Annotated in this window: 43 protein-coding genes and 1 pseudogene (1 of these 44 running past the window's edge); 19 read left to right on the top strand and 25 right to left on the bottom strand. The window is 73.2% G+C overall.

From position 1 onward, the window contains the following. The 3 genes in view from OGL89_RS05800 to OGL89_RS05790 are tightly spaced (each overlapping or abutting the next) and all read right to left on the bottom strand, a layout consistent with a single transcriptional unit that may run on beyond the window. Window positions 1-215, bottom strand: partial view of a metal ABC transporter permease gene (locus OGL89_RS05800; protein ID WP_263118953.1) — the beginning only. 667 nt of this gene lie to the left of the window's left edge; only the first 215 of its 882 coding nucleotides appear in the window; its start codon is at window positions 213-215; the stop codon falls past the left edge of the window. After that, window positions 212-952, bottom strand: a complete 741-nt coding sequence (locus OGL89_RS05795) for a metal ABC transporter ATP-binding protein (protein ID WP_263118951.1) — start codon at window positions 950-952, stop codon at window positions 212-214. The genes OGL89_RS05800 and OGL89_RS05795 overlap by 4 nt, the downstream gene beginning before the upstream one ends. Further along, window positions 949-1,839 (bottom strand): metal ABC transporter substrate-binding protein, encoded by an 891-nt coding sequence (locus OGL89_RS05790; RefSeq protein WP_263118974.1) that lies wholly within the window; start codon window positions 1,837-1,839, stop codon window positions 949-951. The genes OGL89_RS05795 and OGL89_RS05790 overlap by 4 nt, the downstream gene beginning before the upstream one ends. A gap of 140 nt (window positions 1,840-1,979) precedes the next feature. Between OGL89_RS05790 and OGL89_RS05785 the strand changes: the two genes are divergently transcribed. The 12 genes and pseudogenes from OGL89_RS05785 (at window position 1,980) to OGL89_RS05730 (ending at window position 16,158) form a co-directional block, all read left to right on the top strand. After that, window positions 1,980-2,975, top strand: coding sequence for an ABC transporter substrate-binding protein (locus tag OGL89_RS05785; protein WP_263118950.1), 996 nt, complete (start codon window positions 1,980-1,982; stop codon window positions 2,973-2,975). Beyond that, window positions 2,972-3,736 carry a class I SAM-dependent methyltransferase gene (locus OGL89_RS05780; protein ID WP_263118949.1) on the top strand — a complete coding sequence of 255 codons (765 nt, stop codon included), beginning with the start codon at window positions 2,972-2,974 and terminating at the stop codon, window positions 3,734-3,736. Before OGL89_RS05785 ends, OGL89_RS05780 begins: the two co-directional genes overlap by 4 nt. Beyond that, window positions 3,708-4,745 carry an iron ABC transporter permease gene (locus OGL89_RS05775; RefSeq protein ID WP_263118948.1) on the top strand — a complete coding sequence of 346 codons (1,038 nt, stop codon included), beginning with the start codon at window positions 3,708-3,710 and terminating at the stop codon, window positions 4,743-4,745. The genes OGL89_RS05780 and OGL89_RS05775 overlap by 29 nt, the downstream gene beginning before the upstream one ends. Then, a complete protein-coding gene (locus OGL89_RS05770) occupies window positions 4,742-5,572 on the top strand; it encodes an ABC transporter ATP-binding protein (protein ID WP_263118947.1) in 831 nt (276 codons plus the stop codon). Before OGL89_RS05775 ends, OGL89_RS05770 begins: the two co-directional genes overlap by 4 nt. Before the next feature lie 107 nt (window positions 5,573-5,679). Further along, the gene (locus OGL89_RS05765) at window positions 5,680-5,802 is read left to right on the top strand and encodes a hypothetical protein (RefSeq protein WP_263118946.1); all 123 of its coding nucleotides are present in this window, start codon (window positions 5,680-5,682) and stop codon (window positions 5,800-5,802) included. Continuing rightward, a complete protein-coding gene (locus tag OGL89_RS05760) occupies window positions 5,799-5,888 on the top strand; it encodes a potassium-transporting ATPase subunit F (RefSeq protein WP_263118945.1) in 90 nt (29 codons plus the stop codon). The genes OGL89_RS05765 and OGL89_RS05760 overlap by 4 nt, the downstream gene beginning before the upstream one ends. Beyond that, a complete protein-coding gene (gene kdpA, locus OGL89_RS05755) occupies window positions 5,888-7,558 on the top strand; it encodes a potassium-transporting ATPase subunit KdpA (RefSeq protein WP_263118944.1) in 1,671 nt (556 codons plus the stop codon). Before OGL89_RS05760 ends, kdpA begins: the two co-directional genes overlap by 1 nt. Before the next feature lie 5 nt (window positions 7,559-7,563). Next, window positions 7,564-9,732, top strand: a complete 2,169-nt coding sequence (kdpB, locus tag OGL89_RS05750) for a potassium-transporting ATPase subunit KdpB (protein WP_263118943.1) — start codon at window positions 7,564-7,566, stop codon at window positions 9,730-9,732. Window positions 9,733-9,756: 24 nt separating this feature from the next. Then, window positions 9,757-10,362 (top strand): potassium-transporting ATPase subunit KdpC, encoded by a 606-nt coding sequence (gene kdpC / locus OGL89_RS05745; RefSeq protein ID WP_263118942.1) that lies wholly within the window; start codon window positions 9,757-9,759, stop codon window positions 10,360-10,362. Then, a pseudogene (locus tag OGL89_RS05740) lies at window positions 10,362-10,837 on the top strand (histidine kinase); the annotation flags it as partial. The gene kdpC and the pseudogene OGL89_RS05740, both read left to right, overlap by 1 nt. 264 nt (window positions 10,838-11,101) lie before the next feature. Further along, window positions 11,102-13,792 carry a hypothetical protein gene (locus OGL89_RS05735; protein ID WP_263118941.1) on the top strand — a complete coding sequence of 897 codons (2,691 nt, stop codon included), beginning with the start codon at window positions 11,102-11,104 and terminating at the stop codon, window positions 13,790-13,792. Between the two features lie 128 nt (window positions 13,793-13,920). After that, complete coding sequence (locus tag OGL89_RS05730; protein WP_263118940.1) at window positions 13,921-16,158, top strand: DEAD/DEAH box helicase; 2,238 nt, start codon at window positions 13,921-13,923, stop codon at window positions 16,156-16,158. 1 nt (window position 16,159) lies between these two features. On the opposite strand, the gene dnaG is transcribed toward OGL89_RS05730, so the two are convergent. The 7 genes from dnaG to OGL89_RS05695 all read right to left on the bottom strand — a co-directional run bounded on the left by dnaG (window position 16,160) and on the right by OGL89_RS05695 (window position 26,308). Beyond that, window positions 16,160-18,202: a DNA primase gene (dnaG, locus tag OGL89_RS05725; protein ID WP_263118939.1), complete on the bottom strand. Its 2,043-nt coding sequence runs from the start codon at window positions 18,200-18,202 to the stop codon at window positions 16,160-16,162. Window positions 18,203-18,255: 53 nt separating this feature from the next. Next, on the bottom strand, window positions 18,256-19,278 hold the full coding sequence (gene adhP / locus OGL89_RS05720; protein ID WP_263118973.1) for an alcohol dehydrogenase AdhP: 1,023 nt from the start codon (window positions 19,276-19,278) through the stop codon (window positions 18,256-18,258). Between the two features lie 115 nt (window positions 19,279-19,393). After that, window positions 19,394-20,671 carry a deoxyguanosinetriphosphate triphosphohydrolase gene (locus OGL89_RS05715; protein ID WP_263118938.1) on the bottom strand — a complete coding sequence of 426 codons (1,278 nt, stop codon included), beginning with the start codon at window positions 20,669-20,671 and terminating at the stop codon, window positions 19,394-19,396. A 29-nt stretch (window positions 20,672-20,700) separates the two neighbouring features. Further along, window positions 20,701-22,512 (bottom strand): glycoside hydrolase family 13 protein, encoded by a 1,812-nt coding sequence (locus tag OGL89_RS05710; RefSeq protein ID WP_263118937.1) that lies wholly within the window; start codon window positions 22,510-22,512, stop codon window positions 20,701-20,703. Between the two features lie 3 nt (window positions 22,513-22,515). After that, window positions 22,516-23,397, bottom strand: a complete 882-nt coding sequence (locus OGL89_RS05705) for an ABC transporter permease subunit (RefSeq protein ID WP_263118936.1) — start codon at window positions 23,395-23,397, stop codon at window positions 22,516-22,518. Beyond that, complete coding sequence (locus OGL89_RS05700) at window positions 23,397-24,995, bottom strand: ABC transporter permease subunit (RefSeq protein ID WP_263118935.1); 1,599 nt, start codon at window positions 24,993-24,995, stop codon at window positions 23,397-23,399. Before OGL89_RS05700 ends, OGL89_RS05705 begins: the two co-directional genes overlap by 1 nt. An 86-nt stretch (window positions 24,996-25,081) precedes the next feature. After that, on the bottom strand, window positions 25,082-26,308 hold the full coding sequence (locus tag OGL89_RS05695; protein ID WP_263118934.1) for an extracellular solute-binding protein: 1,227 nt from the start codon (window positions 26,306-26,308) through the stop codon (window positions 25,082-25,084). A 228-nt stretch (window positions 26,309-26,536) separates the two neighbouring features. On the opposite strand from OGL89_RS05695, the gene OGL89_RS05690 reads away from it, so the two are divergent. Next, a complete protein-coding gene (locus OGL89_RS05690; RefSeq protein ID WP_263118933.1) occupies window positions 26,537-27,547 on the top strand; it encodes a LacI family DNA-binding transcriptional regulator in 1,011 nt (336 codons plus the stop codon). 21 nt (window positions 27,548-27,568) lie between these two features. Beyond that, window positions 27,569-29,314, top strand: coding sequence for a glycoside hydrolase family 13 protein (locus tag OGL89_RS05685; RefSeq protein WP_263118932.1), 1,746 nt, complete (start codon window positions 27,569-27,571; stop codon window positions 29,312-29,314). Between the two features lie 105 nt (window positions 29,315-29,419). Here OGL89_RS05685 and dusB read toward each other — a convergent pair whose 3' ends face one another. Further along, window positions 29,420-30,586: a tRNA dihydrouridine synthase DusB gene (gene dusB, locus OGL89_RS05680; RefSeq protein WP_263118931.1), complete on the bottom strand. Its 1,167-nt coding sequence runs from the start codon at window positions 30,584-30,586 to the stop codon at window positions 29,420-29,422. 76 nt (window positions 30,587-30,662) lie between these two features. Here dusB and OGL89_RS05675 point away from each other — a divergent pair, with 76 nt between their 5' ends. After that, entirely contained in the window at window positions 30,663-31,964 is a 1,302-nt protein-coding gene (locus OGL89_RS05675; RefSeq protein ID WP_263118930.1) for a YibE/F family protein, read from the top strand. Here the strand turns inward: OGL89_RS05675 and OGL89_RS05670 are convergent. Together OGL89_RS05670 and OGL89_RS05665 are read right to left on the bottom strand one after the other, a co-directional pair. After that, window positions 31,934-33,100 carry a YibE/F family protein gene (locus tag OGL89_RS05670; RefSeq protein WP_263118929.1) on the bottom strand — a complete coding sequence of 389 codons (1,167 nt, stop codon included), beginning with the start codon at window positions 33,098-33,100 and terminating at the stop codon, window positions 31,934-31,936. The genes OGL89_RS05675 and OGL89_RS05670 overlap by 31 nt on opposite strands. A 59-nt stretch (window positions 33,101-33,159) precedes the next feature. Further along, window positions 33,160-34,545: a glycine--tRNA ligase gene (locus tag OGL89_RS05665; protein ID WP_263118928.1), complete on the bottom strand. Its 1,386-nt coding sequence runs from the start codon at window positions 34,543-34,545 to the stop codon at window positions 33,160-33,162. 127 nt (window positions 34,546-34,672) lie between these two features. On the opposite strand from OGL89_RS05665, the gene OGL89_RS05660 reads away from it, so the two are divergent. From OGL89_RS05660 to OGL89_RS05645, 4 genes are read left to right on the top strand one after another with little or no spacing between them, the layout of a single operon-like run. Beyond that, window positions 34,673-35,614, top strand: coding sequence for a metal ABC transporter substrate-binding protein (locus OGL89_RS05660; protein WP_263118927.1), 942 nt, complete (start codon window positions 34,673-34,675; stop codon window positions 35,612-35,614). Then, entirely contained in the window at window positions 35,611-36,408 is a 798-nt protein-coding gene (locus OGL89_RS05655) for an ATP-binding cassette domain-containing protein (protein WP_263118926.1), read from the top strand. The genes OGL89_RS05660 and OGL89_RS05655 overlap by 4 nt, the downstream gene beginning before the upstream one ends. Before the next feature lie 23 nt (window positions 36,409-36,431). Further along, window positions 36,432-37,328 carry a metal ABC transporter permease gene (locus OGL89_RS05650; protein ID WP_263118972.1) on the top strand — a complete coding sequence of 299 codons (897 nt, stop codon included), beginning with the start codon at window positions 36,432-36,434 and terminating at the stop codon, window positions 37,326-37,328. Window positions 37,329-37,379: 51 nt separating this feature from the next. After that, complete coding sequence (locus tag OGL89_RS05645; RefSeq protein WP_263118925.1) at window positions 37,380-37,943, top strand: hypothetical protein; 564 nt, start codon at window positions 37,380-37,382, stop codon at window positions 37,941-37,943. Here OGL89_RS05645 and OGL89_RS05640 read toward each other — a convergent pair. From OGL89_RS05640 to OGL89_RS05585, 12 genes are all read right to left on the bottom strand, one after another. Continuing rightward, window positions 37,910-38,047: a VOC family protein gene (locus OGL89_RS05640; protein ID WP_346770681.1), complete on the bottom strand. Its 138-nt coding sequence runs from the start codon at window positions 38,045-38,047 to the stop codon at window positions 37,910-37,912. The genes OGL89_RS05645 and OGL89_RS05640 overlap by 34 nt on opposite strands. Window positions 38,048-38,113: 66 nt before the next feature. After that, entirely contained in the window at window positions 38,114-38,896 is a 783-nt protein-coding gene (locus tag OGL89_RS05635) for an isoprenyl transferase (protein WP_263118923.1), read from the bottom strand. Beyond that, a complete protein-coding gene (gene recO, locus OGL89_RS05630) occupies window positions 38,896-39,627 on the bottom strand; it encodes a DNA repair protein RecO (RefSeq protein WP_263118922.1) in 732 nt (243 codons plus the stop codon). The genes OGL89_RS05635 and recO overlap by 1 nt, the downstream gene beginning before the upstream one ends. 317 nt (window positions 39,628-39,944) lie before the next feature. After that, window positions 39,945-41,513, bottom strand: a complete 1,569-nt coding sequence (locus OGL89_RS05625; RefSeq protein ID WP_263118921.1) for a GGDEF domain-containing protein — start codon at window positions 41,511-41,513, stop codon at window positions 39,945-39,947. A 182-nt stretch (window positions 41,514-41,695) separates the two neighbouring features. Next, complete coding sequence (leuA, locus tag OGL89_RS05620) at window positions 41,696-43,444, bottom strand: 2-isopropylmalate synthase (RefSeq protein ID WP_263118920.1); 1,749 nt, start codon at window positions 43,442-43,444, stop codon at window positions 41,696-41,698. Between the two features lie 170 nt (window positions 43,445-43,614). After that, a complete protein-coding gene (locus OGL89_RS05615) occupies window positions 43,615-45,231 on the bottom strand; it encodes an RDD family protein (RefSeq protein ID WP_263118919.1) in 1,617 nt (538 codons plus the stop codon). Beyond that, window positions 45,228-47,630 (bottom strand): transglutaminase-like domain-containing protein, encoded by a 2,403-nt coding sequence (locus OGL89_RS05610; RefSeq protein ID WP_263118918.1) that lies wholly within the window; start codon window positions 47,628-47,630, stop codon window positions 45,228-45,230. The genes OGL89_RS05615 and OGL89_RS05610 overlap by 4 nt, the downstream gene beginning before the upstream one ends. Then, on the bottom strand, window positions 47,627-48,757 hold the full coding sequence (locus OGL89_RS05605) for a DUF58 domain-containing protein (protein ID WP_263118917.1): 1,131 nt from the start codon (window positions 48,755-48,757) through the stop codon (window positions 47,627-47,629). Before OGL89_RS05605 ends, OGL89_RS05610 begins: the two co-directional genes overlap by 4 nt. 33 nt (window positions 48,758-48,790) lie before the next feature. Then, entirely contained in the window at window positions 48,791-49,744 is a 954-nt protein-coding gene (locus tag OGL89_RS05600; RefSeq protein ID WP_263118916.1) for a MoxR family ATPase, read from the bottom strand. Window positions 49,745-49,793: 49 nt separating this feature from the next. Beyond that, entirely contained in the window at window positions 49,794-55,655 is a 5,862-nt protein-coding gene (locus tag OGL89_RS05595) for a fibronectin type III domain-containing protein (RefSeq protein WP_263118915.1), read from the bottom strand. Continuing rightward, complete coding sequence (locus OGL89_RS05590) at window positions 55,652-57,112, bottom strand: serine/threonine-protein kinase (protein WP_263118914.1); 1,461 nt, start codon at window positions 57,110-57,112, stop codon at window positions 55,652-55,654. The genes OGL89_RS05595 and OGL89_RS05590 overlap by 4 nt, the downstream gene beginning before the upstream one ends. After that, the coding region (locus OGL89_RS05585; protein WP_263118913.1) for an FHA domain-containing protein at window positions 57,109-57,671 on the bottom strand (563 nt) is incomplete at its 5' end. The genes OGL89_RS05590 and OGL89_RS05585, both read right to left, overlap by 4 nt.

Here is a 57,671-nt window from a genome sequence, read left to right as displayed (position 1 = left end):
AGGGCGCCGAGCGCGAACGGGACGCCGAGCACGTAGGCCAGCACCACTCCCGGCAGCACGGCGTGCGAGACGGCGTCACCCATCAGGGACCAGCCGATCAGCACCAGCCAGCAGGACAGCACGGCGCAGACCACGGCGGCGATCACGGTCGTGACCAGGGCCCGGACCATGAACTCGTACTGCAGCGGCTCGAGGAGCAGGTCGAGGACGCTCATGCCGCCGTCCCCCGGCCGAGCACGTCGAGGCCGAAGGCGCGGGCCAGCGTCTCCGGCCGCAGCGCCTCGGCCACCGTGCCGCGGAACAGCACCCGGCGGAGCAGGAGCACCGCCTGGTCGGCGAGCTGCGGCAGCGCGTGCAGGTCGTGGGTCGAGACCACCACCGTGCAGCCGTCGTCGGCCAGCTCGCGCAGCAGGCGGACGACGGTCGCCTCGCTGCGCTTGTCGACCCCGGCGAAGGGCTCGTCGAGCAGCAGGATCCGCGCGCCCTGGGCGATGCCGCGGGCCACGAACGCCCGCTTGCGCTGGCCGCCGGAGAGCTGTCCGATCTGCCGGCCGGCCAGCCCGGTGAGTTCGACCCGGTCCAGCGCGTCGGCCACGGCCGCGCGGTCTGCGTCGCGCGCCCGGCGGGTGGGGCCCTGCCGGCCGTACCGGCCCATCATCACCACGTCCCGGACGTCGACCGGGAAGCTCCAGTCCACCTCCTCGCTCTGCGGGACGTAACCGACCAGCCCACGCCGCCGCGCCGTGTGCGGGTCGGCCCCGTCCAGCAGCACCGTGCCGCTGTCGGGGCGGACCAGTCCCATCAGCGCCTTGAACAGGGTGGACTTGCCGGAGCCGTTCATCCCGATCAGCCCGGTGACCCGGCCGGGCGGCAGGTCGAGGTCCACCCCCTCCAGCGCCCGGACCGGTCCGTAGCTGATGCTCAGGTCCCGCACCACCACCGCCGCGGTCATGCCCCGGCCCCGGTCAGGGCGTCGACGATGGTGTCCGCGTCGTGCCGGATCAGGTCCAGGTAGGTCGGCACCGGCCCGTCCTGCTCGGACAGCGAGTCGACGTACAGCGTCCCGCCGAAGACCGCGTCGGTGGCCGAGACGACCTGCTGCATCGGCTTGTCCGAGACGGTGGACTCGCAGAACACGGCGGGGACGTCGTTCGCCCGGACGTACTCGATCACCGCGGCGATCTGCTGCGGGGTCGCCTGCTGCTCGGCGTTGACCGGCCAGATGTACCGTTCGTCCAGTCCGGCGTCCCGGGCCAGGTAGGAGAACGCACCCTCGCAGGTCACCAGGGCGCGCTGCTGAGCGGGCAGCACCGCCAGCTCGTCGACCAGGTCGTCCTGGATGCCCTGCAGCTGCTCCTGGTAGGAGGCGCCGTTCGCGGCATACTCCTCCGCGTGCTCCGGGTCGAGGTCGCTGAACGCCCGGACGATGGTATCGACGTAGAGCTGCACGTTCGCCGGGCTCATCCACGCGTGCGGATTCGGCTTACCGGCGTAGGCGTCCCCCTCGATCTCCATCACCTCGACGCCGTCGGAGACCACCACGTGCGGGGCGTCGACCGACTCGACGAACTGCTCGAACCACAGTTCGAGGTTCAGTCCGTTGTCCAGGATGAGGGCCGCGTCGGCGGCCTCGGCGATGTCGCCGGGGGTCGGCTCGTAGCCGTGGACCTCCGCCCCGACCTTGGTGATCGACTCGACCCGCAGGTGGTCGCCCGCCACGTTCCGCGCGATGTCGGCCAGCACGGTGAACGTGGTGAGCACCACGGGCCGGTCGTCGTCCGCGCTCCCGCCCCGTTCCGCCGGGACACATCCGCCGAGCAGGAGTGCCGCCGCCAGCATCCCGCCGATCGCCATCCGTGAGGTACGCACCATGCTCCTTCGGTCGAAGTTCGGACCTCCGAACTTAAATGCTCTCTAGGCCGCAGTCCAGCCCCTCCGACCTGGCCCGAGCTCGGGCCGCGGTGCCTTATGCTGGTCCTATGAGAACGATTGTCATTCCCATCGCAGCCCTCGCGCTGCTCGCGAGCGGGTGCAGCGCGAACCCGGACGCGGACCCCACCCCGGAGGCCCGGACGACCACCGTGTCCAGCTGCGGGCTGGACCTGACCGTCGACGCCGCCCCCGAGCGCGCGGTCACGCTGGAGCAGGGCGCGACCGAGCTCCTGCTCGCCCTCGGCCTGGGCGACGCGATGATCGGCACCAGCTATCTGACCGACGCCGTGGCCCCGGAGTTCGCCGACGCCTATGCGCAGATCCCCGTGCTCGCCGACCAGTACCCGACCGCGGAACAGCTGCGCGAGGCGAACCCGGACTTCGTGTACTCGATGCGCGCCTCCGCCTTCTCCGCGGACGCGGTCGGCGAGCGGTCCGAGCTGATCGGGCTCGGCGTCCCCGCCTACCTGTCCTCGAACGACTGCGAGGACACCGCCCTGATCGCCGAACGGGCCGGATTCGACCAGATCTTCGGTGAGATCTCCGACCTGGCGAGCGTCTTCGGCGTCGAGGACCGCGGTGCGGAGCTGATCGCCGCGCAGCAGGAGACCCTGGACCGGGTCGCCGACTCCGCCGGAGCCCTGGACACGATGGACGTGGTGTGGATCTACTCCACGATCAACGGCGCCCCGATCGTCGCCGGCAACGCCGGACTCCCCCAGACCTTGACCGAGCTGGCCGGGGCCGACAACGCCTTCGACGACCTGGACGCCCAGTGGACCGAGACCAGCTGGGACCAGATCGCCCAGCGCGACCCGGACGTGCTGGTGCTGGCCGACCTGTCCCGCGGCCTCGACGGGGACAGCGCGCAGGACAAGATCGACGCCCTGCGCGCGGACCCGGTCACCGCCGGGCTGACCGCCGTGCAGCAGGACCGCCTGGTCGCCGTCCCCGCCACCGAGATGGATCCCTCGGTGCGCAGCATCGACGCCCTGGCCACCCTGTCCGGTGCCCTGGTCGAGTACGCGGGGGCGACGTCATGAGCGCTGCGACGCCCGCGTGGGGCCGGGCGCAGCTGGACGCGTGGGACCGCCAGCAGGCGGCCTACATCAACCGCCGCGAGGACCGGTTCGCCGTCATGCTGGACGTGCTGGCCGAGGTCGCCCCCGCCGATGCGGTGATCGTCGACCTCGCCTGCGGTCCGGGGTCGATCTCGGACCGGGCCCTCCGCCGGTTCCCCGGGATGACCTGCCTCGCGGTGGACTACGACCCCGTACTGCTCGCGCTGGGCCGCCTGGCCCTGGCCGAGCACGGTGAGCGGGTCAGCTTCCGGCAGGCCGACCTGTGGGACCCGCGCTGGACCGAGGTGCTGGCCGGGGAGCGTCCGCACGCGGTGCTGTCCTCCACCGCGCTGCACTGGTTGCCCGCGGACGTCCTGACCCGGGTCTACCGGGACGTCGGGGAGGTGCTGCGTCCCGGCGGCCTCCTGCTGAACGCCGATCATCTCCGACAGCCCGGCGGACGGCCGCTGTTCGAGGAGCTCGGCCGCCGCGACGACGCCGCGACCCAGGCACGGGACCACGCCGCGGGCGCCCAGAGCTGGGACGAGTGGTTCGCCACGATCGCCGGGCATCCGCAGCTCGCACCGCTGGCGGCCGAGCGGGCCCGCCGGTTCGCCGGCCGGCCGGCCAACCCGGACCTGAGCCTGGCGTTCCACGTCGCCGCGCTGCGGGCCGCCCGGTTCCGGGAGGCCGGACCGGTGTGGCAGCACCTCGATGACTACGTCGTCCTCGCCCAGCGCTGACCGGGCACGCGGGATCACGACGGCCACCGGAGCACTCCTGCTGCTCGCAGCGGGTGTCCTGGTGGCCGTCGCGGTCGGCGGCGGGGACATCGGCTGGTCACAGACCCTGAGGTCGCTCGGCAGTCACCTCGGACTCCCGGTCGATCCCCTGCCCGCCCTGACCGACTCGGTGGTCTGGCAGCTGCGCCTGCCGCGTGCGCTGCTGGCCGCGGTGGCCGGTGCCGGTCTGGCGACCTGCGGCGTGGCACTCCAGGCGGTGACCCGCAGCGCGCTCGCCGAGCCGTACCTCCTCGGCATCTCCTCCGGGGCCTCCACCGGTGCCGTGCTGGTGCTGGTCGCCGGACTGGGCTCCGGGGCGCTGTCTCTGGCGGCGGGCGCCCTGGTCGGGGGGCTGGTGGCGTTCGCGCTGGTGCTGGTGCTGCTCGGCCGGCACGGCGCGAACACCGGGCGGCTGGTCCTCACCGGCGTGGTGGTCGGCCAGCTCTTCACCGCCATGACCTCGCTGGTGCTGCTCGGCTGGGGGGACGCGGACGCGGCGCGCGGCCTGACCTACTGGCTCACCGGCTCGCTCGCCGCCGCGCGCTGGCCGGCCGTCCTGCTGTGCGGCGCCGTCACCGTGGCCGCCCTCCTGGTGCTGCGGCTGATCGCCGCCGATCTGGACTCCTTCGCCTTCGGCGCCATCGCCGCCGGATCCCTCGGCGTGCCGGTGGCGGCGGTCCGCACGGTCGCCCTGATCGCGACCGCGGCGGTCACGGCGGTGGTGGTCTCCGCTGTCGGCGCGATCGGATTCGTCGGCCTGATCGTCCCGCACGCGGTCCGTGCCCTGGTCGGACCGTCACACCGCCGCCTGCTGGGGGCCAGCGCCTTCGGCGGTGCGTGCTTCCTGCTGATCGCCGACCTGGTCGGCAGGACCGCCCTGGCACCCCGACAGCTCCCGGCCGGGGTGATCACGGCACTGATCGGGGTCCCGGCGTTCCTGATCATCCTGCACCGGAGGGAGCGGACATGAGCAGTCTGCACGGCGAGGGACTGCGCTACACGGTCCCCGGCCGGCCGGAGCCGATCCTCGCGGATGTCGGCCTCGCGATCACGCCGGGCCGGGTCACCGGCCTGCTCGGCCCGAACGGTTCCGGCAAGTCGACCCTGCTGCACCTCCTGGCAGGGGTGCTCACCCCGACGGCGGGCACGGTGCTGGTCGACCGGCATGCGCTCGACCGGATCCCGCGGCGCGAGCGAGCCCGGACCCTGGCGATGATGGAGCAGTCCAGCGACACCGACACCGACCTGACCGTCCGGGACGTCGTCGCGCTGGGCCGGCTGCCGCATCGCGGCCGGCTCGCGCCCGAGACGCCGCAGGACACCGCGGCCTGTGCCCGGGCGCTGGCCGCGGTCGGGATGACCGGCACGGAACGGCGGCGCTGGCGCACGCTGTCCGGCGGGGAGCGCCAACGGGTCCAGGCGGCCCGGGCCCTGGCCCAGGAGCCGGCCGTGCTGCTGCTGGACGAGCCCACGAATCACCTGGACATCCGGCACCAGCATCAGCTCCTGGCGCTGCTGACCCGGCTCGCGGGTGCGGGCACGACCGTGGTGGTGGTCCTGCACGATCTGGCGCTGGCCGCGCAGTACTGCGACGACGCCGTGGTGCTCGCCGCGGGCGGCGTGTACCGCGCCGGGCCGACCGCAGAGGTGCTCACCGCCGACACCCTGCGCCGGGTGTTCGGGGTCGAGGCCCGGATCGAGCGCACGGGTGAGCGGGTGTCGGTCCAGGTGGTGGGGGTCGCGACCGGGGAGCACGGGTCGCCGGCCGAGCCCGCGGCGCACGGGATGCGTGAGTAATCGCCGCCGACCCGTATGGAAGTCGTCAGGATGGCCGCCGGTCCCCCGTAGCGGGCCTGTGATGGTCCGTGGCCCGGCGAACGCCGGTCCCGTCGTCTCCGGAGCGCGTGCGCCGGAGCGATGACGCACCACGTGGGGAGCCCCCTGTGCTGGACCTGGTGTTCGTGGCGGCCGTCGTCGCCCTGTTCGCGCTCGTGAGCGCCGTCGCGGCGGGGGTCGAGAAGCTGTGACGGTCCTGAACCTGGTGGCCGCCGTCCTCGGCGTGGCCGCCGTCGTCTACCTGGTGTGGGCGCTCGTCAAGCCCGAGAAGTTCTGATGGCCGCCTGGCTCGCGATCGGCCAGATCGTCCTGGTGCTCGCGCTGGTCGCCGCGGTGTACCGCCCGCTGGGCGACTACATGGCCCGGGTCTACACCGGCGACCGTGATCTGCGGATCGAGCGCGTGCTGTACCGGGTGATGGGGGTGGACTCCCGCTCGGAGCAGACCTGGCGGTCCTACGTCCGGAGCCTGCTGGCGTTCTCGCTGGTGAGCGTGCTGTTCGTCTACTTGCTCCAGCGCGCCCAGTCCTGGCTGCCCTGGGACCTCGGGCTGCCGGCGGTCGGCGAGCACCTGTCGTTCAACACGGCGATCTCGTTCGTGACGAACACGAACTGGCAGTCGTACTCCCCGGAGGCGACGCTCGGCTACGCGGTGCAGGCGGTCGGCCTGGCCGTGCAGAACGTCGTGTCCGCCGCGGTGGGCATGGCGGTGGCGATCGCCCTGGCGCGCGGCTTCGCCCGCCGCCGGTCCGGCACGATCGGCAACTTCTGGGTCGACCTCACCCGCGGCACGCTCCGGATCCTGCTGCCGTTGTCCGTCGTCGCGGCGGTCGTGCTGATCTCCGGTGGCGTGATCCAGAACTGGGCGGGGCCGACCGAGGTCACGACGCTGGCCGGCGGCACCCAGTCGATCCCGGGCGGTCCGGTCGCCTCGCAGGAGGCGATCAAGCTGCTCGGCACCAACGGCGGCGGGTTCTTCAACGCGAACTCCGCCCACCCGTTCGAGAACCCGACCGGCTGGACCTCCGCCGTCGAGGTGCTGCTCCTCCTCGCGATCCCGTTCAGCCTGCCGCGCACCTTCGGCCGCATGGTCGGCAGCGCGAAGCAGGGCTACGCGATCCTCGCGGCGATGGCGACGATCTTCCTGGTCAGCCTCACCCTGCTCACCGTGGTCGAGTCGCGCGGCGCCGGCACCGCGCCGGAGCTGGCCGGCGGCGCGATGGAGGGCAAGGAGCAGCGGTTCGGCATCGCGGCGACCACCCTGTTCGGCTCGGCCAGCACGCTCACCTCGACCGGCGCGGTCAACGGCATGCACGACTCGTTCACCGCGCTCGGTGGGTTCTTCCCGATGCTGAACATGATGCTGGGCGAGATCGCCCCCGGCGGCGTCGGCTCGGGCCTCTACGGCATGCTGGTCCTCGCCGTGATCGCGGTCTTCGTCGGCGGTCTGATGGTCGGACGCACCCCGGAGTACCTGGGCAAGAAGCTCGGCCCGCGCGAGATCAAGCTGGCGTCGCTGTCCATCCTGGTCACCCCGACCCTGGTGCTGGCCGGGACGGCACTGTCCTTCGCCCTTCCCGCGGTCCGGGCGGACGTCGAGTCCACCTCGATCTGGAACCCGGGCGTGCACGGGTTCTCCGAGGTGCTGTACGCCTTCACCTCCGCGGCGAACAACAACGGCTCGGCCTTCGCCGGTCTGACCGCCAACACCCCGTGGCTGAACACCGCGCTCGGGGTGGCGATGCTGCTCGGCCGGTTCCTGCCGATCGTCCTGGTGCTGGCGCTGGCCGGGTCCTTGGCGGCGCAGGACAAGGTCCCGGCCACCGCCGGGACGCTGCCGACCCACCGCCCGCAGTTCGTCGGCCTGCTCGTGGGCGTCACGGTGATCGTGACCGCCCTGACCTACTTCCCCGTTCTCGCGCTGGGTCCCCTGGCGGAAGGTCTGTGACATCCATGTCCCTCCACACCATCTCCGAGCCGGCGACCACCGGCTCCGCCCCGCACTCCGGAGCGGCCCCGGCCCGCGCGTTCGGGCTCGCGCAGCTCCGCGACGCCCTGCCCGGCGCGGTCCGCAAGCTCGACCCGCGGATCATGTGGCACAACCCCGTGATGTTCGTGGTCGAGGTCGGCGCGGCGCTCACCACCGTGCTCGCGGTCGTCGAGCCCTTCACCGGCGGCCCGGAGCCCTCCGGTGGCACGGCCACCCCGGTCACCTTCACCGCCGCGATCGCGGTCTGGCTGTGGCTCACCGTCGTGTTCGCGAACCTGGCCGAGGCCGTCGCCGAAGGCCGCGGCAAGGCCCAGGCCGACAGCCTGCGCCAGACCCGGTCCGCCACCCAGGCGGCCGTGGTCGAGGACTACCAGGCCGCCACGGACCCCGGTGCCGAGCACGCCCGGACCCGTCAGGTCGCCTCGCCCGAGCTCACGCTGGGCGACGTGGTCGTGGTGACCGCCGGCGAGCTGATCCCCGGCGACGGCGACATCGTCTGGGGCATCGCCTCGGTGGACGAGTCCGCGATCACCGGGGAGTCCGCCCCGGTCGTCCGCGAGTCCGGCGGCGACCGCAGCGCGGTGACCGGCGGCACCCGGGTGCTCTCCGACCGGATCGTCATGCGGATCACCTCCACGCCCGGCGAGACCTTCGTCGACCGGATGATCGCGCTGGTCGAGGGCGCCGCCCGGCAGAAGACGCCGAACGAGATCGCCCTGAACATCCTCCTGGCCTCGCTCTCGATCATCTTCGTCGTCGTCGCCCTCACCCTGGACCCGGTCGCGGACTACGCCGGGGCCTCGGTGAGCGTCCCCGTGCTGATCGCGCTGCTGGTGTGCCTGATCCCGACCACCATCGGCGCGCTGCTGTCCGCCATCGGCATCGCGGGGATGGACCGCCTGGTCCAGCGCAATGTGCTGGCGATGTCCGGGCGCGCGGTCGAGGCCGCGGGCGACGTCACGACGCTGCTGCTCGACAAGACCGGCACCATCACCTACGGCAACCGGCGGGCCGTCGCCTTCCTCCCGCTGAGCGGGGTGCGGGAGCTGGACCTGGTGCGCAGCGCCGCCCTGGCGTCGGCCGCCGACCCGACCCCGGAGGGCAGGTCCATCGTCGATCTGGCGGCGGACCGGTCTGCGGGCGACGATCCGGCCGCGCCGGTCGCCGGGACCGAGGTCGTGCCGTTCACCGCGCAGACCCGGATGAGCGGTGTCGACCTCCCCGACGGCACCCGGATCCGCAAGGGAGCCGGCAGCGCGGTGGTGGCCTGGCTCGAGGAGGCGGGCGCCCTGCCCGCCGCCGTCCGCACGGAGCTGGACCAGCACGTCACCCGCATCTCCGCCGACGGCGGCACGCCGCTGGTCGTCTCGGTCGAGGACGGCGACGGCACCGGACGCGTGCTGGGCGTGGTGCACCTGAAGGACGTGGTCAAGGACGGCCTGTCCGAGCGGTTCGCCGAACTGCGCGCGATGGGCATCCGCACCGTGATGATCACCGGGGACAACCCGCTCACCGCGAAGGCCATCGCGGCCGAGGCCGGGGTCGACGACTTCCTGGCCGAGGCCACGCCGGAGGACAAGCTCGACCTGATCAGGCGCGAGCAGGCCGGCGGCAACCTGGTGGCGATGACCGGCGACGGCACCAACGACGCCCCGGCCCTGGCCCAGGCGGACGTCGGCGTGGCGATGAACACCGGGACCTCGGCCGCCAAGGAGGCCGGGAACATGGTGGACCTGGACTCGGACCCGACCAAGCTGATCGACGTCGTCCGGATCGGCAAGCAGCTGCTGATCACCCGCGGTGCGCTGACCACGTTCTCGATCGCCAACGACGTGGCCAAGTACTTCGCGATCATCCCGGCGCTGTTCGCCGGGGTGTTCCCGGGGCTCGCGACGCTCAACATCATGCAGCTGTCGTCGCCGGCCTCGGCGATCCTGTCCGCGATCGTGTTCAACGCACTGATCATCGTCGCCCTGATCCCCCTGTCCCTGCGCGGCGTGACGTACCGCGCGGCGGCCGCCACCTCGATCCTCGGCCGCAACCTGCTGGTCTACGGACTCGGCGGCGTGGTCGCACCCTTCATCGGCATCAAGGCCGTCGACCTGCTCATCAGCCTGCTGCCGGGCTTCTGAGCCGGGCAGAGAAAGAGGAACGACATGAGCTCCCCCCGCACCACCTGGCCGCATCTGCGCGTCGCCCTGCGTGCCCTGCTCGTGATGACCGTGATCTGCGGCATCGCCTACCCGCTGCTGGTCACCGGTCTCGGGCGGATCATGCCCGCACGGGCGGACGGCTCGCTGGTCACCGACGCCGACGGCACCGTCGTCGGCTCGTCGTCGATCGGGCAGTCGTTCACCGACGCCGACGGAACACCCCTGCGGCAGTACTTCCAGTCCCGCCCGTCGGCAGCCGGGGACGGCTACGACGGCGCAGCGTCCTCCGGGTCGAACGACGGCCCGGAGAACGAGGACCTGATCGCGGCGATCGAGGGGCGGCGCGCCGCCGTCGCGGAGCTGGAGGGCGTGGACCCGGACGACGTGCCGGTGGACGCGCTGACCGCGTCGGGGTCCGGCCTGGACCCGGACATCAGCCCCGAGTACGCCGCGCTGCAGGTGCCCCGGGTAGCGGCCGAGCGCGGGCTGTCCGAGGACCAGGTCCGCGCGCTGGTGGCGGACGCGACGTCCGGTCCGGACCTCGGCGTCCTGGGACAGGCGAGCGTGAACGTCCTGGACCTGAACCTCGCGCTGGACCGTCTCGGCTGATGCAGCGGGGCCGTCTGCGTGTCCTGCTCGGCGCCGACCCAGGCGTCGGCAAGACCTTCGCGATGCTGGAGGCGGGCCGGGACCTGCGCGCGGACGGCAAGGACGTGGTGGTCGCGGTCGTGGAGACCCACGGCCGTGCCGCCACGGCCGCCCTGCTGGACGGACTCGAGGTCGTCCCCCGCGTCGAGGTCCAGCACCGGGGCGTCACCCTGTCCGAGCTGGACCTGGACGCCGTCCTGGCCCGGCGCCCGCGGTCGCGCTGGTGGACGAGTTCGCCCACACCAAGGCGCCGGGCTCCCGGAACGAGAAGCGCTGGCAGGACGTCGCCGAGCTGCTCGATGCCGGCATCCACGTCGTGACCACGGTGAACATCCAGCGCATCGAGTCGTTGAACGACGTGGTGCGCACGATCACCGGGGTCCCGCAGCGGGAGACCGTGCCCGATGCCGTGCTGCGCGCCGCCGACGACATCGAGCGGTGCGCCGTCCGGCACCGTGGCCGGATCCGACCGCACCGCCGCGGGGAGTGCCGGGTGCCCCCACAGCCCGGACTCCGTCTGTCCACAGTCTCGTCCCGCACCGCGTGGTCCCCAGCCCCGCGGGCCCGCCCCTGGTCCACTCGCCGTCGCGCTGGCTGACTCGTCGCCGTCACCACATCACCCCAGGCCCGAGCGCCCGGCACCGGACCTTCGTCGGCCCCGGCCCGCCGGGACGCCACCTGCGACGAAGGACGAGCACCCATGCGAGCCAGAACACCGTGGCACGCCCGCACCCCGGGCGGAGCCCTGACCCACCTCCTGATCGGCGTCGTCCTGGCCCTGGCCGGGCTGACCCTGGTCTCCCCCGCGACTGCACCGCCGGCCGCCGCCACCCAGGGCACCCTCGGCCAGGGCATCCATGTCCCGCTGCCCGGCTACGGCTCGACCTGGCTGGGCGCGTTCGAGCCCCCGACCGGCTCGGACGGCCGGATGTCCTGGTGCATCCAGATGTGGGTCGCACCCGGGGTCGGCGCGCCGCCGGTCACGGTCACCGCCCACGACGACCCGGTGCTGGCGTGGGTGGTGGAGACCTACGCCGACCCGGCCGACGCCCTCGCCCAGGCGGCCGTCGCCTACACGGTCCACCAGCGCGCCGAGGTCCCGGGCGTCGTGGCGAACGGGGACGTGACGCAGGCCAAGCGTCTGCTCGCGGACGCGGCACCGGCCGAGGTGCGCGAGCGGTCCGCCGCGATGGTCGCGGCCGCGGTCGCCCAGTCCGGGCCGTACCAGGACGCGACGCCGGTGGTCCGATCCGGCGACCTGCGCTACGGGGACCTGACCGGTCTCGGCGTGCTGAGCGCCTCCGGTGCCTGGGTCCGCGACCTCGAGGTCACCGCCGAGCTGCTGCAGCGCGACGCGGCCGGTGACCTGGTGCCGACCGACCGCGCCGTGTTCGACACCGATGCCGACCGTCGCGCCGGTCCGGACGAGTCGGCGACCTGGTCCGGTCGCACCCCGGACGGCCCGCTGACCCTGCACTACGCCGCCAGCGGGGTCGGGGACGTGGTGGCCCGGGTGCGGTTCACCGGGCTGCGGACGACGCGGCTGGTGCTCTACGGGATGGACGGCAGTCGGCAGGACAACCTGTCGCTCTCCCCCGGCCTGCCCGGCGAGCCCACCGAGCGACCCGCGCCGCCGGCCGAGTTCTCGGTCGCGAACGGCTTCCGCGTCACCGGGACCTCCGCGGTGGAGGACGCGATCCTCGACGCCGACGCCCCCGCCTGCGACACCCTCGACCTGCGCGCGGCGCCCGGCTACTCCTGGCTCTCGATCGAAGGCACCCCGGTGACCGTCCCGTTGGTCGCCACGCTCTGGCGCTCGGGTCTGCGTCCCTCCGCCGAGCTCGCCGATGCCCCCGCGGACGCCGAGCAGGTCGACACGGTGCGGATCGACGCGACCGGACCCGGGGTGTACCGGGCCTGCGCCGACCCCACCGCGGTGGCCGCGACCGACCCCGGCATCCTGACCTGGCAGTGGCGGACGGACCACGCCGCGATGCCGACCGATCGACGGGCGGTGCTGCTGTCCGCCTGGCAGGACACCTTCGGGCTGCCGGACGAGTCCAGCTCGCTCCGGCACACCCCGGAGGTCGTGACCAGCCTGAGCGTGCGCGCCACCTCCGACGGGCTGCGCCTGATCGACGACCTGTGGGCCGAGGGCTACCCGAGCGATCACGGCGACTTCTCCGGCGGTGCCGGGTTCGGCGCCGATCGCCCGGTGGAGCGCACCGAGCTCTGGTTCTTCCCGTCCGACGTCCCGGTCGCCGACTCCGCACTGGACGACGGCACGGCCCGGCTGATCGGGTCGGTCGAGCGTCCCGCGGTGAACGGGTTCCAGACCCTGTCCGCGCCTGCGTTCGCCTGGCCCTCCGAGGCGGACACCGACGGCGACGGTGTGCTGGACCTGGAGCCCGGAACCGTCGCGGCCCGCACGGTCTTCGCCGGTGACGACCGCACCGCACCGATGACCACCTCGGTCACCGATCCGACCGAGCAGTTCACCCTCGTCCCTGCCCTGCCCGGGTCGGAGCCGCTCGCCCTCGCCACCACCATCCGGGTGGACGGCGACCCGGTGTCCGGCGCCGAGCTGGTGCTCCGGGACGCCACCGGGATCACCGGGACCGTCCCGGCGGAGGGCGTGCTGCTCGCCAACGACCTGTACCGCTGGACCGGTGACACCCCGGTCTGCTCCCCGGAGACCAGAGTCGTGGCCGGGGACCCGGTCCTGGTCACCACGGCGGGCCGGCAGCTGACCCCATCGACCACCCTCACCGCCGAACCGGGGGTGTCCTACGGCTACGTCGAGACCGCCCGGAACCCCGACGGCCAGGTCCTGCACCGCGGGGAGTGCGGCGCCGACTCCGAGACGATCCGGATTCCCGCACCGCCGGAGGTGGAGACCACGGCGCGCGCCGGCTCGGACCGGCCCACCCTCGGCGACGAGCTGTGGGACAGCATCTCCTGGCGGGGCGAGTTCCCGAGCGGTGCGACCACGACCGCGGAGTTGTTCCACGTCCCGGACGGACAGGAGCTCCGCTGCACCCCGGAGACACGGGTCTGGACCTCGGCACCGCTGATCATCGACCGGAGCCCCGGCTCCGCCGACACCGACCGGTACCGCACCACCGCCCCCGGCAGCTACGGGTTCGTCGAGACGACGCGCGACCGGGACGGCGAGGTGATCAGCACCGGTGTCTGCGGCGAGCCCTCGGAGACCCTGACCGTGGCCGACGTCCCCGGTGCGACGACGCCGTCCCTGCTGGCCACCACCGGCACCACCGTGCGGGTGCTGGCGGCGGTCGGGCTGACGGCGGTGGTGGTCGGCGCCGGTGCGATCGGCCTGCGGCGACGGCGTCCGGCGGTCGTGCCGTCGGCACCATCGACGGCCGGGTGATGCCGGGGCACCGCACCCGCTCGCCCGGGCACCACCTCCCCTCGTCGGGGCACGACGTCCTCGCGTGCGGGGACCACGTCCTCTCGCCCGGCGGTCCTCCGGGCCCCGCCCGGCTACCATCGGCGCCGATGCACCCCGCGACTCCGATCGAGCCAGGCCGTCCGGCCCGCACCCTCCTGGAGCGCCACCGTGCCGCCGCCGGACTGGCGCGCTCCGTGCTGGACCACCTGGATGCGGCCACCCTGCGCATCGCCACGATCGTCGAGTCCGACCGCGACGACCGGGTCCGGGCGGAGCTCGGCGTGGTCCCGGTGGTCCAGCTCGGAGCGATGACCGATCGGAATCTGCGCCTGCGCGCGCTGCAGGACGCCGGATACCCCACCGCCGCGGACCTGCTCGGGGTGTCCGCGGACACCCTGGACCGGATCCCCGGAGTCGGCGCGCAGACCGCCCGCAGCGTGGTCGCCGCGGTGGAACAGGTGGCCGCCGTGGTGCGGCGCGGACTGCCGGTCCGGCTGGAGATCGACCGCTCCGGCCGGCCGGACACCGCGACCACGATCGAGGTGCTGCGGCTCCTGGACCGGTTGATGCGGCTGACCCCGCTGGTCGAGCCGCACCGCCGGGCGCTGACCGAGTACGTGACGGCCGTGGGGGTGCATGCCCCGGCCGCGGAACCGGCGACCGGACGGCTGCGCTTCGCCCTGTCCCGGCCCGCGACCAGACGACGGACCCGGGACGCCCTGGCGGAGTTGGGCGAGTGGGACGCCGTCCTGGGCACCGACGACGACCCCAGGTCGCTCGCGTCCACCCTCCGCCGGCTGAGCGAGGCCTGCGCGGTGCCGGACACCGGGAGCTCCCAGCTCTGGGACGCGTTCGAACGCCGCGCGGCGGAGTTCTACACCGTGCTCGGCCGCATCGTCCCGCTGGCCCAGGACGTGCTGGCCGAACGCGGCATGCTCACCACGGAGCTCGCCGAGACCGTGGCCGCCTTCCCGCTGGACCAGAGTGCGCTGCGGGTGTCCTTGCGCGGGTACCAGGAGTTCGGCGCGCGCTTCGCCCTGACCCAGGGCCGGGTGCTGCTCGGGGACGAGATGGGTCTGGGCAAGACCGTCCAGGCCCTGGCGGCGATCGCCCACCTCGCGGCGCTCGGCGACCGGCACTTCCTGGTGGTCTGCCCCGCGGGTGTCCTGGTCAACTGGCTGCGCGAGATCCAGGCCCGGACCACGCTGCCCGCCCATCGACTGCACGGTCCGGACCGGGCCGGGGCGACGGCACGCTGGCGGACCGAGGGCGGCGTCGCCGTGACCACCTACGAGGCGCTGGCACACCTGGAGCTCGACGGACCGCCGGTCGCCCTGCTGGTCGTGGACGAGGCGCACTACGTCAAGAACCCGGACGCCCAGCGGTCCGCCGTGGTGGCGGAGTGGACCCGAGCGGTCTGGCGTGTCCTCTTCCTCACCGGCACCCCGATGGACAACCGGATCGAGGACTTCGTCGCACTGGTCCGGCTGCTGGACCCCGGCCTGGCCGACTCGTTCCCCCGGCATCTCGGCCTGGTCGGCGCCGACGCGTTCCGGCGGACCGTGTCCTCGGTCTATCTGCGTCGCAATCAGAAGGACGTGCTGGTGGAGCTCCCGGACCTGGTGCTGGTCGACGACTGGGTGGACCTCTCCCCCGCCGACGAGCGGGTCTACCGCGAGGCGGTCGCGAGCGGGAACTTCATGGCGATGCGCCGTGCTGCCTGGACCGTCGGCACCGCCGAGGAGTCGGCCAAACTGGACCGGCTCCGGTCGATCGTCGAGGAGGCCGGTGAGCAGGCGCGACGCACGGTGGTCTTCTCCTACTTCCGCGACGTGCTCGACCTGGCCGCGGACGCGTTGACCCGGCCGGGCGGTGCGCCGGTGTTCGGCCCGCTGACCGGATCGATGCCCGCGGACCGACGGCAGGAGGTGATCGACGCGTTCTCCGAGGGTCCCCGCGACGGGGTGCTGATCGCGCAGATCACGGTCGGCGGGGTGGGGCTGAACCTGCAGGCCGCCTCGGTGGCGGTGCTCTGCGAACCGCAGTTGACCCCCACCGCGGAGGCCCAGGCGGTCGCCCGGCTGCACCGGATGGGCCAGGTCCACGCCGTGGTCGCCCACCGGCTGCTGGCCGAGGACGGTGTGGACGAGCGGATCACCGAACTGCTGGCGCGCAAGCAGCGGACCTTCGACGCCTACGTCCGCGATTCCGCGCTGGCGACGTCGGCGGCGGCCGCGGTCGACGTCACCGAGGCACGGCTGGCGCGCGAGGTGGTCGAGCTGGAGCAGGCCCGTCTGGGGTACGGACCGGTCTGGGAGCAGCTGGCCGAGGAGGCGGACGGCTAGGTCAGGCGCTCTCGCGCAGGCTGCGCCGCTGGTCCTCGGCGGCCAGCAGCTGCTGGAACAGCTCCCGCTGTGCCGCCGGCTCCGCCGCCGCGTCCATCCGCTGCAACCGGCCCCGCAGATCCGCGATGTGCCGGGTCAGCGCCAGCTCCACCAGCGCCATCACCAGGCCCCGGGCGTAGCCGGGCAGCCTGTCCGGCCGGTCCTCCGGGATCGGCTCCACCGCGAGCCGGGTGATCAGCGAGTGCACCGGCCCGGCGGCCTGCTCCCGCACCGCCTCGACCCACGCGGCCGCCCCGTGCGCGCCCGCGAGCGCCTTGGCCTGGGTCGCGCCGCCCGCGGCGCGCACCGCGGTGTGCACGGCACGGTAGGCCGGGGCGCCGAAGGTGTCCGGCTCCAGCTGGTCGAACTCGATCGGCACCAGGTCGGGCAGCTGCAGCACGACCTCCAGCGCACGCCGCTCGGTGGTCGCCACCGGATCGCGCGGATCGGGCAGCGGCATCTGCAGGACGGGCACGGGGTCACCCGACGCGTGGCCCGCGCCCCCGGCACCCCGGTCGTCGCCCGGTCCCGAGCGCCCCGCACCCGGACGCCCGTCCGTCCCGCCGTATCCGCCACGGCCGTCGCCGGGCCGCCCGTCGCGGTACCCGCCCGGCCCGGACGACCCACCCTGAGCCGGCCGCGCCGACCCCGCGGCACCGGAGCCCGCGCCCGTCCGCGCCGCCGACGCGGCCGCACGCACCGCCTGCTGCACGGTCCGCAAGTCCATCCCGAGCCAGCCGGCGAGCTCCCGGGTGTAGCCCTCGCGCAGGTCCGGCCGCGGGATCCCGGCCACGGTGGGCGCGGCCTCGCGTAGCGCACCGGCCCGGCCCTCGACGGTGCTCAGGTCGTAGTCGGCGAGCTGGCGGCGCAGCACGAACCGGAACAGCGGCGGCGGGGAGTCGACCAGGGCCCGCACCGCGTCCGGGCCCTTGCGCTGCCGCAGGTCGCAGGGGTCCATGCCGTCGTCCGCGACCGCGACGTAGGCGGGCACGCCGAGCACGCCCTGCTGCTCGTGCGCCTTCATCGCGGCCTTCTGCCCGGCCTCGTCGCCGTCGAAGGTGAAGACCACAGCGCCCTTGTCGCCGACGTCGCCCATCAGCCGACGCACGATCCGGGCGTGCTCCGGTCCGAAGGCGGTGCCACAGGTGGCGATGGCGGTGCCCACGCCGGACAGGTGCATGGCCATCACGTCGGTGTAGCCCTCGACCACCACGACCTTCTTGGTCCGCGCGATCTCCCGCTTGGCCAGGTCGATGCCGTAGAGCACGTGCGACTTCTTGTAGAGCGCGGTCTCCGGGGTGTTCAGGTACTTGGGGCCCTGGTCGTCGTCGTAGAGCCGCCGGGCGCCGAAGCCCACGGTGTCGCCGGTGACCTCGCGGATCGGCCAGACCAGCCGGCCGCGGAACCGGTCGTAGATGCCGCGGTTGCCCTGGCTCATCAGGCCGCTGGCGACCAGTTCCTTCTCGGTGAAGCCCCGGCCGCGCAGGTGCCGGAGCAGCTGGTCCCAGCTCTGCGGCGCGTAGCCGATGCCGAACTGGTCGGCGGCGGCGCGGTCGAAACCGCGTCCGGCCAGGAAGTCGCGGGCCGCGGCGGCGCCGGGGGTGAGCAGCTGCTCGGTGAAGAACTCACCGGCCACCCGGTGCGCCTCCAGCAGCCGCTGCCGGGTGCCGGGCTCCATCCCGGGCCGGGGACCACCGCCCTCCTCGTAGCGCAGCTGGATCCCGACCCGTCCGGCCAGGTACTCGACGGCCTCGCTGAACGGCAGCCCATCGACCTTCTGCACGAAGTCGATGACGTCGCCGCCCTCGCCGCAGCCGAAGCAGTGGTAGAGCCCGACCTGGGGGCGGACGTGGAACGACGGGGTGCGCTCGTCGTGGAAGGGGCACAGGCCCTTCATCGAACCGACGCCGGCGGTCTTCAGTGCGACCTGTTCGCCGACGATGTCCTCGATCCGGGCACGCTCGCGGACCGCCTCCACGTCCTCCCGCCGGATCCGTCCCGCCACCCGTCGATCCTAGGTCCTCGGCCTCGGCCCCGACGACGGTCCGGCGAGCGCGGTCAGGACTCCAGGTCCAGCACGATCCGCCCGTCGATCGCGCCCTGCTCCATCTCCCCGAAGATCGCGTTGATGTCCGCTATCGGACGCACGCTGTAGGTCGGGTGGATCTTCCCCCGCGCGAAGAAGTCGACCGCCTCGGCCATGTCCTTGCGGGTGCCGACGATCGAGCCCCGGACGGTCAGCCCCCGGAGCACGGTGGTGAAGATGTCCAGCGGGAACTGCTCCGGCGGCAGCCCGACCAGCGCGACCGTGCCTCCCCGGCGCAACGCCCCGACGGCCTGCGGGAAGGCGTGCGCGTTCACCGCGGTGACCAGCGCGCCGTGCACCCCGCCGCCGGTCAGCCGCTGCAGCTCGGCCGCCGGGTCGTCCGAGGTCCGGGCGTTCACGGTGAGCTCGGCGCCGTGCGTGCGGGCCAGGGCGAGCTTGTCGTCGTCGACGTCCACCGCCGCGACGCGGCGGCCCATCGCGACCGCGTACTGCACCGCGATGTGGCCGAGCCCGCCGATGCCGGAGATCAGCACCCACTGGCCGGGCTGGGTGTCGGTCCGCTTGAGCCCCTTGTAGACCGTGACCCCGGCGCACAGGATCGGCGCCACCGCGGCCAGGTCCACCCCGTCCGGGATCACCGGCGCGTAGCGGGCGTCCACCAGCATGTACTGGCCGAAGGAGCCGTCCACCGCGTAGCCGCCGTTCTGCTGCTGCGGGCAGAGCGTCTCCCAGCCGGTCTCGCAGTACTCGCACTCGCCGCAGGCGCTCCACAGCCACGCGTTGCCGACCAGGTCACCGACGGCGACCCGGGTGACGTGCTCGCCGATCGCGACCACCTCGCCCACCCCCTCGTGGCCGGGGACGAACGGCGGGGCGGGCTTGACCGGCCAGTCGCCGTGCGCGGCGTGCAGGTCGGTGTGGCAGACGCCGGTGTACCGGACCTTGACCAGGGCCTCGTCCGGCCCGGGGGCCGGGACGGCGATCTCGTCGACGGTGAGCGGCTTCCCGAACTCGTGGACGACAGCGGCCTTCATCGTGCTCATGGTGATCCTCCGACGGCTCTGGCGGACGCGCGGATGTGCGCCCCTCCAGTGCACCGCGGATGGCGGGGCCACGCAGCGGCTGGGACCAGAACTAGGTGGTGAGCACTCAGTAGCGCGGCGGCGGCGCGAGCCGGGCGTGCCAGGCCGCGGCGGAGACGTCGGTGAGCGAGGCGACCTGATCGATGACCACCCGCAGGCGTGCCCCGTCGTCGTCGGCCGCCCGCCAGTCGGCGGCGAACGGGGGTTCCAGGCTGACCGGTGCCCGGTCGGCCAGCACCTGCACCAGGTCGGCCAGGATCTCCCGCTGCCGCTGGTAGAGCGGCTCCAGCTCCCGGGGGGCCATCACGTAGGCCACCGCCAGGCCCTTGAGGACCAGGATCTCCGCGGTGGTGGCGGTGGGCACGATCAGGTCCGCCGCGTACCGGGTGAGCGGCCCGGGACCGTAGACCTCCCGGGTGGCGAGCTGCGCGGCCCGGGCGAACCGGCCGATCAGCTGGCTGGTGGTGTTCTTCAGCGCGGCCAGCGCCGCCCGCGACCCGTCGAATCCGGTCTGCCAGAGCCGGGCGTGCACCAGGCGGTCCATCGCCGCTTCCAGCCCGGCGGCGTCGATCGCGTCGCCGTACCAGGTCTGGATCGCCTCGACGACCCGGCCGCGCTCCTCCGGCTGGGCGAGCACCCCCAGGTCGAACCGGCCACCGACCACCGCGTCCTCGACGTCGTGCACCGAGTAGGAGATGTCGTCCGCGAGGTCCATCACCTGCGCTTCCAGGCACTTGCGCCCGACCGGGGCGTCGCCGCGCAGCCAGTCGAACACGGGCTGGTCGTCGGCGTAGACCCCGAACTTGTGGGTCGGCCGGCCGCTGGACGGGCTGATCGGGCCGTCGCCGGTCGCCCACGGGTACTTCACCGAGGCGTCCAGGCTGGCCCGGGTCAGATTCAGCCCTGCGCTGCGGCCGTCGTCGGTGATCACCTTGGGCTCGAGCCGGGTGAGCAGCCGCAGGGTCTGGGCGTTGCCCTCGAACCCGCCGATGTGCCGGGACAGGTGGGCCAGCGCGCGCTCGCCGTTGTGCCCGAACGGCGGGTGGCCGAGGTCGTGGGCGAGGCAGGCGGTGTCCACCACGTCGGGGTCGCAGCCGAGGATCTTGCCGATCTCCCGGCCGACCTGCGCGACCTCCAGGGTGTGGGTCAGCCGGGTCCGGATGAAGTCGTCCGAGCTCGGGCCGAGCACCTGGGTCTTGGCCCCGAGCCGCCGGAGCGCCGAGGAGTGCACCAGGCGCCCCCGGTCCCGCTCGAACGGACTGCGAGCGCGCGACTTCGGCGCCTCCGGCACCCACCGTTCCCGATCGGCCTCGGCGTACCCGTCGGGGAGATCGCTGCTGCTCACGCGCTCAGCCTAATCGCCCGCGCCCCGCCTCAGCGCAGGCGCCAGACCCCGAAGCCGGGACCGGTGCCCGGGACCGCGAGCGCCCCGGCTGCGGTCACCGTCAGGTCGGCTCCCCCGTACAGCGTCTCGGGCGAGCCCAGGGACGCGGGCAGCTCGCCACCGGCCCACGGCGCCCGCGCGGCCACGATCAGCAGGCGCTCGTCCCGGGTCTCCCGCAGGAAGGCCAGCGCGTCGTCCTCGACCAGCACCCAGCGCAGGCCTCCCTCGCGCAGGGCCCGGTGCTCGGAGCGCAGCGCGATCAGAGCCCGGTAGACCGCGAAGGTGCCGGCGTCCCAGTCCGGACCGCCACCGGCCTCGATCTGCGTCCACGGCATGGTGACCCGGCCGTGCTCTCCGTTGCTGCCGACCGCGCCGCCCTCGTCCCCGGCGAACAGGACCGGAGTGCCGGGGTAGGTGAACAGCAGCCCGGCGGCGACCTCGACCCGGCTGTCGTCGCCGAGCAGGGTGCGGATCCGCGGGGTGTCGTGCGAGCCGAGCAGGTTCCACTGCCGGGTGGTGACCGACCAGGGCACGGCCGCCCCGAAGTCCCGCATCGCGGCGACCACCTCGGCGCCCCGGCGGTGCGGGATCGGCACCGGGAGCTCGGAGTACCGGATGCCGGGCACGTCGCCGGCCAGCCAGCTCCACACCGGGCGGGTGAACGCCGAGTAGTTCATCGTGCCGTGCCAGCCACCGGCGACCAGGTCGGCTCCGGCGTCGTGGAAGTGCTCGGCGATCAGCACCCCGTCCGGCCGCACCGACTCGATGGTGGCGCGCACCCGGCGGGAGACCTCGTGGGTGAGGTCGTCGGCGCCCTGCCGGCCGGTCATGTTGGCCACGTCGATCCGCCAGCCGTCCAGCCCGAACGGCCGGTCCAGGTAGCGGGCGACCACCGAGTCCATCCGGGCGGTCAGCGCCGGCGCGTTGTGGTTCAGCTTGGGCAGCGAGGCGTGGCCGAGCCAGCCGACGTACCCGGGCTCGGTGTCGGTCCAGTAGTAGAAGGAGTTCTCCTCCGATCCGGGGTCCTGCGCGCGGTGGAACCAGTCGTGCGACACCCCGGTGTGATTGGTGGTGAGGTCCCCGACGATCCGCATGCCGCGGGCGTGCACGGCCTCCGCCAGCGACGCCAGCGCGTCGTCCCCGCCGAGCAGCGGGTCGATCGCGTCGAAGGTGGCGGCGTCGTAGCGGTGGTTGGACCGGCCCGGGAACGACGGGGTGAGGTAGAGCGTGCTGACGCCCAGCCGCTGCAGGTGGTCCAGGTGCTCCTCGATGCCCGCCAGGTCGCCGCCGTAGAACTGGGTGCCGGTGCCCGGTCCGCCGCCGATCGGCTCGTCGCCCCACTGCGCGGGCAGCGCCCAGTCCGGCAGCTCGCGGTCGTCGGCGGCGGCGGAACGGGCGAACCGGTCCGGGAACACCTGGTAGACCACCGCGTCCCGTGCCCACACCGGTCCCGGCTCCGTGGTGGTGAGCCGGAAGTCGCTGGCGTCGGGCACGTCCCGGGCGATCAGTCCCTCGCCGTTCAGCCAGGCCTGGCCGCCGTCGTACTGCGGTCCGACCAGCAGGAAGCGGTACTGCGTGACGGGGTTGGTCACCCGGACGTCGGCGGTGAACCAGTGCTCGTCGGGGGTCGAGTCGGCGAGCGCGGCGGGGTACACCCGCGGCTCGCCGTCCTCGACCACCCGGAGCCAGACCGCCTCGGGTGCCGGGCCGGGGACGCGCAGCCGGACCGGCACCACCTCCCCCAGCCGCGGTGTCCCGGACGGGACGTAGAGCTCGGACCCGTCATGGTGCGGTTGGAGCAAGGATCAACCCTTCACGGAACCGGCGGTCAGACCGCCGACGATGTACTTCTGCAGGAACAGGAACAGGGCGAGCACCGGGACCGCGGCGATCACCGCACCGGCGGCGAACACGCCCCAGTTGGCGGCCAGCTGGTCGGAGACCAGCGAGTACAGGCCGACCGCCACGGTCCAGGAGGACTCGGCGGGCAGCACGATCCGGGCGACGATGAACTCGCCGAAGGTGCTGATGAACGCCAGTAGCGTGACCACGGCCAGGATCGGCGCGACCAGGCGCAGGATGATCGTCCAGTAGATCTGCGCGTGGGTGGCGCCGTCGATCTTCGCGGCCTCGTCCAGCTCGCGCGGGATGGTGTTGAAGAAGCCGTACATCAGGAAGGTGTTCGACCCGAGCGCGCCGCCCAGGTACACCGCGATCAGGCCGAGCTTGCCGTTCAGGCCGAGCGCCGGGAACACCTCGCCCAGGCCGAGCAGCAGCAGGAAGATCGCCACGAACGCCAGCATCTGCGGGAACATCTGGATGATCAGCAGCCCGGTCAGCGACGACCGGCGGCCCCGGAACCGGAACCGGCTGAACGCGTAGGCCGCGGCGGCGCCGAGCAGCATGGCGCCCACCGAGGAGGCGACCGAGATGATCAGCGAGTTGCCCAGCCAGGTCCAGAACTTGGTGGTGTCGAACAGCGTGCTGAAGTTCGACCCGGTCACGTCGGTGAACAGGCTGTTCGACCCGGTCAGCGTGCCGCCGGAGGACAGCGAGGCGGACACCAGGTAGATCAGCGGAAACGCGGCGTAGATCACGAAGATCACGCCGATCAGGTGCCGCCAGCCCAGTTCGCGCACCCAGCGGCCGGCGGACAGCCGGCTGTGGTCAGGAGTCGTCGCAGACATCAGTTGAGCTCCTCCAGCTGACGGGTCTTGCGGAAGGCCAGGGCCGAGATCCCGCCGACGATCACGAAGATCATGATCGACAGCGCGCTCGCCAGGCCGTAGTTCTTCTGGCTGTTCCCGTCCACCCCGGCGATGTTGTAGACCATCGAGATCAGGATGTCGGTGTGGCCGAGCGGCACGGAGGCGTCGGAGAACCGTGGCCCGCCGCCGGTCAGCATGTAGATCAGCGTGAAGTTGTTGAAGTTGAAGGCGAAGCTGCTGATCAGCAGCGGGGTGGTCGAGACCAGCAGCAGCGGCATGGTCACCGACCGGAACGCCCGCCACGGGCTCGCGCCGTCGATCTTGGCCGCCTCCATCACGTCACCGGGCAGCGACTGCAGCGCACCGGTGCAGATCAGGAACATGTACGGGAAGCCGAGCCAGAGGTTGACGCCCAGCACCGCGAGTTTGGCCAGCACCGGATCGGTCAGCCAGCCGATGTTGGCCCCGCCGAGGATCACCTCGTTGATGAAGCCGAACTTGCGGTTCAGCATGCCGGCCCAGAGCAGCGCGCCCAGGAAGCCGGGGATGGCGTACGGCAGGATCAGCAGCGTGCGGTAGACCTTCCGGCCGCGCAGGCGCACGTCGTTGAACACCACGGCCAGGAACAGGCCGAGCAGGAACGTGGTCGCCACCGAGCCGATCGCGAAGGCGAAAGTCCAGACCAGGATCTTCCAGAACGGTGCGGCGTACCGGCTGTCGGTGAAGGCGGTGGTGAAGTTCTCCCCGCCGACGAACACCCGCCAGCCGACCGCCAGCGTGCTGCCGTCCTCGGCCTCGAACTGCCCGTGGTCGTTCGGGGAGTAGACGGTGCCGGTGGTGGAGTCGGTCAGGGTGTCGGCGTCGGCGTCGTAGTGCAGCGTCGACTCGGACACGTATCCGGTGCGGGCGTCCTGGGTGCGGATCGATCCGTCGTTCGGGTCGTCGGAGATCGGCACCCGGAGGCTGGTGACCTCGTCCTGGCGCTCCAGCACGGTGGTGCGGTCCAGCACGTCGAAGCCGGGGACCGCGGTGACCTGGCCGGCGTCGACGGTCGCGTCGACCTCCTCCAGGGGCTGCTCGGCGGTGCCGACGCGGACGTCGCCGTCGGCGTCCAGCACCGCGAAGCCGAGCTCGTCGCCGGAGCCGACCACGGTCAGCTGGTAGGACTCGGTGCCCTCGACCCGGCGCTCGTTCTGCACCAGCAGCGCCTCGACGGCCTGGGACTTGGTGGAGTTGTGGCCGTCACCGTAGTTCGTGAACGCGACGTAGCCGGTGTAGGCCATCACGTAGACCTGGTAGACCAGCAGGAAGACCAGGCCGGGCAGCACGTACTTCAGCGGCAGCGCCTTCTTGGCGAAGTACACCCAGTTGGTGACCGCCAGCAGCACCACCATCGAGGTGAGGATGCCCCAGGCCTCCTGGTTCCAGGCGGCGAGGATGCCGTAGATCCCGAAGGCGTCGATCAGCGCGACCAGCACCAGCTTCACCAGGAAGCCGGGGCGGAAGTCGCGGGCGTGCGAGAGGTCGCGGCCGCGGCGCTTCCGGGGCGCGACCGCGGTGGACTCAGGGGTGGGCATCGGTGCCTCCGGGGCGGTTCACGAGCTGGTGGGAACGTGCGTGGCCGGTGCGGGGATCGTTCCCCGCACCGGCCACGTCAGGCGGTTCAGCCGCCGATGGCACCCTGGATGTCGGTGACCATCTTCTGCCAGGCGGCGGTCGGGTCCTGCGCGCCGGTGATGGCCGCGGCCTCGGTCACGCCCCAGTAGGTCCACACGGAGGCCATCTCCGGGATGGACGGCATCGGCACGGCGTTGGCGCCGACCTCACGGAAGCCGGCGGTGACCGGGTCGGCGGAGGCAGTGTCGGCGGCCGCGGTCAGCGCCGGGACACGGTGGCCGGCCTCGTACAGCGCGAGCTGCGCGTCCTCGGTCGACATGTAGTTCAGCAGGAAGTCGTTCGCCAGCAGCGCGTTCTGGCTCTGCGCGGAGACGTAGAAGCCCTGCACGCCCGCGAACGGCTGCGCGTCCTGGCCACCCGCGGACGGGATGGCGGAGACGGCCAGGTCCAGGCCCTCGAAGGAGTCGAGCATCCACGGACCGCCGATGATGAACGGCGACTGACCGTTCTTGAACGCCTCGAGCGCGATGTCGTAGGTGATCGCGGTGTCCAGGGTGCCCGCGGCCCCCTGCTCGGCCAGCCATCCGGCGAAGGCCTCGCCGTTCGCGCCGCCCAGGGCCAGCGTCGAGTTGTAGGAGCCGTCGTCGTTCTGCTCGAACACCGGGGCGCCGAAGGAGGTCTGCAGCGGGTAGTAGGTGTAGGGGTCGCCCTCCTCGCCGGTCTGGATCAGCACCGGGTACTGGGTGCCCGCGGCCTGGCCGGCGGCGATCATGTCGTCCCAGGTGGTCGGCGCGTCCGCGGCGAGCGCGGTGTTGCGGATCAGGCCGATGTTCTCCACCGCGTAGGGCAGGCCGTAGACCTGGCCGTCCTGGGTGAAGGCCTGGACCGAGACGTCCTCGAACTCGTCGGCCAGGTCGCCGAGCTCGATCGGGGCGACGACGCCGTTCTTGGTCAGCTCGCCGAGCCAGTCGTGGGCGCCGACGGTGATGTCCGGGCCCTTGCCGGTCGGCACCTGGGAGATGAAGTCGGTCCGGATGTCGTCGTAGTTCTTCAGCACCGTCTCGACCTTGGTGCCGGTCTCGGCGGTAAAGTCCTCCGCAGCGGCCTCCACGGCGTCCTGGCGGGTCTCGTCGACCCAGATGGTGAGCGTCGAGCCGTCGCCGGCGGCGGCGGTCGAGGAGTCGTCCGACGAGGTGTCGTCGCCGGACGAGCAGGCGGTGAGGGTGAGCGCCAGGCCAGCCATGACGGCCACGGCGGAGATGCTCCGTCGCATCGTGAGTCTCCCAAGTGTTGACGGGGGTCCAGCGCTCGGCGGGACCGCCCCGCGCTGGCTCGGTGTACCGGACCGTAACGTCGTTGCAGCAACTCTTGCAAGCCGTTACGGTAACTTTCAGGCATCGGTTGCAACGCCTTGCAAGAACCGCCCGCAACCGAGTGACACACTCCGATGGACCACGGACGATGACGACGAGGAGGTCCGGTGTCTTCTACGCTCCCCGGCGTGCGTACCCGGCTGACCGACCTCGCCGAACAGGCAGGCGTCTCCACTGCGACCGTGTCCCGTGTGCTGAACGGGAAGCCCGGCGTGTCCGTGACCGCCCGGCAGGCGGTGATCACGGCGATGGACCTGCTCGGCTACGAGCGGCCGGACAAGCTGCGACCCCGCTCGACCGGGCTGGTGGGCCTGGTGGTGCCCGAGCTGTCCAACCCGGTCTTCCCCGCCTTCGCCCAGGTGATCGAGTCGGTGCTGACCCAGCGCGGGTTCACCCCCCTGCTGTGCGCCCAGCAGCCCGGTGGCACCACCGAGGACCAGTACGTCGAGATCCTGCTGGAGCACGACGTCGCCGGGATCATCTTCCTGTCCGGCCTGCACGCCGACACCCACCAGCCGATCGACCGCTACCTGGCCCTGCGCGGCCGGGGGCTGCCGATCGTCCTGGTCAACGGCTCGGCCCCCGGCATCGACGCCCCCACCGTGGCGGCGGACGACTCGGTGGCGATCGACCAGGCCATGCGGCACCTGCTGTCCCTCGGCCACCGGCGGATCGGCCTGGCGATCGGCCCGGAGCGGTTCGTCCCCGCCCGGCGCAAGCGGCAGGCCTTCGCCGACGCGCTGCGCGAACGGCTCGACCTCACCGACGACAGCGAGCACGTGGTCTCCACGCTGTTCACCGTCGAGGGCGGCGCCACCGCCGCGCACGAGCTGCTGGACAGCGGGCACACCGCGATCATCTGCGGTTCCGACCTGATGGCCCTCGGCGTGATCCGCACCGCCCGCCAACGCGGGCTGCGGGTGCCGGAGGACCTGTCGGTGGTCGGCTTCGACGACTCGGTGCTGATCGGCTTCACCGATCCGCCGCTGACCACCGTGCGCCAGCCGGTGCAGGCCATGGGCCGCGCCGCGGTCGCCGCGCTGATGAGCGAGATCGCCGGAACGCCGACCTCGCGCAACGAACTCCTGTTCCACCCCGAGCTGATCGTCCGTGGGTCGACCAGCTCCGCTCCCCTCTGAGATCCGGAAGGCACTTCCCCTGTGACCACGCTCGACTCCCGCACGCTCGCTGTGCACGCCCCCGGCCCCGACCACGGCGAGTGGTGGCGCGACGCGGTGATCTACCAGGTCTATCCGCGCTCCTTCGCCGACGCGAACGGCGACGGCATCGGTGACCTGCCCGGCATCACCGGCCGCCTGGACCACCTGGCCGCCCTGGGCGTGGACGCGGTGTGGCTGTCCCCGTTCTACCGCTCCCCGCAGGCCGACGCCGGTTACGACGTCTCCGACTACCGCGACGTCGACCCGCTGTTCGGGACCCTGGCCGACTTCGACGCCCTGCTGACCCGGGCGCACGACCTGGGCCTGAAGGTCGTGGTCGACATGGTGCCGAACCACAGCTCGGACGAGCACGTGTGGTTCCAGGAGGCGCTGAGGACCGAGCCGGGCTCCCCGGAGCGCGCGCGCTACCTGTTCCGGGAGGGCAAGGGTGCCGACGGCGAGCTGCCCCCGAACAACTGGCAGTCGATCTTCGGCGGCCCCGCCTGGACCCGGCTCTCCGAGGAGCGGCACGGCACCGCCGACCGCCAGTGGTACCTGCACATGTTCGACTCGAAGCAGCCGGACCTGGACTGGACCAACCCGGAGGTGCGCGCCGAGTTCGAGTCGGTGCTGCGGTTCTGGCTGGACCGGGGTGTCGACGGCTTCCGGATCGACGTCGCGCACGGCATGGTCAAGGCCGACGGCCTGCCGGACTGGGACGGGCACGTCTCGATGATCGACGGGACTGACGACGCGGCGGACGGGGACCCCGAGTCGGTATCCGGCGGCGGCGGCAACCAGGGGCCGATGTTCGACCAGGACGGCGTGCACGAGATCTACCGCGCCTGGCGCAGGATCCTGGACGAGTACGACGGGGACCGGATGCTGGTCGCCGAGGCCTGGGTCGACCCGCTGTCCCGCCTGGCCCGCTACGTGCGCCCGGACGAGATGCACCAGGCGTTCAACTTCGCCTTCCTGGCCACCGGCTGGAACGCCCCGGCGCTTCGCGAGATCATCGCCGCGTCGTACCAGGTCAACGACTCGGTCGGCGCCCCGACCACCTGGGTGCTGTCCAACCACGACGTGGTCCGGCACCCGTCCCGTCTCGGCCTGCCCACGCCGGGCGACCGCCCGAACGGCATCGGCCGCACCGACCCGCAGCCGGACGAGGAGCTCGGCCTGCGCCGTGGCCGCGCCGCCAGCCTGCTGCTGCTCGGCCTGCCGGGCTCGGCCTACCTCTACCAGGGCGAGGAGCTCGGCCTGCCGGAGCACACCTCGCTGGACGACGAGCTGCGCGAGGACCCGGCGTTCTTCCGGACCAACGGTGCCGAGCGGGGCCGTGACGGGTGCCGGGTGCCGCTGCCCTGGGAGGCCGACGCCCCGGCGATGGGCTACTCCCCCACCGGGCTGACCTGGCTGCCCCAGCCGGAGGAGTGGAAGGCCTACGCCGCCGATGTCCAGACCGGTCAGGACGGCTCCACCCTGGAGCTGTACCGCGAGACCCTCCGCCTGCGCCGCGAGCTGGGCCTCGGCCTGGGCGGCATGGTCTGGGCCGAGGAGTACGCCGGCACCGACCAGGTGATCGCCTTCCGCAACCGCGACGTCCTGGTAGTGGCCAACCTGGGCTCGACCCCGGTGCCGCTGCCCACCGGCGCGCAGGTGCTGCTGTCCTCCGGCCTGACCGGCGACGCCGACCCCGGCGACGAGCTGCCCGGCGACACCACCGTGTGGCTGCGCCTCGGGTGACGCCGTAGCCCTCGCCCTCGCGTCGAGTTCGTGACTCCGGTGCCGACATCGGTCGCCGGGGTCACGAACTCGGTGCGGAGGTACCGATCTCGGCCCGACGGGGACTCAGCCGCCGGAGATCGACAGCTCGGCCTCGTGCAGGTGGCGCCGGAAGTCCTCGGACAGCTCGCGCGAGTCCAGCCACCCCTCCGGCAGGATCGGGCGCTTGGGCGATCCGGCCCGGCCACGCTGGCCCTCGGCCGCCTCACCCGGGTACGGCTGGTCCAGGTCCAGGGCCCCGAGTCGCTCGTCCAGCTCGATCATCGAGGACACCATCGCCAGCCCCTGGCGCTGGGTGCCGCCGACCGGGTAGCCCTTGAAGTACCAGGCCATGTGCTTGCGCAGCTCGCGCATCGCCTTCAGCTCCTCGCCGAAGTGCTCGATCATCAGCTCGGCGTGCCGCCGGATCGTGACCGCGACCTCCCGCAGCCCGGGGGTGATCCGCTCGTCCGAGCCGTTGAACGCGGCCTGCAGGTCGGCGAACAGCCACGGGCGTCCCTGGCAGCCACGGCCCACGACCACGCCGTCGCACCCGGTCTGCCGGACCATCTCCAGCGCGTCCTCGGCGGACCAGATGTCGCCGTTGCCGAGCACCGGGATGTCGGTCACGGCCTCCTTGAGCCGGGCGATCGCCTCCCAGTCGGCCTGGCCGGAGTAGTGCTGCGCCGCGGTGCGGCCGTGCAGGGCCACCGCGGCCACTCCGAGGTCCTGGGCGACCAGGCCGGCCTCCAGGTAGGTCAGGTGGTCGTCGTCGATGCCCGTGCGCATCTTCATCGTGACCGGCACGCCGTAGGGCTCGGCGGCCGCGACCGCGGCGGTGAGGATGCCGCGGAACAGCTCGCTCTTCCACGGCAGCACCGCGCCGCCGCCGCGCCGGGTGACCTTGGGCGCCGGGCAGCCGAAGTTCAGGTCGATGTGGTCCGCCCGGTCCTCCGAGGCGATCAGATGCACCGCGGCGCCGACGGTCGCCGGGTCCACGCCATAGACCTGCACCGACCGGGGGCGCTCGCTCGGGTCGTGCTCGATGATCCGCATCGACTCCGGGGTGCGCTCGACCAGCGCCCGGCTGGTGACCATCTCGGCCACGTACAGCCCGGAGCCCGCCTCGCGGCACAGCCGCCGGAAGGCGGCGTTCGTCACCCCGGCCATCGGGGCCAGCTCCACCGGGGTGTCGATGGTCAGCGGGCCGATCCGGAGCGGGGGCAGCACGGGGGTGGTGGTCGGGGCGGTCACCACCTCATTGTCCCCCGGCCGCCGACCCGGCGCGTCATCGGAATCTTCGGTGATCCGAAACGGCAGAATCGGCCGGGTGCATCCCGCCCGACGCGCCCGCCTGATCGTCGCCGCCGTCCTGGTCCCCCTGGTGCTCGCCGCGGGGATCGGCATCGCCCTGACCTGGCCGGACGGCAGCACCCCGAGCAGCGCCCAGGTGCTGACCGACGTGGACGTCGACTACCCCTCCGCCGTGGTCACCGCCACCGAGGAACGCCGCTGCGACGGCATCGAGGAGGACCGGCTCGCCGACGGCACCATCCCGGACACCGTGCCCTGCCTGCGCCTGACCGCCGAGGTCACCAGTGGCACCGAGCAGGGCCGGGAGATCCAGCTCTGGGCGCCGTCCGCGGTCACCGACGGTGAGGTCTCGCCCGGGACGAGGATCGTGGTGCAGCACTACCCCGGCACGGACGGCGGCACCGAGGTCTGGGCCTGGCACGACTACCAGCGCACCCTGCCGCTGGTCGCGATCGCCCTGGCCTTCGCGCTGGCGGTGGTGCTGGTCGCGGGGGCCCGCGGCGCCCGCGCCCTGGTCGGACTGGCGCTCGCCTTCGTCACCATCGGCGGCTACGTGCTGCCCGCGCTGCTGTCCGACCGACCCGCCCTGGTCGTCGCGCTGTGCGCCGCCACGGTGATCATGACCGTGGTGCTCTACCTCGCGCACGGGGTGTCGTTGCGCACCTCGACGGCCCTGCTCGGCACCCTGGCCGGCCTGCTGCTCACCGCGGGGCTCGGGGTGATCGCGGTGCGGTGGGCCCGGCTGAACGTCGCCAGCACCGAGGACAGCTACCGGCTGGCCCAGCTGCTCGGCGACTCGGGGGCCACCTCGCTGCGCGGGATCTTCCTGTGCGGGCTGGTGCTGGCCGGGCTCGGCGTGCTGAACGACGTCACGATCACCCAGGCCTCCGCGGTGTGGGAGCTGCGGACGGCCTCCCCCGGAGCGAGTCGCCGCGAGCTGTTCCGGGGCGGGATGCGGATCGGCCGGGACCACATCGCCTCCACCGTCTACACCATCGCCTTCGCCTACTCGGGGGCGGCACTGCCGATCCTGATGCTGTTGCAGCTCTACGGCCTGCCGCTGTGGAGCACGCTGACCGGCGGGGAGTTCGCGGAGGAGATCGTGCGGACCTGCGTGTCGTCGATCGGACTCGTGCTGGCCGTGCCGCTGACCACGGCTGTCGCGGCGGTGGTCGCGGCGGTGCCGGGGGCGGCCAGCGGGCGGCACCGGGTGGTCGAGCACGCGCACGCCCACGGCGGTCCGGCACCGCGGGCCGAACAGGACGGCGGTCCGGCACCGCAGGCCGATCAGGACGGCGTGCCGGCCTCGGAGGACTGAGCGGCGACCGGGCCGGGCACCAGCGCGGCGGCCACCGCGGTCGTCAACGGGATCGCCAGCACCAGGCCGATCGACCCGACCAGGGTGCGGACCACCTCCTCGGCGATCTCCCCGCTGGTCAGGGTGTCCAGCAGCGTCCGGTCGGACATGGCCACCAGCATGATCAGCGGCAGGGCCGCGCCGAGGTAGGCGAAGGCCACGGTGTAGACCGTCGAGGCGATGTGGTCCCGGCCGACCCGCATCCCGCCGCGGAACAGCGCCCACCGCCCGGCGGTCGGTGACAGCGCGCGCATCTCCCAGACCGCCGAGGCCTGGGTGATGGTGACGTCGTTCAGCACGCCCAGACCGGCCAGCACGATGCCGCACAGCAGGACGCCGCGCAGGCTGGCGTCCGGGGCGAGCTGGCGCAGATCGAGGGCGTTCTCCCCGCTGAGCCCGGTCAGGTGGGTGGCACCGGTGGCCCAGGCGGCGAGCAGCCCGGTGGCCAGCAGCCCGCCGAGGGTGCCGAGCAGCGCGGTCGAGGTGCGGAGCGAGATGCCGTGCGCCAGGTAGAGCAGGACGAACATCAGCGCCGCCGACGTCACCAGGGCCACCGCCAGGGCGGGACGTCCCTCGGCCAGGGCCGGGACGGTGAACCAGAGCACGCCGACCACCGACACCCCGAGCCCGAGCAGGGCGCCCAGGCCACGCAGCCGGGCCACCGCCAGCACCAGGAGCCCGAGCACCAGCGCCATCAGGAGCATCGGCGGCCCGCGCACCAGGTCGACGAAGATCGCGGTCGCGGTGCCGCCGGTCATCGACGGGTCGAGCACCAGGACCCGGATCACGTCGCCGTCGTGCAGGACGTCCAGGTACTCCGCGCCGATCTGCACCGTCACCGGCTCGCCGGCGGCGTCCTCCGCCGTGATCACCGAGTCGGCGCTGTCCGGGTCGACGGCGGTCACGGTCATCCGCTGGTAGGTCGCGCCGTCGGGGGCGGTCTGCAGCACGGGCAGGTCGCCCCGGGGCCAGAGCGCGACCAGGCCGACCGCCGTCACGACCAGCGCCGCGAGCAGCAGGCCGTAGACCACGACGCGGGCCCGCCGTCCGACCGGGACCGGGGGCAGGTCGGCGGCCCCGTGCGAGTGCCCGTGCACCGACGGTCCGGCCCCCGGGGATTCCTCCCGGGGGCCGGACCGCCAGAAACGTGCCAGGGTCAGGCGCCGATCAGCCGGGCCGCCAGGTAGGAGACCACCTGGTCCAGCGGGACGCGCTCCTGCGTCATGTCGTCACGGTGCCGGATGGTGACGGCCCGATCCTCCAGGCTGTCGAAGTCCACCGTGATGCAGAACGGGGTGCCGATCTCGTCCTGACGGCGGTACCGGCGACCGATCGCCCCGGCGTCGTCGAAGTCGACGTTCCAGTTCTTGCGCAGCTCGGCCGCCAGCTCACGGGCGACCGGGGACAGCTGCTCGTTGCGGGACAGCGGGAGCACCGCGGCCTTGACCGGGGCCAGGCGCGGGTCGAGCCGGAGCACGACGCGCTTGTCGACGCCGCCCTTCGAGTTCGGCGCCTCGTCCTCGTGGTAGGCCTCGATCAGGAAGGCCATCAGCGATCGGGTCAGGCCGGCGGCCGGCTCGATCACGTAGGGCACCCAGCGCTCGTTCTTGCCCTGGTCGAAGTAGGACAGGTCCTGCCCGGAGTGCTTGCTGTGCGTGGACAGGTCGAAGTCGGTGCGGTTCGCGATGCCCTCGAGCTCCCCCCACTCCGAGCCCGAGAAGCCGAACCGGTACTCGATGTCGACGGTCCGCTTGGAGTAGTGCGACAGCTTCTCCGAGGGGTGCTCGTAGTGCCGCAGGTTCTCCCGGGACAACCCCAGGTCGACGTACCAGTCGGTGCGCGCGTCGATCCAGTACTGGTGCCACGTCTCGTCCGTGCCCGGCTCGACGAAGAACTCCATCTCCATCTGCTCGAACTCGCGGGTCCGGAAGATGAAGTTGCCCGGCGTGATCTCGTTGCGGAAGGACTTGCCGATCTGGCCGATGCCGAACGGCGGCTTCTTGCGCGCGGTGGTCAGCACGTTGCCGAAGTTCACGAAGATGCCCTGGGCGGTCTCCGGACGCAGGTAGTGCAGGCCGGACTCGTCCTCCACCGGGCCCAGGTGGGTCTTGAGCATCATGTTGAAGTCACGCGGCTCGGTCCACTGACCACGGGTGCCGCAGTTCGGGCAGGCGATCTCCGCCAGGCCGCCCTCAGGGGCACGCCCCTTCTTCTCCTCGAACTCCTCGATCATCTGGTCCTCGCGGAACCGCTTGTGGCAGGACAGGCACTCGGTCAGCGGGTCGGTGAACACCCCGACGTGACCGGAGGCCACCCACACCTGGCGGGGCAGGATGACCGCGGAGTCCAGACCGACGACGTCGTCGCGGCTCTGCACCACGGTCCGCCACCACTGGCGCTTGATGTTCTCCTTGAGCTCGACACCCAGAGGCCCGTAGTCCCAGGCCGAGCGGGATCCGCCGTAGATCTCCCCGCTCTGGAACACGAAACCTCGGCGCTTGGCGAGGGAGACGACGGAATCGAGACGGGACGGTGCTGCCACAGTGACTGCTCTCCTGGAGTGCCGAGGGCCCCGCGTCTGGCTGGCGCGGGGAAGATCCCGCCCAGGCTACCCGGGAGCGACGGACCGCGTTTTGACATCGATTCTCATCTAGTTGAGAATCGATGTCATGAGAACCCCCCGTCGCGCCCTGCTGCTCACCGCGGGCCTCGCCGTCACCGGTCTGGCCCTCTCCGCCTGCTCCTCCTCGGGTGACAGCGGCGGCACGGACGGCACCGGCGACGGCATCTCGGTCCTCGCCTCGTTCTACCCGCTGCAGTACATCGCGCAGCAGATCGGCGGGGACCACGTCAGCGTGTCCTCGCTGACCCCGCCCGGGGCCGAGCCGCACGACCTGGAGCTGTCGCCGTCGCAGGTGAACGAGCTCGGCCGCGCGGACCTGGTGGTCTACCTCTCCGACTTCCAGGCGTCCGTGGACGAGGCGGTGGACGCCAACCCGCCGTCGCACGTGGTGGACGCCGCCGACGACGTGACGCTGCACGCCGCCGAGCACTCCGAGGACGAGGAGGAGGGCGAGGACGACCACGAGCACGGCAGCAACGACCCGCACTTCTGGCTGAACCCGACCCTGCTCCCGAAGGTCGCCGACGACGTCGCCGCGGCCCTGGGCGAGATCGACCCGGACCACGCCGACGAGTTCACCGCGAACGCCGCCGCCTTCGCCACCTCGATGGACGAGCTGGACCAGCGCTACACCGACGGCCTCGCGACCTGCCAGGAGCGGACCATCGTCACCACCCATGAGGCCTTCGGCTACCTGGCCGAGCAGTACGACCTGACCCAGGTCGGCATCTCCGGCGTCGACCCGGAGGCCGAGCCCTCCCCGGCCCGGCTGCGCGAGATCTCCTCGCTGGTGCAGGACCAGGGCGTGACCACGATCTTCTTCGAGACCCTGGCCAGCCCGAAGGTCGCCGAGACCCTCGCCGACGAGCTGGGCGTGCAGACCGCGGTGCTGGACCCGATCGAGGGTCTCACCGACGACACGCAGGACTACGTCTCGATCGCGGATGCCAACCTCGAGGCGCTGCGCACGGCATTGTCGTGCTCGTGAACGATGACTCAGCGGACGCGGTGCGCGCACCCGCCGTGCGCGCACACGGCGTCGACGTCCAGCTCGGCGGCCAGCAGATCCTGTTCGGCGTCGACCTGACCGTCGGCGCCGGGGAGGTCGTGGCCCTGCTCGGCGCCAACGGCTCCGGCAAGTCGACCCTGGTCCGCACCGTGCTGGGGATCACCCCGCACACCGCGGGCCGGATCGACCTGCTCGGCGAGCCGCTCGGCCCCGCGGTCCCCTGGGCGCGGGTCGGCTACGTCCCGCAGCGGCTGCCCGCCGGCGGCGGCATCCCGGCCACCGCGGTCGAGGTGGTCGTCTCCGGTCTGGTGCACGGTCGTCGCCTGCGTCCCCCGCGTGGTGCACACCGCCGGGCGATGGCGGCACTGGAACAGGTCGGCATGACCGCCCTGGCCAAGCGCTCCGTCCTGGAGATGTCCGGCGGCCAGCAGCAGCGGGTGCTGATCGCCCGGGCACTGATCCGCGACCCCGAGCTGCTGGTCCTGGACGAGCCGACCTCCGGCATCGACCTGCCCACCCAGGAGACCTTCGTCGAGACGGTCCGGCGCCTGCACGGCGGCGGCAGCTCGGTGCTGGTGATCCTGCACGAGATCGGGTCCTTCTCCACCCTGATCGACCGCGCCGTCGTCCTGCGGCACGGCCGGGTGGTGCACGACGGTCCGCCGCCCACCCCGCGCGGCGAGCACGCCGAGCCCGGGCACGACCACACCCACCCGCACGCGGACGTCCCGCCGGAGTCCGGCACCGGCCTGTCGATGGAGGTCCTGCCGTGAGCTGGATCAGCACCCTGGGCGACATGCTCAGCTCCCCGCTCATGCAGCGCGCCCTGATCGCCGCCGTCCTGGTCGGCGCCGCCGCACCCGTGGTCGGCACCTTCCTGGTCCAGCGTCGGCTGGCCCTGATGGGCGACGGGATCGGCCACGTGGCCCTGACCGGTGTCGCGATGGGCTGGCTGGTCGGCACCTGGGCCAGCCTGTCCCCCGCCGACACCCTGGCGATCCCCGGGGCCGTGGTCGCCGCGGTGATCGGCTCGGTCATCATCGAATGGGTCCGCGCCCGCGGCCGCACCTCCGGTGACCTGGCGCTGGCCCTGCTGTTCTACGGCGGCATCGCCGGTGGTGTGCTCCTGATCAAGGTCGCCGGCGGCACCAACGCGAACCTGATGTCCTACCTGTTCGGCTCGATCGCCACCGTGACCGGCCAGGACCTGTGGTGGACCGTCGGCCTGGCGGTCGGCGTCCTGCTGATCGGCCTCGGCCTGCGGCACGTGCTGTTCGCGGTCAGCCACGACGAGGAGTTCGCCCGCGGATCCGGCCTGCCGGTGACCTTCCTCAACATGGTGGTGGCCGTGATGTCCGCGCTGACCGTCACGGTCGCCATGCGGGTGGTCGGGCTGTTGCTGGTGTCCGCGCTGATGATCGTGCCGGTGGCGGTCGCCCAGCTGTTCGCCGGGTCGTTCAGCCGCACCATGGGCATCGCCAGCGGGATCGGCGTCGCCGTCAGCGTGGTCGGCCTCTCGATCACCTACTGGGAGGACTACCCGCCCGGCGCGACCATCGTGCTGCTGGCGATCGCGCTCTACGCCGGCACCGCCGTGCTGCGCCCGCTGTTCGGCCGCCACCGCAGGGCGTCGCTGGCCCGGGACCCGCACCCGGAGCTGCCGGACGACGTGGACCTCGCGCGGACGCCCTGAACCGGCCGTCCTGCGGTCAGGTCAGCCTGTCCTCACTCGTAGACTGACGCCATGACCGATGCAGCGGCCGTGTACGGGATGGCCGGATGGCCGTTCTGGGCGGTGATCGGCGCGCTCTTCGTGATCGTGATGGGCCGGTCGCACCTGTTCTACTGGCTGGGCCGCGGTGTGTTCACCGGCGCCGGACGGCTCGCGGACCGGGTCGACCAGCCCACCGCCGAGGGCCGCCTGCACGTCCTGCGCGGCCACGCCCAGCGCCTGACGACCACGCCGACCGCCCGGCGCGGACTCGCACTGGTGCACCGCTGGGGACCGCTGGCCGTGACCTTCGCCTACGTCACGGTCGGGGTGCAGACCGCGGTGTTCGTGGGATCGGGCCTGCTGCGGATGCCCTACCCCCGGTTCCTGCTCGCGTCCATCCCGGGGTCGATCGCCTGGGCGTTCATCTGGGGCACGGTCGGACTCGGCGCGGTGTGGGCGGCCGCGCAGCTGGCCCTCGCGTCACCGTGGGCGCTCGCCGGGGTGCTCGCGCTCCTGGCCGGGGTGGTCGCACTGGTCGTCCTCCGCCGGCGCCGCCGGGTTCAGGAGCCCTCCAGCTCCGCGACGCAGACCTGATTGCCCTCCGGGTCGGCCAGCACCGTCCACGCGAAGTCGGTGCCGAACTGGCTCAGGTCCCGCTCGGCCACCAGGGTCGCACCGCCGGCGAGCATCGACTCCACCACGGGCCGCCGGTCGGGCACCGCGACGGCGACGTGCAGCCGGTCCTCACCCGATGTCGGATCGAGTCAGCCCGCGGCCTCCGGCGTGTCCACCGCCCCGCCGTACCGCCGGTCGCGCCGCGCATAGGTCTCCGCCGCCGCCCACAGCGCACGTCGGTCGACCTCGGGCCAGGGCTCGGGGGTGAACACCATCTCGGCGTAGGCCGCCTGCCAGATCAGGAAGTTGGAGGTCCGCTGCTCGCCGCCGGTGCGCCAGAGCATGTCCACGTCCGGCATGTCCGGCTCGTCGAGGTAACGGGCGACGGTCTTCTCCGAGATCCGGTCCGCCTTGAGCCGGCCCGCGGCCACGTCCTGGGCGATCGCCCGCGCGGCATCGGCGATCTCGGCCCGGCCGCCGTAGTTCACGCACATGGTGAGGGTGCAGGTGGTGTTGTCCGCGGTCATCCGCTCGGCGTCCTCGAGCTCGTTGATCACCGAGCGCCAGAGCCGAGGCCGACGACCGGCCCAGCGGACCCGGACGCCCCAGGAGTGCATGACGTCCCGGCGGCGGCGGATCACGTCCCGGTTGAAGCCCATCAGGAACTTCACCTCCTCCGGCGAGCGCGACCAGTTCTCGGTCGAGAACGCGTAGGCGGAGATGTGCGTGATGCCGAGATCGATCGCCCCGGCCACCACGTCCAGCAGTGCGGCCTCGCCCGCCTTGTGCCCCTCGGTGCGGGGCAGTCCCCGGGCGTTGGCCCAGCGACCGTTGCCGTCCATCACGATCGCGACGTGCTTCGGGACCAGCGCGGACGGGAGGGCGGGCGGCCGGGCACCGCTGGGGTGCGGCGGCGGGGACTGCGGGCTCATCAGATCCTCTCGACCAGGGGCAGGGAACGCAGCTGGCGCTCCAGGTGGAACTGGGAGTATGCGGCGACCAGACCGTTGCCCTCCCGGCGGTGCCGCTCGGCGGAGGCGTCGGCCACCGACCAGTCGCCGGTCATCAGCGCGGCCAGCAGGGCGAAGGTCTCCGGCGCGGGGGCCGGAGAACCCGGCGGCCGACAGGTGGTGCAGACCGCGCCCCCCACGGCCACCGCGAAGGCGTGGTGCGGGCCGGGGCGACCGCAGCGCGCACAGTCGGTGAAGCTCGGCGCCCACCCGGCGATGGCCAGCGCGCGCAACAGGTAGGAGTCGAGCACCAGACCCGGGGCGTGCTCCCGGGTCGCGAGCGAACGCACCGCGCCGACCAGCAGCCAGTACTGCTGCAGCGACGGCTCGTGCTCCGCCTCCACCAGCCGTTCGGCGGTCTCCAGCATCACGGTGCCGACCGTGTACAGCGCGTAGTCCTCGCTGACCGGCCGGCCGTAGGGTCCGAGCGTCTCCACCTGGGTGACCACGTCCAGGTTGCGACCGGTGCTCAACTGCAAGTCGACGTGCATGAACGGCTCCAGTCGGGAACCGATCCGCGAGGTGGTACGCCGGACCCCCTTGGCGACGGCGCGGACCTTGCCGTTGCCCCGGGTCAGCAGGGTGACGATCCGGTCCGCCTCACCCAGCTTGTGGGTGCGCAGCACGATCGCCTCATCGCGGTAGAGACTCACCGCAGCATTGTCCGCCATCGCGCCCACATCCGGTCGATCCGGTGCGCCGGGTCGGCCGGATGCGCCCCGAACGTTCACACCTGGGGTCGGGTGACGGAGGGGATGGCCGCGGGTGGTCCGGTGCGGTGCTCGGGTGCGCGACGCACCGTCCTCCTCACCGTTCCAGGCGGTCTCCAGCGAGTCGGTGATCTCCGGATCAGCCCCGCCCGCGACGAACGACCCGGTATCGGGCGGTGTTCGCACAGGTCAGCACCCGTGAATCGACCGTAGACCCGCCAACCCACCTGCCCCGGACGGAGCCGACGGCGTCCCGGGACCTACACGCTCAGCCCCGCCACGGTCACCCGGTCCCGGCCCAGCCGCTTGGCGGTGAGCACGGCGGTGCTCGCCTCGGCCAGCACGACCGCGGGTTCGGCGGCCACCGCGACGCCGACCGAGATCGTGACCCGCAGACCGGGGGCGAGGGCGGACCAGTCGTGTTCGCGGACCAGCCGGACCAGGTCGGCGGCGCGGCGGTCCAGCTCGGTGACGTCGGCGTCCCGGCCGGGCAGCATCACCACGAACTCGTCGCCGCCGTAGCGGGCGACCAGCTCCCCCGGACCGGCGACCGACTCGATCAGACGGCCCAGCTCGATCAGCGCGACGTCGCCGGTGACATGCGAGAACTGCTCGTTGACCAGCTTGAAGTCGTCAACGTCGACGAAGATCGCACTGACGGTGCCGGAGCTGTCCAGCCGGTGCTGGAGCGCCCGCCGATTGCCCACCCCGGTCAGCGGGTCGACCCGGGTCAGCCGGGTGGCTCGATCGCGTTCGGCCAGCAGTTCGTGCAGCCGGATCCGGGTGCGCACCGCCTCGAACCGGTCGGCCTGCTGCGCCGCCCACCGGGAGACGGCACGACGGAACATGTTGCGGGCGTGGCCGAGCGCGGGGTGCGGGCCGAAGCGCTCGGTCGCGATCTGGACCAGGGCCTCGTCGGCGACCACCGTCCAGAGGTCCTGTCCGTGATCGACCGCGACCTCCCGCAGGTCCTCGAGCTCCTCGGTGGCCTCGGCGAACCGGCCGGCCGTACAGGCGAGCATGCCGGAGACGAAGCTGGCGACCTGCCACTCGACGGTGCCGCGGCGCGGCCAGGAGCGGCGTCGCAACGCGTCGATCACCAGGGTCGCACCCTGGATGTCCCGGAGCAGGTACGCGGCCAGCGCCTCGTAGGCGAGCGCGTAGCCGCGCAGTTCCGGGTCGTCGTCCGCCACGCGGCGCAGCAGCAGGGACCGGGACGCCAGGCGGTGCTGGATCTCGCCGGCCCGCGGGTCGTCGATCAGCGCCAGGTGCAGCGCCCACTCGGCGAGGGCGCGCGCCCCGTCCAGGACGACCATCGGGACGATCTCGGGCTCCACCACCCGCCACAGCCCGGACAGCAGCCGGTCGGCCTGGTCGTAGAGCTCGACCGTGCGCAGGGCGTTGGCCAGCATCACGGTGGCCGAGACCTGGTTGTAGACGGTGCCGTCCGCGGCGTCGGTGAGCACCCACACCTCGGCGAGCACCTCGATCACCTCGTGCTCGGCTCCGGTGCCGCGCAGGGCGATCGCCCGGGCGCCGAGCGCCTTGGCACGCCAGTACGGACGGTCGTCGTCCCGGGTCGCGGCCACCAGCTCGTCGATGGCGGTCAGCGCGTCCCACGGCCGGTGCTGCGCGATCAGGGCGCGGCCGAGCACGAACTGGGCGTAGCGCCAGGTGTCCTCGTCCCCGGCGGACGAGGCGACCAGCGCCACCCGCCGGGAGAGCTGTTCGGCCAGATCCGCGCGGCCGTGCTGCAACGCGGAGAACCCGGCTCCGGCGAGCGGGTGCAACGGGCCGAACTCGGACACCACGGCAAGCTCTGCGCTCATGGCCCCCTCCCTCGTCGACCGGCCGATGTGCTGTGAGCATCGGCCACCCGGGGCGACCGGCATCGGGAGCGAGCGCCTTTTCACCCGGACGCCGGGCGGATTCCACCCGGCGACCCGGCCGTCCGGGGTGGTAGCACCCGGGCCGGTGCCGCCGACGTGGCACCGGTCCGGGCCGGCGGGACTCAGCGCAGGGCGCGGTTCACCGCGGAGACGATCGCCTTCAGGGAGGCGGTGGTGCTGGACGGGTCGATCCCGGCGCCCCAGAGCGTCCGGTCGCCCACCGAGCACTCGACGTAGGCGGCCGCGGTGGCGTCCCCGCCGGCGGACAGCGCGTGCTCGGCGTAGTCCAGCACCTGTACCTGGACCCCGACCTCGTTCAGCGCCGCGACGAAGGCCGCGATCGGGCCGTTCCCGGCCGCGTGCACGGTGCGGGCCTCGCCGTTGTCGACCAGGTCGACGGTGAGATCCGCCCGGCCGTCCTCGGTGGTGGTGATGCTGGTGCCGCGCAGGGCGAACCGGCCCCAGGGTGCCAGGTCGCCGCCCGCCTCGACCGGCAGGTACTCGTCGGTGAAGATCCGCCACAGGGCGTCGGCGGTGACCTCCGCGCCGCTGGAGTCGGTGTGGTGCTGGACGACCTGGGAGAACTCGATCTGCAGACGACGGGGCAGGTCCAGGTCCTTCTCGGACTTCATCAGGTAGCTGATGCCGCCCTTCCCGGACTGCGAGTTGACCCGGATGATCGCCTCGTAGCTGCGGCCCAGGTCCTTCGGGTCGATCGGCAGGTACGGCACGGCCCAGACGATGTCGTCGACGCCCTTGCCGTCGGCGGTCGCCCGGACCTCCATCGCGTCCAGGCCCTTCTTGATCGCGTCCTGGTGCGAGCCGGAGAACGCGGTGAACACCAGGTCGCCGCCGTAGGGGTGCCGCTCGGGTACCGGCATCTGGTTGCAGTGCTCGACGGTGCGCCGGATGTGGTCGATGTCGCTGAAGTCGATCTGCGGGTCGACGCCCTGGCTGAACAGGTTCATGCCCAGGGTCACCAGGCAGACGTTGCCGGTGCGCTCCCCGTTGCCGAACAGGCAGCCCTCGATCCGGTCGGCACCGGCCAGGTAGCCCAGCTCGGCGGCGGCCACCGCGGTGCCCCGGTCGTTGTGCGGGTGCAAGGACAGCACGACGTGCTCGCGGTAGTGCAGGTGGCGGCTCATCCACTCGATCGAGTCCGCGTACACGTTCGGGGTGGCCATCTCGACCGTGGCGGGCAGGTTGATGATCACCGGGCGCTCGGCGGTGGGCTGGAACACGTCCATCACCGCGTTGCAGATCCGGACCGCGAACTCCAGCTCGGTGCCGGTGTAGGACTCCGGGGAGTACTCGTAGAACACCTCGGTGCCCGGGATCGTCTCCTCGTACTTCTTGCACAGGTGCGCGCCCTGCACCGCGATGTCGACGATGCCGTCCTCGTCGCTGCGGAACACCACCTCGCGCTGCAGCACCGAGGTGGAGTTGTACAGGTGGACGATGGCGCGCTTGGCACCGGCGATCGCCTCGTAGGTGCGCTCGATCAGGTGCTCGCGCGCCTGGGTCAGCACCTGGATCACGACGTCGTCCGGGATGCGGTCCTCCTCGATCAGCATCCGCACGAAGTCGAAGTCGGTCTGCGAGGCGGACGGGAAACCCACCTCGATCTCCTTGTAGCCCATCTGCACCAGGAGCTCGAACATCGCCAGCTTGCGGGCGGCGTTCATCGGCTCGATCAGCGCCTGGTTGCCGTCCCGCAGGTCGACCGCGCACCAGCGCGGGGCGGTGGTGATCTGCCGGGTCGGCCAGGTGCGATCGGGCAGCTCCACCCGGATCTGGTCGGCGAACGGGCGGTACTTGTGTACCGGCATCCCGGACGGGCGCTGGGCGGTGGCGTCGCTGTACTTGCTCATCTGTCGGTCCCTCGTCGGTCGCTGCGGGTGAGCCGGGCATGCCGAACGCCGCGACGAGGGACCCGGTCTAGTGGACCCCGCCGCGGCGGAGAAGGAGGAGGCTGCCGCTCATGAGCACCCGGCCACCATACTCCGGGCCGGTGCGGACGCGACCGGTGTCCGTCATGCGGTCACGCGTCCGGATCGAGCAGGCCGACGGTCAGGGACAGATCGCCGAAGAAGACCACCGACCCGGGCGCCACCCGGACCCGCTGGTCGGGCAGGCAGACGATCCGCTCACCGTCGGGCAGCGTGACCAGGGTGCCGTTGGTCGAGCCGCGGTCCATCACCCAGGCGCCGGCGACGTCCGCACCGATCACCAGGTGGGTCTTGGACACCGACATGCCCGGGTCGTGCACCGCCACCGCCCGCAGTCCGACCAGCCCCGCGGGATTGCGACCGATCAGCACCGGGCCGCCGTCGAGGTCGAGCAGGGTGCCGTCGGGCAGTCGGGCGGCCCAGCCGGCGGGCCCGGGGGCGATCCCCCCGGGCCGCGGGGTGCCCGCGGCGGAACGGGCAGGACCGGGCGGCGTCGACGTGTCGTGGGTGGGCGCCGGGTCGGACCAGAACGAGTCCATCGGCGGGACGACGGGCGCGGCGGCCGGTTCCCCGGGGACCGGCGGGAGCTGCGTGGTGTCGCCCATGGCGTTGCCGGGCAGCGGGGTCTCAGGGGCCGCCACGCCGGCCTGCGGACCGTCCTCGGGCACGGCGGCGGGGGTACCCGTCCACCGCATCGCGTCGGGATCGGTCTCCCGGGTCGTGCCCGCGGCCGGACCAGCAGCATCGTCCTGGGCGGACAGCGCCTCACCGACCGCGAGTCCCTGGGTGTCGCCGAGCCCCGGCCCGGGGACCGGGAGCAACGGCGCGCCGATCGCGGGCCGACCCGCCGACGGCGTCGTCGGCGGGAGCGGCGGCTGCTCGTCCGCCGCCGCGCGCGATCCGCCCAGCGGCGGCAGGACCAGCCCCGGCCCACGGGGCGGCTGACCGTTCGCGATCATCCCGGCCCAGCGGGTCTGACCGGGCGCCTGCGGAGCGTCGGGGCGCGACGGCGCGACGGGGGTGACTCCCGGGAGCCGGCCCGCGGCGGCCTCCGACGGCGGGACCGGGATCGTGCTCGACGACGGCCCCGCGGTGACGTCGGACGGCCGTTCGGAGGCGGCACCACCGGCGGCCGACGCGGCGAGGGACGACGCTGCGGTGGGCGTCGCGCCGGACCTGCCACCGGCCCGCGGGTCACGCTCCCGGTACCCGTCCAGCCGCGATCCCGCGGAGGTGGCGCGCACGTCGACCACCACGGCCTCCGCGATCCGGTCGTGCCAACCACGACGGCGGCCGGTCGGGTCCCAGAACACCGACGCGAGCACCACCCACTGCCCGACGCCGCAGGCCACGGTGCCGAGCGCGACGATCAGCGTCCGCACCAGCGCGCGGCCCAGCCCGATCGGCCGACCGGTCATCACGTCGACGACGCGCAGTCCGAGCAGGCGGCGTCCGATCGTCCAGCCCTTCGTGCCGTGCAGCACCCACTGCACGACGCCCCACACCAGCAGCAGTCCCCCGCCGATCAGACTGGGCAGCACCGGCAGCACCGGTGCGGTCGCGGCACGTTCCGCGTCCACGCCGGTGGTCAGCACGGCGAGCCAGATCGGCAGGGCGCACAGCGCGGTGCCCAGCCCGTCGATCAGGGCGGCGACGACGCGACGACCCACGGGGGCGGGTGGTGCGCCGATCACGGCTGCGGTGCTCATCGCTGCTGTCTCCTCGTCCTGATCGCCCGGTCTCGGCGGCGTACGGCGGCGCGGGCGCGCAACGACCGGGCGGTGAACCGTCCCCGCCATCGTGCCCGACGTGGGGTGGCGGCCCGCATCCGGGCCAGGGTGCGGTCGACGTCGGACCAGAACCGGCGGGCCTGGTCGACGGTGGGCTCGCCGGGTCCGAAGACCACGGCGTCGGCGTGGGCGGCCAGCTCCCGGACCGCCGGGGCCAGGTCGTGCGCGTCACGGTCCCGGCGGCCTCGACGACCGTCCGCGGGCTGGTGGCCGCCGAAGGCGGCACCGAGCGCGACCGCGGTCTCCCGGCGGGTGGCCAGCGGGTCGGTGCTCAGCCGCAGGTCCGTGGCGAGGTCGAGGACCTCCTGCCAGCCTCCGACCACCCGGCGCACCGGTGCCGGGTCCGAGCGGCGACGACGCCGTCGCCGGGCCTTCAGCGCCACGATCGCCAGGAACGGCGCGGCGATCAGCAGCAGCACACCGGACCCGGCCGCCACACCGAGCAGCACGGTCTGCCACACGGTGAGCTCGGTGTCCTGGCCGGGATCGTCGGTCTGCGGGTCCTCGGCGTCGTCGTCCGGCGGGTCGACCGGGTCGGCGGGCGGGGGCGGCGGCTGGGCGACCTGGGGCTCCGGCTCGGACGGGCTGGTCTCGTCGTCCTCCTGCGGGGTCTGCGACTCCGGCGGGGTCGGGTCGAAAGTGATCCAGCCGTAGCCGTCGAACGGGATCTCGACCCAGGCGTGGAGGTCCGCGCCGGAGACCGTGATCGGCTCGGCGGCCTCCCGCGCGGCGATGGTGCCGTCGTCGGTCATCCCGGGGACGAAGCCCATCACCACCCGGGCGGGCAGGCCCATCTCCCGGGCCATCAGGGCCATCGCGGAGGCGTACTGCTCGTCGTCGCCGACCATCAGGTCCCCGCCGAGCAGGGCGGTCAACCGGTCCGCGCCGTGCCCGGACAGCGACGGGTAGTCCCCGGCGGCGGTGAGCCCGTGCGAGAAGTAGCCGCTCTCGGCGAGCTCCTGCTCGATCGCGCGGGCCACCTCCAGCGGCGTCCGGGCGTCCCGGGCCGCGTCACCGGCGGCGGTGACCACGGCGTCCGGCACCCCGCTCGGTTCGGGCAGGTCGGTCGGGGCCACCGCCGCCGCGCCGATCTGGGTGTCCTCGGGCTCGGCGGGGATCACGGTGTCGACGGTGTAGTGCGTGCCGGTCGTGAGACCGCCGGTGAGGACGGCGGAGCCGGTGGCGTCGTTGTAGCGCAGCTCGGACTGGGCGGTGGCGTCGTCGAACGTGATCGACTCCGCCGCGCCCACGGTCGGCAGCCAGACCCCGGTGAGACCGTCCACCCGGATGTCCACCTCGGCCCGCTCGCCCGCCACGGCGGCCCCGGTGTCGTCCACGGTGCTGCCGACCCGGCGGAACTGCCCGGAGGAGCGCGAGCTGCCGTCCCCGGCCACGTTCCAGACCACGCCGTCGAACCGGTCGAAGGTCGCCAGCCGGATCCGGCCGCCCTGGGGCAGACCGGTGACGGTGAACAGGTCGACGGTGTCGTCTTGCTTCACGAACGAGCGGAAGGCCGACAGCGGGCTCGGGTAGTCGTAGGGGTCGAAGGGCGGGACGAGCCGCTCGCGCAGCACGAACCGGTCGTCGGCGGCCTGCACCGCCGCGCCGCCACCGATCCCGGCGCCCAGGGCCACCACCAGCAGCACCGCGAGCGCCGCGGGACGCCGCAGCCGGAACCGGCCCGCTCGCCACGACGCCCAGAGCAGCAGGCCCAGGCCGAGCACCGCACCGACCACGGCGGGCAGCACGGTGTCCCGTGATCCGAGCAGCACGGCGCCGACCAGCACGACCGGGGCCGGGACGGCGGACAACGGGGCCCACCGGTCACCCGCCCGCGCCAGCCGCACACCGGCCAGCGCGCCGACCAGCGCGAGCAGGAACGGCGGCACCGTCAACCAGCCCGAGTCGCCGAGCGGGGGTTGCAGGGTGAGCGCGTCCTTCCAGCCCAGCGCCGCACCGCGCACCACCTGGGCGAGCGACGTCGGGGTGGGCACCACCGAGGCGATCGTGGCGTCCGGGGTGGCGAGCGGTCCGCCGAGCACCGCCGTGGCGGCCAGGGTGACCGCGGTCGCGACCAGGCCGTTCCAGCGCCACCGCACCATCGCGAGCGCCAGCAGGGTGCCGAGCAGCGCGCCGCCGAGCACCGGGCGCAGCAGCGTGGCGCCCCCGTAGACCGGGAGCAGCGGGGTGAGGGCGAGCAGCACGGCGACCAGCGGCACGGCGACCTCGGCGAACCGCCGGACCGGCGACACCCGCGCGACCGGCACGGCGACCGGTTCCGCTGAGGTCGGCGCGGGAACGGCGGTCGGCGCGCTCATGCCCGCGCCGCCAGCCGCAGGGCCCGGGGCAGGTCGTCCAGCGCGCCCAGCTGCACCAGGCTCAGTCCGCGCAACGTCCGGACCCGCACCTCCGCGCCGGGACGACAGCCGATCGCCAGGGTGCGGGTGCCCTCGGGCACGTGCCGGGCGGCCGCGCGCAGGTCGGCGTCGGTGGGCTCGGACCCGGTGACCAGGAACGCCAGCGTCACGTCCGGCACCTCCCGGGCGACCCGACGGCCGAGCAGGGACGTGCCGGAGCCGTCCGGGGTGAGTGCGAGCGCGGAGCAGTCGTCCAGGAACGGCCGGCGACCGGTGGTGCGGACCCGGTTCGTCCCGGCCAGCACCGCCAGCGGGTGCTCCTCGGACATCACCTGCACGCCGAGCGAGGCGAGCACGCCCACCGCCAGTTCCAGGTCCTCCTCGTCCCGGGCGTAGTCGCGCGGGTCGGTGGACATCGCCACGGCGGTCTGGGTGCGGCGGGTGTCCTCGTACTGCTTGACCGTCAGGACCCCGCGCCGGGCGGTGGTGCGCCAGTGGATCGAGCGTCGGTCGTCACCGACCACGTAGTCCCGCAGCGCGTGGAAGGCCAGGTCGGCGTCCGACAGGTCGCGGGTCGACCCGCCCTCGAGGTCACGCAGCAGGCCCGCGTCCGCGCCCGTCAGCATGACGATCCGGGGGTGGACGTACAGCTCCTGCGCGCCGGTGGCCGTCACCCGGCGCACCGCGAGCCCCAGCGGGTCGGCCCGCACCGCCCGCACCGGGCCCACGGTCACGACCGCCCGGCGGTGGGTCGGCACCGCGAACAGCTCCTCATGCACCGCGCCCGGGGCCAGCGGCGGCACGTCCAGCTCCGCGCGGCCGTGCCCGACCTGCAACTCCAGCCCGATCGCCCGGGTCCGGCGCTGCGGCGCGGTCACCACGACGCCGCCGAACGCGCGCTCCCCCACCCGCACCCGGCGGTCTGCCAGGTCCAGACGCACCCCGTGCGGCAGCCGCCCGAGCGTCGTGACCAGGGCGACCAGCACCGCCGCCATCGCGACCGCGCCGACGGCGGTCAGCTCGGCCCAGCTCAGCCACAGACCCACGACCAGCAGCGGCAGGCCGAGGGCGATCGCACCCCAGCCCACCGCCGACAGTCGAGTCCGCAGAGGTCCCATCGCTCAGGCCCGCGCCACCGGGGGCGGCGTGCTGTCCAGCGCCCGCTGCACCACGTCCGTGGTGGTCGCACCCAGGAAGTCCGCCTCGGGGTCCAGCACCAGACGGTGGGCCAGCACCGGGACCGCCAGCTCCTTGATGTCGTCCGGCACCACGTAGGTCCGTCCGGACGCGGCGGCCGCGACCCTGGCGCACCGCACCAGCGCCAGACCACCGCGGACGCTCGCACCCAGCGAGGTCTGCGGGTCCTCGCGGGTGGCCTCCAGCAGCCGCGCCACGTAGTCCAGCACCGCGCCGTCGACGTGCACGCCCTGCGCGAGGTCGGCCATCCGCAGCACGTGCTCGGTGCCGATCACCGCCTCCAGCGCGGCGGTCCGGTCCCGCTGACCGGACAGGATCTCCACCGTGGCGGTGCGATCCGGGTAGCCGAGCGAGGTGCGCACCAGGAACCGGTCCAGCTGGGCCTCCGGCAGGCGGTAGGTGCCGGCCTGCTCCACCGGGTTCTGGGTGGCGATCACGATGAACGGGCGGCCCACGGAGTGGGTGTCCTTGTCCACGGTGACGTGCCCCTCCTCCATCACCTCCAGCAGCGCGGACTGGGTCTTGGGCGAGGCACGGTTGATCTCGTCCGCGAGCAGCACCGAGGTGAACACCGGGCCCTCGTGGAAGACGAACTCCCGGGTGCCCTGGTCCCAGATGGTCACGCCGGTGACGTCGCTGGGCAGCAGGTCGGGGGTGAACTGGATCCGCTGGTGGCTGCCCCGCACCGAGGCGGCGATCGCCTTGGCCAGCGAGGTCTTGCCGGTGCCCGGAGCGTCCTCCAGCAACACGTGGCCCTCGGCGACCATCGCGGTCAGCACCAGCCGCACCGGGCCGTCGGCGCCGAGCACCGCGCGCGAGACGTTGCGGGTCAGCGCGCCGAAGGTCTGGGAGAACCAGGTGGACTCGTCGGGGGTCATCGTGGGTGGACTCCTGTCGGGTGGTGCGAGGTGGTGGTCGGGGCGATGGTCATCCGTCGGCGCCCCCGGTGGGATCGGGCGCTGGTTCGCTCCATCCCACGCGCTGGGCGAAGGAGGTCCATGGGCCCCAGCCGATCGCGGTCCGGGCGCGGACCTCCAGTGTCACGGTGCTCGGGTTGGTGACCACTCGATCGGTCGGCAGGGCGACGTTCACGGAGGTGGAGTTCGCCGGGTCAGGCGCGGGAGAAGTGATCGGCGCGCCGAGTACTCCCCAGCCGGAGAGCCGGTACTCGTACTGCTGCACCGAGGTACCGCCGACGTCATCGGGCTCGGACCAGGACAGAGTGGCCTGTGTGGGTTGTCCCTCACCGGTGATGGGTGTCACCGTTAGCCCACGCGGGCCAGTGGAGAGGGTGCGGACGGTATTGTCCGCGACGCTCATGGCCGCAGGGGGCCCCGATCCTCGCCTATTGTGCGCCGTGACCTGAACCGTCAACGCTTGACCCGCACTCAGGCCGCTGATCGTGGCATTCGCCGCGCCGACCGAGGTCACCGTTCCCGCCGATGTCTGGATGTCGTAGCGGTCGATATCCGCTCCATTGCCGGAGGCCGCCCGCCAGGAGATCCTGACCCACCCCTGCCCGGCCGCCGTGTCACCAGAGGCCGCAGAGATGGACGGCTGACCTGGTGCGCTGGGCACGTCGAACGCCCTCCCCTCGACCGTCACGAGAGGCCGGGAGTCACCGGCGACATTGGTCGCGTAGAGGGAGAACGTGTAGGGGGCATTGTTGGCCACGGTCCCCGGGATCGTGTAACTGGTTACGCTCGCGGCCAACCGCTCGGTCCACCGCCGACCCTCGCCCGCGACGGTCAGCACGTAGGTCAGAGGGGCGCCGTTGTCCGACTCGGAGGGGGTCCACGCGACCTGGAGCTGACCGGCGCCCACTGACTGCACCGCTTCGGCACCGAAGCTCGGCGACGACGGCGGTGCCGCAGGGGTCGCGGCAGCCGACGACGGGCTCCACCCGCTCGGCTGCGGCGCCCGGTTGTGCGCCCGGACCTGCACGGTGTACGCCGTGCCGTTCTCCAGCCCGCGCCAGGTCGCCGAGGTCCCGGTCACGGTCTGGCTGGCCGATCCGCCGCGGGGGGCGGGCGAGATGGTCGCGGTGTAAGACGTGATCGGCGATCCCTTGGACGCGGGGGCGACCCAGTTCGCGGTGATCTCCTTGTCGCCCCACTGCAGGGTCGGCGCGGCCGGGGCGTCCGGGACCGCGTCGGGCCGGGCGGTGGCGGACGCCGGGCTCGGGTCGGACCAGCCGACCGCGTTCTGGGCGGCCACGGTGAAGGTGTACTCGACGTCATTGGTCAGGCCGTCGAGGGTGCAGGTGGTCGACGCGCAGGCGCGTTGCTGACCGCCGGGGCTCACGGTGACGCGGTACCCGGTGATCGGCTCGCCGCGTGCGTCCGGCGCGTCCCAGCTGAGCACCACGGTGGAGTCGCGGACCTCGCCGACCCGGGGCGCCTTGGGCGCCGCCGGCTTGCCCCGCACCCGGAGCGAGATGGTGGCGGCGACCTCACGGGAGGCGTCGTCGGTCGCGTCGCGCACCCGGACCTGCACCACCATCTGCCCGGTCAGGTCGGCGTTCGGCCGGACGATCACGTTGCCGCCGGACACGGAGGCGGTGCCGGTCCCGGAGGTCTGCACGGTGGCGCCGACCACGGTGAGCGCCTGCTCGGGGAACGGGTTGTACGCCCCGGCGAGCACGTCGACTGCGGTGTCCTGCCCCTGCACGCCGTCGTTGAGGGTGCGGTCCGGGACGCTGGCCAGGCGCCGGGTGCTGGCGATGGCGCGCACCTCGACCTGGACGTCCATGGTGCCGGCGCGGCCGTAGCTGAGCTGGAGCTGGACGGTGCCCGCGCTGCCCTTCGTCGTGCTGGTGGCGGCGGACACGCTCAGCCGGGTGCCGTCCAGCGACGCGGTGAAGCCGGCCGGTGCCCCGGAGGTCAGGCGGAAGCCGTAGACCTGGTCCCCGGCGGAGCCCTCGACGCCCTGGGTGAAGTTCCGCAGGTCCACCGACACCGGGGCCTCGCCCGGCGCGACCTCGATCCGGCTGGGCGAGAAGGTCGGCGGGTAGTCGTCCTCGGTGAACACGGTGATCGGCAGGGTGAGCGTCCGGGTGCGGGCGTTCAGGTCGTCCGGGCCGGTGGCGTCGGTGACCGGGACCGTGATCGAGGCCGGACCGGCGTAGCCCGGCTCGGAGGTGAACTGCAGCGTGGTGTCGTCGACCACCAGCGCACCGCCGTCCGACCGGGTCGCGGTGACCGCGCCGGCGTCGTCGATCTGGGCGGTCCGGCCCGGGGCGACCTGCACCTGGGCGCCGAGTGCGATGGTGAGGGTGTCCCCGCTGGCCACCCGCAGCTCGTCCGCCCTGGGTCGCAGCTGCGGCGGGAAGAAGCCGAGGGCGGGCACGGTGATGAACGCGTAGGCGGTGGCGGTGCCGGTGTCGTCGGCGGTGTTGGTCAGCCGGTACGGCAGGGTCTGCGCGGTCGCGGCCAGGGTGATCCGCACCGTGCCGTCCTCCAGCACGGTGGCCACGTCCTGGGCGCTGGTGGGCACCGAGACGGCCAGGTCGGACATCGGACCGCTGGGGTTCTGGGCGACCTCCAGCACGTCCACGTCCACCGAGGTCCGGTCGATGGTGTCGGCCGGGGGCACGACCACGTCCTGGGCGACCGGGGGCAGCACCGCCGCGTCCGGGGCGACGTCCACGGTCAGCACCGCGCCGGAGGAGGCGCCGATCTCGTTCACCGCCGTGTAGCCGATCGCGTAGGTGCCCGCCGCGTCGGGGGCGTCCACCACGACGCGCCGGCCCTGGACCTCCGCGGTCACACCCTCGGGCACTTCCAGCGCCGGGTCCACGCTCAGGTCGCCACCGGCCAGGTCGACGTCGTTGTCCAGGACGCGCACCTCCACCCGCTGGCCGGGACGCACGGTGACCTGGTCGTCCCGGGCCACGACCCGGTTGCTGTCCTCCGGGCGGTCGGCGATGCCCACCCGGACGGTGCCGACCGCACGCTGACCGGTCCAGTCCTCCACCGCGTAGGTGAACTCGTCGGTGCCGGACTCCCCTGGCAGCGCCTCGTACTCCAGCCAGTCCGCACCGACCGCGGTGACCCGGCCCTTGGTGCCCGCGGTGTCCACGCCGAGCAGGCTGACGCCGTCGCCGTCCACGTCGATGCCGATCAGCGGGACGGCGATCCGGACCGTGTCGCCGGTGAACACCCGGGCGACCACGTCCTTCGGGCGGGGCGGCACCTTGGTGGCCGGATCGGAGTCGTGCACCCGGACGGTGGCGGTGGCCGCGGTCTCGTTGCCGGTGCTGTCCCGGACCACGAAGGTCGCCCGGACGGTCATCGCGGTGGCGGGTGCCTGGTAGCGCAGCACGTCCCCGGAGACGAACATCAGACCCTCGCCGGACCCGAGCGGCTCGGCGAACTCGGTGACCAGGGCGAGGGTGTCGCCGTCCGGGTCGTAGGCGTCCGCCAGCACCGGGATGGTGACCACGCCGCCGGTGCGGACCTCGACGACGGCGTTCGGCACCACCGGCGGCTGCGAGGTGCTGGCCGGGGGCACCGGCTGGACCAGGATCTCCCCGGTCGCGCTGGCGCTGCCGTTGGTCACCACGTACTCGAGGACCACCGGCTCGGTCAGCGCGCCGACCGCGGAGACCTCGACCAGCTCGTGGTTCTGCACCGCGACCCTGAGCTCCTCCGGCGCGCTCACCGACTGCAGCACCAGGACGCCGCCGGCCGGGTCGGTGTCGTTCGCCAGCGGTGCGACGGTCAGGTCGCCGCCGGTGGGCAGCCAGGCCCGGTCCAGGACGGCGGTCGGCGGCTCCGGGGTCTCCGGCGGGTCGACCACGTCGATCCGGGCCAGGCCGGTGGCCTGCTGCGGGGCGGCGGTGATGGTGAAGGACACGTAGTACGTCCCGGCAGAGGCCGCGGAGAACCGGATGGTGCCCTGGTCCAGGTCGGGGGTGATCGTGGTGCCGCCGACCTGGTCCACCCCGGCCAGTCGCGGGGTCTCGGCGCCGTGGGTGCGCACCGCGGCCAGCGGGTCCAACTCGACGGCCAGGTCGGTGTAGGTCTGGGCGTGCACCGGGTCCAGCTGCAAGTCCAACGACCCCGCGGCCCGCACGTCCACGTCCACGGTGCCCTCGGTGGTGTTCGTCCCGTCGGACACCAGCAGGTGCACGGTCGTCGGGCCGAGGTCCCCACCGTCGGCGACGTAGGTCAGGGTGCCGTCCTGCCGGAACCGGGCGGTGCCCTTCTCCGCGGTGGCGCCGACCAGGGTCAGCTCGTCGCCGTCCGGATCCGTGAAGTCGGCCAGCACCGAGTAGGTCGCGGTGGCGGTCTGCTCCAGCAGGATGCTGCCGGTGCGCTGCTGGACCGGCGGATCGTTCTGGGTGTCGCGCACGGTGAGCGTGACGGTCGCGGTGGACGGCGAGCTGGTGCCCCGGCCGTCGCTGATCGAGTAGCTGAAGGTCGCGGTGCCGGTGGCGCCCGGCTCGACGCGGACCTGCAACGCCCGGCCGCCGTACACCGGCTCCAGGGTGCCGAAGGACTCCGGCAACGGATCGAACTCGGTGATCACCAGGATGCCGCAGTCCGAGGAGGTGTCGTTGTCGATCACGGACAGGATGGCGGACCGGCCCGGTCGCACGCCGTAGTCGTCGTCGACCGCGGACGGAGAGGCGCTGTTGGTGGAGCACTCCGCGACCAGCTCGTGGGTGGTGCGGTCGCCCTCCGCCTGCTCGCTGTCGTCCTGGGTCTCCTCCTCCGGGATCACCTGGGACCAGTCCGGCTCGCGCAGCTCGGTGTCCTGCAACGGCAGCCAGAGCCGGCCGTCGCGGGTCTCGTTCAGCGCGACGACCTGGCGGTTGACCCGGAACACCAGGGTGGCGCCGGTGGTCATCCCGTCCAGGGTGAGCAGCTGCTCCGCCTGGTCGTCGCAGAGCATGAGGTAGTTGTCCCGGGCGGAGGGCCAGGCCGCGTGCGCGCAGTCGCCGACCCGGACCGGGGCCGCGGGGGTGCCGCCGCGGCTGCCGCCGTCGTACTGCGCGGTCACCGACCCGTTCGCCACCGAGGCCTCGACCAGACCGGCGCTCCCCGCGACCAGGACGGTGTCCGCCGGCGGCCCGGCCTGTTGCAGCACCGGCTGGCTCAGGCCCAGCGACACCGAACCGCCCGCGGTGCGCAGCGTGTCGCCGTCCAGGCCGACCACGGTGTCGCCGACCGCGGTCACCGCGTCGACGCCGCCGCCCAGGCCGGTCTCCCCGGTGCTGGTCGCCGTCCCCCCGGTCACCGGGCTGATCCGGGTCACGTCACCCGTGTCCGCGGCAACCAGGAAGGCGTCGCCGGAGCTGCCGACCACCACCCGGGCGTCTCCGTCCACGCTGGCGTCCGCCGGGTCGGTGCCGGTCTGCAGGGCGGGCAGGTCGGCCAGGGTGCGCACCCAGACCTGGCCGTCGCCGTCCAGCACCGCCACCGTTCCGGCCTGCATCGCGATCTGGGCGCCCGCGGGCACCGGCACCTCGGCGGCGGCCGCGACCGACGCGGGGTCGACCACGGTGAGCGTGCCGGGCTCGACCAGCAGGACGTCGGAGGCCTCCTGCCGCACGTCGAAGTCCCCGCTCCTGGCCACCAGGCCGGCGTTGAGCTCCTCGACCTGCGCGTTGTACCGGCCGAGCTGCAGGGTGCTGGTCGCGGTCAGCCAGACCGCTCCGTCGTTCAGCTCCACCTGCGCCAGCGGGAAGCCGGGGTTGACGACGGCGAGCGTCGCCAGCACGGCGGGCACCGTCACCACGGCGGCGGTCGACGCGGTGCGCTTGCGGTCCCAGGGCCACCTCACTCGGTGCACCCCTGGGCCGGTGCGGTGGAGGCCCGCCGGTCCGCCCGGACCACCGACACCTCGACGCAGACCTCCGCGTCGAGGTCGTCGATGTCCTCGGCCGGGATGGTCACGCTGGTGGTCTCGGTCGGCTGGAGTCGGGTCTGGCCGGTGCTGCGCAGCACGCCCCACAGGTAGCTGTCGCCCTCCTGCGGATCAGGATTGCGCCAGGTGAAGACCGCACTGCCGTCCGCCTGACGGGTGCCGCTCAGACCGATCGGGGTCGGGACGGTCAGGCCGACGGTGGGCACCGGGTTCGCCAGCGGGTCGTCGTCCCGGTTGACACCGCGATCCGGGTCCCGGGTGACCAGCAGCACGACCACCACCGCGGCGACCAGCACCACCGCGGAGAGGATCCCGGCGATCAGCCGACCGGTGTGCCGGCGCCGGGGTTCGGGGTCCACCGACACCCGCAGGTCGACCTCGGGCTCCGGTACGGCGGGCACCGCGTGCACCGGGCGCGTCCGGGTGGCGTCGTCGTCCGGCCGGATCTGGCGCACACCACGGACCCGGGTCGCGTCCGGGTCGACGCCGCCGACGACGGCCGCCCCCGGGGCCTCCCCGAGGTCCAACGGGGTCAGCGGCAGGCCGAGGTCCGCCTCCACCGCACGCAGGTCCATCGCCAGGTCCACCGCGTGCGCGTGCCGTCGGGCCGGGTCGGTGGCCATCGCCCGGGCCAGCACGGTGTGCAACCGGGCCGGGACGTCCTCGCGGGTGAACGGGGTCGGGGTGCCCCGTTCGATCCGCCCGACCAGGTCGGCGGCCTCGTTCTGGCCGTGCGGCCGCTCGAAGGGCGACCGGCCCGCGAGCGCGGAGAACAGCGTCGCGGCCAACGAGTAGACATCCGCCCGGGGCCCGGCCTGCGGCGCGGCGGCCAGCAGCTCTGGCGCCGCCCACGGGATCGACATGCCGACCGCGGGTGCCGGGTCGTCGATCGGCGCTGCAATGCCGAAGTCGCTCAGGACCGGCCGGCCGAAGTCGTTGGCCAGGATGTTCGCGGGCTTGATGTCCTGGTGCACGATCCCGGCCCGGTGCATGGACTCCACCGCGCAGGCCAGCTGCACGCCGATCCGCAGCACCTCGGGCACGCCGATCCGCTCGGTGCGGTAGCGCTGGCCCAGGGTCGGGCGCGGGCAGTGCTCCATGACCAGGTACTCGCGACCGTCCTCGGACACCCCCGCCTGGTAGACGGTGACGATCGACGGGTGCTGGGACACCCGCGCAGTGAGGTCGGCCTCCCGCTCGAAGGCGGACTTCTCCGCGTCGTCGACCGAGGGCAGCAGCACCTTGACCGCCACCTGGCGCCTTGGCAGCTGCTGGTCGTAGCAGTACACGTCGGCGGCACCGCCACCGCCGAGCAGATGGGAGAACGTGTAGCCCGGGAGTCGCGGTGCCGGCGCGGCCTCGCGTGGGCTCATGCAGGCGGCTCCACGGTGAAGGTCACGCCGTCACCCAGGTCGACGATCTCCCCCGCGCCCACCGCGACGGGCTCCCCCGCGGCGATCTTGCGCGGCGGCAGACCGCCGGAGGCCACGGTGACGCCGTTGGTCGAGAACAGGTCGGTGACCAGCACCCGTCCGTCGGAGACCCGGAGCTCGGCGTGCGTGCGGGAGATGTCCTGGGTGGGGCTGGGCACCGCGACCAGCCGGGTGCGCACCCCCTCCGGCGCCCGGGCGGCCTGCGGGGCGCGGCCAATCAGCAGCACGCCGTCGACCGGCACCACGACGCCGGTGGACAGCGCCACCCGCGGGAACGAGTCCGGCGCGGGGGGCGGCGGTGTCAGCGCCACGGCCTCCAGCGGGGCGGTGCCGGGCGCGGCGGGCGAACCCGTGCCGGGCGCGACGGCGGGCCCGGACGGCCACTGCCCGGATTCGGAGACCGCCCAGGACGGCAGGTTCTGCCGGATGCTGGCCAGCTCGCCGCTGAGGATGGTCATGCCGTCGTGGTCGTCCTCGGAGGCGGGACCGGGCAGGACGG

It is taken from the genome of Cellulomonas sp. RIT-PI-Y, assembly GCF_025642745.1.
Classification (GTDB): domain Bacteria; phylum Actinomycetota; class Actinomycetes; order Actinomycetales; family Cellulomonadaceae; genus Cellulomonas.
This window is presented reverse-complemented; position numbering and strand designations above follow the sequence as displayed.

Coding starts and splice junctions, on each gene's coding strand:
- OGL89_RS05645 (WP_263118925.1), top strand. CDS start 37,380: ATGACCGATGCAGCGGCCGTGTACGGGATGGCCGGATGGCCGTTCTGG.
- OGL89_RS05615 (WP_263118919.1), bottom strand. CDS start 45,231: ATGAGCACCGCAGCCGTGATCGGCGCACCACCCGCCCCCGTGGGTCGT.
- OGL89_RS05790 (WP_263118974.1), bottom strand. CDS start 1,839: ATGCTGGCGGCGGCACTCCTGCTCGGCGGATGTGTCCCGGCGGAACGG.
- OGL89_RS05795 (WP_263118951.1), bottom strand. CDS start 952: ATGACCGCGGCGGTGGTGGTGCGGGACCTGAGCATCAGCTACGGACCG.
- OGL89_RS05780 (WP_263118949.1), top strand. CDS start 2,972: ATGAGCGCTGCGACGCCCGCGTGGGGCCGGGCGCAGCTGGACGCGTGG.
- OGL89_RS05735 (WP_263118941.1), top strand. CDS start 11,102: ATGCGAGCCAGAACACCGTGGCACGCCCGCACCCCGGGCGGAGCCCTG.
- OGL89_RS05705 (WP_263118936.1), bottom strand. CDS start 23,397: ATGTCTGCGACGACTCCTGACCACAGCCGGCTGTCCGCCGGCCGCTGG.
- OGL89_RS05730 (WP_263118940.1), top strand. CDS start 13,921: ATGCACCCCGCGACTCCGATCGAGCCAGGCCGTCCGGCCCGCACCCTC.
- OGL89_RS05775 (WP_263118948.1), top strand. CDS start 3,708: ATGACTACGTCGTCCTCGCCCAGCGCTGACCGGGCACGCGGGATCACG.
- OGL89_RS05770 (WP_263118947.1), top strand. CDS start 4,742: ATGAGCAGTCTGCACGGCGAGGGACTGCGCTACACGGTCCCCGGCCGG.
- kdpC (WP_263118942.1), top strand. CDS start 9,757: ATGAGCTCCCCCCGCACCACCTGGCCGCATCTGCGCGTCGCCCTGCGT.
- OGL89_RS05785 (WP_263118950.1), top strand. CDS start 1,980: ATGAGAACGATTGTCATTCCCATCGCAGCCCTCGCGCTGCTCGCGAGC.
- kdpA (WP_263118944.1), top strand. CDS start 5,888: ATGGCCGCCTGGCTCGCGATCGGCCAGATCGTCCTGGTGCTCGCGCTG.
- leuA (WP_263118920.1), bottom strand. CDS start 43,444: ATGAGCAAGTACAGCGACGCCACCGCCCAGCGCCCGTCCGGGATGCCG.
- OGL89_RS05600 (WP_263118916.1), bottom strand. CDS start 49,744: ATGACCCCCGACGAGTCCACCTGGTTCTCCCAGACCTTCGGCGCGCTG.
- OGL89_RS05625 (WP_263118921.1), bottom strand. CDS start 41,513: ATGAGCGCAGAGCTTGCCGTGGTGTCCGAGTTCGGCCCGTTGCACCCG.
- OGL89_RS05660 (WP_263118927.1), top strand. CDS start 34,673: ATGAGAACCCCCCGTCGCGCCCTGCTGCTCACCGCGGGCCTCGCCGTC.
- OGL89_RS05700 (WP_263118935.1), bottom strand. CDS start 24,995: ATGCCCACCCCTGAGTCCACCGCGGTCGCGCCCCGGAAGCGCCGCGGC.
- OGL89_RS05650 (WP_263118972.1), top strand. CDS start 36,432: ATGCTCAGCTCCCCGCTCATGCAGCGCGCCCTGATCGCCGCCGTCCTG.
- adhP (WP_263118973.1), bottom strand. CDS start 19,278: ATGAAGGCCGCTGTCGTCCACGAGTTCGGGAAGCCGCTCACCGTCGAC.
- kdpB (WP_263118943.1), top strand. CDS start 7,564: ATGTCCCTCCACACCATCTCCGAGCCGGCGACCACCGGCTCCGCCCCG.
- OGL89_RS05610 (WP_263118918.1), bottom strand. CDS start 47,630: ATGAGCGCGCCGACCGCCGTTCCCGCGCCGACCTCAGCGGAACCGGTC.
- OGL89_RS05695 (WP_263118934.1), bottom strand. CDS start 26,308: ATGCGACGGAGCATCTCCGCCGTGGCCGTCATGGCTGGCCTGGCGCTC.
- OGL89_RS05590 (WP_263118914.1), bottom strand. CDS start 57,112: ATGAGCCCACGCGAGGCCGCGCCGGCACCGCGACTCCCGGGCTACACG.
- OGL89_RS05635 (WP_263118923.1), bottom strand. CDS start 38,896: ATGAGCCCGCAGTCCCCGCCGCCGCACCCCAGCGGTGCCCGGCCGCCC.